46 protein-coding genes and 1 tRNA gene (1 of these 47 running past the window's edge) are annotated in these 57,671 nt (G+C 55.1%); 29 read left to right on the plus strand and 18 right to left on the minus strand.

Going from position 1 to position 57,671, the window contains the following annotated elements:
- Nucleotides 1-252: 252 nt before the first annotated feature.
- The gene (locus JUJ53_RS09785) at nucleotides 253-1,449 is read left to right on the plus strand and encodes an iron-containing alcohol dehydrogenase (RefSeq protein ID WP_204151826.1); all 1,197 of its coding nucleotides are present in this window, start codon (nucleotides 253-255) and stop codon (nucleotides 1,447-1,449) included.
- A 31-nt stretch (nucleotides 1,450-1,480) separates the two neighbouring features.
- Nucleotides 1,481-2,881 carry an aldehyde dehydrogenase family protein gene (locus tag JUJ53_RS09790; protein WP_204151827.1) on the plus strand — a complete coding sequence of 467 codons (1,401 nt, stop codon included), beginning with the start codon at nucleotides 1,481-1,483 and terminating at the stop codon, nucleotides 2,879-2,881.
- 67 nt (nucleotides 2,882-2,948) lie between these two features.
- Here JUJ53_RS09790 and JUJ53_RS09795 read toward each other — a convergent pair whose 3' ends face one another.
- Nucleotides 2,949-3,809, minus strand: coding sequence for an NAD(P)-dependent oxidoreductase (locus tag JUJ53_RS09795; RefSeq protein ID WP_204151828.1), 861 nt, complete (start codon nucleotides 3,807-3,809; stop codon nucleotides 2,949-2,951).
- A 209-nt stretch (nucleotides 3,810-4,018) separates the two neighbouring features.
- Between JUJ53_RS09795 and JUJ53_RS09800 the strand changes: the two genes are divergently transcribed.
- Entirely contained in the window at nucleotides 4,019-6,124 is a 2,106-nt protein-coding gene (locus JUJ53_RS09800; protein ID WP_204151829.1) for a cation:proton antiporter, read from the plus strand.
- A 214-nt stretch (nucleotides 6,125-6,338) separates the two neighbouring features.
- Here JUJ53_RS09800 and JUJ53_RS09805 read toward each other — a convergent pair whose 3' ends face one another.
- Together JUJ53_RS09805 and JUJ53_RS09810 are read right to left on the minus strand one after the other, a co-directional pair.
- Nucleotides 6,339-7,289 carry a phosphoribulokinase gene (locus JUJ53_RS09805; RefSeq protein ID WP_204151830.1) on the minus strand — a complete coding sequence of 317 codons (951 nt, stop codon included), beginning with the start codon at nucleotides 7,287-7,289 and terminating at the stop codon, nucleotides 6,339-6,341.
- A 301-nt stretch (nucleotides 7,290-7,590) separates the two neighbouring features.
- Nucleotides 7,591-9,420 carry an ATP-binding protein gene (locus JUJ53_RS09810; RefSeq protein ID WP_204151831.1) on the minus strand — a complete coding sequence of 610 codons (1,830 nt, stop codon included), beginning with the start codon at nucleotides 9,418-9,420 and terminating at the stop codon, nucleotides 7,591-7,593.
- A 514-nt stretch (nucleotides 9,421-9,934) separates the two neighbouring features.
- Between JUJ53_RS09810 and JUJ53_RS09815 the strand changes: the two genes are divergently transcribed.
- Entirely contained in the window at nucleotides 9,935-10,681 is a 747-nt protein-coding gene (locus tag JUJ53_RS09815; protein WP_204151832.1) for a gamma-glutamyl-gamma-aminobutyrate hydrolase family protein, read from the plus strand.
- A gap of 30 nt (nucleotides 10,682-10,711) precedes the next feature.
- On the opposite strand, the gene JUJ53_RS09820 is transcribed toward JUJ53_RS09815, so the two are convergent.
- Together JUJ53_RS09820 and JUJ53_RS09825 are read right to left on the minus strand one after the other, a co-directional pair.
- Complete coding sequence (locus JUJ53_RS09820; protein ID WP_239124945.1) at nucleotides 10,712-11,293, minus strand: molybdenum cofactor guanylyltransferase; 582 nt, start codon at nucleotides 11,291-11,293, stop codon at nucleotides 10,712-10,714.
- Nucleotides 11,290-12,564, minus strand: a complete 1,275-nt coding sequence (locus JUJ53_RS09825) for a glycosyltransferase family 1 protein (protein WP_204151833.1) — start codon at nucleotides 12,562-12,564, stop codon at nucleotides 11,290-11,292. Before JUJ53_RS09825 ends, JUJ53_RS09820 begins: the two co-directional genes overlap by 4 nt.
- A gap of 1,630 nt (nucleotides 12,565-14,194) precedes the next feature.
- Between JUJ53_RS09825 and JUJ53_RS09830 the strand changes: the two genes are divergently transcribed.
- Together JUJ53_RS09830 and JUJ53_RS09835 are read left to right on the plus strand one after the other, a co-directional pair.
- Complete coding sequence (locus tag JUJ53_RS09830) at nucleotides 14,195-15,394, plus strand: RNA polymerase sigma factor, RpoD/SigA family (protein ID WP_204151834.1); 1,200 nt, start codon at nucleotides 14,195-14,197, stop codon at nucleotides 15,392-15,394.
- A gap of 304 nt (nucleotides 15,395-15,698) precedes the next feature.
- Nucleotides 15,699-16,151: a nitrate reductase associated protein gene (locus tag JUJ53_RS09835; protein WP_204151835.1), complete on the plus strand. Its 453-nt coding sequence runs from the start codon at nucleotides 15,699-15,701 to the stop codon at nucleotides 16,149-16,151.
- Nucleotides 16,152-16,193: 42 nt separating this feature from the next.
- Here the strand turns inward: JUJ53_RS09835 and JUJ53_RS09840 are convergent, their stop codons facing one another.
- The 3 genes from JUJ53_RS09840 to JUJ53_RS09850 form a co-directional block, all read right to left on the minus strand.
- Nucleotides 16,194-16,670, minus strand: coding sequence for a DUF3122 domain-containing protein (locus JUJ53_RS09840; RefSeq protein WP_239124946.1), 477 nt, complete (start codon nucleotides 16,668-16,670; stop codon nucleotides 16,194-16,196).
- A 73-nt stretch (nucleotides 16,671-16,743) separates the two neighbouring features.
- Nucleotides 16,744-17,331 carry a DUF3365 domain-containing protein gene (locus tag JUJ53_RS09845; RefSeq protein WP_239124947.1) on the minus strand — a complete coding sequence of 196 codons (588 nt, stop codon included), beginning with the start codon at nucleotides 17,329-17,331 and terminating at the stop codon, nucleotides 16,744-16,746.
- A 191-nt stretch (nucleotides 17,332-17,522) separates the two neighbouring features.
- A complete protein-coding gene (locus JUJ53_RS09850; protein WP_204151837.1) occupies nucleotides 17,523-18,122 on the minus strand; it encodes a GIY-YIG nuclease family protein in 600 nt (199 codons plus the stop codon).
- 429 nt (nucleotides 18,123-18,551) lie between these two features.
- Here JUJ53_RS09850 and JUJ53_RS09855 point away from each other — a divergent pair, with 429 nt between their 5' ends.
- The 6 genes from JUJ53_RS09855 to JUJ53_RS09880 all read left to right on the plus strand — a co-directional run bounded on the left by JUJ53_RS09855 (nucleotide 18,552) and on the right by JUJ53_RS09880 (nucleotide 27,115).
- Nucleotides 18,552-20,828, plus strand: coding sequence for a response regulator (locus tag JUJ53_RS09855; protein ID WP_204151838.1), 2,277 nt, complete (start codon nucleotides 18,552-18,554; stop codon nucleotides 20,826-20,828).
- A gap of 360 nt (nucleotides 20,829-21,188) precedes the next feature.
- A complete protein-coding gene (locus JUJ53_RS09860; protein ID WP_204151839.1) occupies nucleotides 21,189-22,004 on the plus strand; it encodes an FAD binding domain-containing protein in 816 nt (271 codons plus the stop codon).
- An 18-nt stretch (nucleotides 22,005-22,022) separates the two neighbouring features.
- Nucleotides 22,023-24,782, plus strand: coding sequence for a molybdopterin cofactor-binding domain-containing protein (locus tag JUJ53_RS09865; RefSeq protein ID WP_204151840.1), 2,760 nt, complete (start codon nucleotides 22,023-22,025; stop codon nucleotides 24,780-24,782).
- A complete protein-coding gene (locus JUJ53_RS09870; protein WP_204151841.1) occupies nucleotides 24,772-25,695 on the plus strand; it encodes an XdhC/CoxI family protein in 924 nt (307 codons plus the stop codon). Before JUJ53_RS09865 ends, JUJ53_RS09870 begins: the two co-directional genes overlap by 11 nt.
- Nucleotides 25,692-26,300, plus strand: a complete 609-nt coding sequence (locus tag JUJ53_RS09875) for a nucleotidyltransferase family protein (RefSeq protein ID WP_204151842.1) — start codon at nucleotides 25,692-25,694, stop codon at nucleotides 26,298-26,300. Before JUJ53_RS09870 ends, JUJ53_RS09875 begins: the two co-directional genes overlap by 4 nt.
- A 380-nt stretch (nucleotides 26,301-26,680) precedes the next feature.
- Nucleotides 26,681-27,115 (plus strand): hypothetical protein, encoded by a 435-nt coding sequence (locus JUJ53_RS09880; RefSeq protein WP_204151843.1) that lies wholly within the window; start codon nucleotides 26,681-26,683, stop codon nucleotides 27,113-27,115.
- Nucleotides 27,116-27,154: 39 nt separating this feature from the next.
- On the opposite strand, the gene JUJ53_RS09885 is transcribed toward JUJ53_RS09880, so the two are convergent.
- The 4 genes from JUJ53_RS09885 to JUJ53_RS09900 all read right to left on the minus strand — a co-directional run bounded on the left by JUJ53_RS09885 (nucleotide 27,155) and on the right by JUJ53_RS09900 (nucleotide 31,665).
- Nucleotides 27,155-27,853 carry a M15 family metallopeptidase gene (locus JUJ53_RS09885; protein ID WP_275415749.1) on the minus strand — a complete coding sequence of 233 codons (699 nt, stop codon included), beginning with the start codon at nucleotides 27,851-27,853 and terminating at the stop codon, nucleotides 27,155-27,157.
- A 51-nt stretch (nucleotides 27,854-27,904) separates the two neighbouring features.
- The gene (locus JUJ53_RS09890; protein WP_204151845.1) at nucleotides 27,905-29,413 is read right to left on the minus strand and encodes an ATP-binding protein; all 1,509 of its coding nucleotides are present in this window, start codon (nucleotides 29,411-29,413) and stop codon (nucleotides 27,905-27,907) included.
- Nucleotides 29,414-29,629: 216 nt separating this feature from the next.
- A complete protein-coding gene (locus JUJ53_RS09895; RefSeq protein WP_204151846.1) occupies nucleotides 29,630-31,231 on the minus strand; it encodes a hypothetical protein in 1,602 nt (533 codons plus the stop codon).
- A gap of 41 nt (nucleotides 31,232-31,272) precedes the next feature.
- Nucleotides 31,273-31,665 (minus strand): Dethiobiotin synthetase, encoded by a 393-nt coding sequence (locus tag JUJ53_RS09900; RefSeq protein WP_239124948.1) that lies wholly within the window; start codon nucleotides 31,663-31,665, stop codon nucleotides 31,273-31,275.
- Between the two features lie 339 nt (nucleotides 31,666-32,004).
- On the opposite strand from JUJ53_RS09900, the gene psbZ reads away from it, so the two are divergent.
- From psbZ to JUJ53_RS09925, 5 genes are all read left to right on the plus strand, one after another.
- Nucleotides 32,005-32,193: a photosystem II reaction center protein PsbZ gene (gene psbZ / locus JUJ53_RS09905; protein WP_204151847.1), complete on the plus strand. Its 189-nt coding sequence runs from the start codon at nucleotides 32,005-32,007 to the stop codon at nucleotides 32,191-32,193.
- A gap of 56 nt (nucleotides 32,194-32,249) precedes the next feature.
- A complete protein-coding gene (gene ribH, locus JUJ53_RS09910; protein WP_204151848.1) occupies nucleotides 32,250-32,825 on the plus strand; it encodes a 6,7-dimethyl-8-ribityllumazine synthase in 576 nt (191 codons plus the stop codon).
- A 144-nt stretch (nucleotides 32,826-32,969) separates the two neighbouring features.
- Nucleotides 32,970-33,041, plus strand: a tRNA-Gly gene (locus tag JUJ53_RS09915).
- Nucleotides 33,042-33,535: 494 nt separating this feature from the next.
- Nucleotides 33,536-33,943: a hypothetical protein gene (locus JUJ53_RS09920; RefSeq protein WP_204151849.1), complete on the plus strand. Its 408-nt coding sequence runs from the start codon at nucleotides 33,536-33,538 to the stop codon at nucleotides 33,941-33,943.
- Between the two features lie 3 nt (nucleotides 33,944-33,946).
- Nucleotides 33,947-35,209, plus strand: coding sequence for a glutamate-5-semialdehyde dehydrogenase (locus tag JUJ53_RS09925; RefSeq protein WP_204151850.1), 1,263 nt, complete (start codon nucleotides 33,947-33,949; stop codon nucleotides 35,207-35,209).
- A 133-nt stretch (nucleotides 35,210-35,342) separates the two neighbouring features.
- Here JUJ53_RS09925 and JUJ53_RS09930 read toward each other — a convergent pair whose 3' ends face one another.
- Nucleotides 35,343-36,920 (minus strand): NAD(P)H-quinone oxidoreductase subunit N, encoded by a 1,578-nt coding sequence (locus tag JUJ53_RS09930; RefSeq protein ID WP_204151851.1) that lies wholly within the window; start codon nucleotides 36,918-36,920, stop codon nucleotides 35,343-35,345.
- Nucleotides 36,921-37,615: 695 nt separating this feature from the next.
- Here JUJ53_RS09930 and topA point away from each other — a divergent pair.
- The gene (gene topA / locus JUJ53_RS09935; RefSeq protein WP_204151852.1) at nucleotides 37,616-40,336 is read left to right on the plus strand and encodes a type I DNA topoisomerase; all 2,721 of its coding nucleotides are present in this window, start codon (nucleotides 37,616-37,618) and stop codon (nucleotides 40,334-40,336) included.
- 19 nt (nucleotides 40,337-40,355) lie between these two features.
- Here the strand turns inward: topA and JUJ53_RS09940 are convergent, their stop codons facing one another.
- Nucleotides 40,356-41,360, minus strand: a complete 1,005-nt coding sequence (locus JUJ53_RS09940) for a methylenetetrahydrofolate reductase (RefSeq protein WP_204151853.1) — start codon at nucleotides 41,358-41,360, stop codon at nucleotides 40,356-40,358.
- 253 nt (nucleotides 41,361-41,613) lie between these two features.
- Here JUJ53_RS09940 and JUJ53_RS09945 point away from each other — a divergent pair, with 253 nt between their 5' ends.
- The 6 genes from JUJ53_RS09945 (at nucleotide 41,614) to JUJ53_RS09970 (ending at nucleotide 45,292) form a co-directional block, all read left to right on the plus strand.
- The gene (locus JUJ53_RS09945; protein ID WP_239124949.1) at nucleotides 41,614-42,663 is read left to right on the plus strand and encodes a hypothetical protein; all 1,050 of its coding nucleotides are present in this window, start codon (nucleotides 41,614-41,616) and stop codon (nucleotides 42,661-42,663) included.
- Between the two features lie 86 nt (nucleotides 42,664-42,749).
- Nucleotides 42,750-43,052 (plus strand): urease subunit gamma, encoded by a 303-nt coding sequence (gene ureA / locus JUJ53_RS09950; protein WP_204151854.1) that lies wholly within the window; start codon nucleotides 42,750-42,752, stop codon nucleotides 43,050-43,052.
- 65 nt (nucleotides 43,053-43,117) lie between these two features.
- Nucleotides 43,118-43,477, plus strand: coding sequence for an urease subunit beta (locus tag JUJ53_RS09955; protein WP_204151893.1), 360 nt, complete (start codon nucleotides 43,118-43,120; stop codon nucleotides 43,475-43,477).
- Nucleotides 43,478-43,655: 178 nt separating this feature from the next.
- Nucleotides 43,656-43,853, plus strand: a complete 198-nt coding sequence (gene rpmI / locus JUJ53_RS09960; RefSeq protein ID WP_204151855.1) for a 50S ribosomal protein L35 — start codon at nucleotides 43,656-43,658, stop codon at nucleotides 43,851-43,853.
- A 174-nt stretch (nucleotides 43,854-44,027) separates the two neighbouring features.
- Nucleotides 44,028-44,381: a 50S ribosomal protein L20 gene (rplT, locus tag JUJ53_RS09965; RefSeq protein WP_204151856.1), complete on the plus strand. Its 354-nt coding sequence runs from the start codon at nucleotides 44,028-44,030 to the stop codon at nucleotides 44,379-44,381.
- A 122-nt stretch (nucleotides 44,382-44,503) separates the two neighbouring features.
- On the plus strand, nucleotides 44,504-45,292 hold the full coding sequence (locus tag JUJ53_RS09970) for a transporter substrate-binding domain-containing protein (RefSeq protein ID WP_204151857.1): 789 nt from the start codon (nucleotides 44,504-44,506) through the stop codon (nucleotides 45,290-45,292).
- Between the two features lie 225 nt (nucleotides 45,293-45,517).
- Here JUJ53_RS09970 and JUJ53_RS09975 read toward each other — a convergent pair whose 3' ends face one another.
- Nucleotides 45,518-46,198: a Crp/Fnr family transcriptional regulator gene (locus tag JUJ53_RS09975; RefSeq protein ID WP_204151858.1), complete on the minus strand. Its 681-nt coding sequence runs from the start codon at nucleotides 46,196-46,198 to the stop codon at nucleotides 45,518-45,520.
- 537 nt (nucleotides 46,199-46,735) lie between these two features.
- Here JUJ53_RS09975 and JUJ53_RS09980 point away from each other — a divergent pair.
- Nucleotides 46,736-47,704: a hypothetical protein gene (locus JUJ53_RS09980; protein ID WP_204151859.1), complete on the plus strand. Its 969-nt coding sequence runs from the start codon at nucleotides 46,736-46,738 to the stop codon at nucleotides 47,702-47,704.
- Nucleotides 47,705-47,742: 38 nt separating this feature from the next.
- Here JUJ53_RS09980 and JUJ53_RS09985 read toward each other — a convergent pair whose 3' ends face one another.
- Nucleotides 47,743-48,867: a saccharopine dehydrogenase NADP-binding domain-containing protein gene (locus tag JUJ53_RS09985; RefSeq protein ID WP_204151860.1), complete on the minus strand. Its 1,125-nt coding sequence runs from the start codon at nucleotides 48,865-48,867 to the stop codon at nucleotides 47,743-47,745.
- 408 nt (nucleotides 48,868-49,275) lie between these two features.
- On the opposite strand from JUJ53_RS09985, the gene recJ reads away from it, so the two are divergent.
- Both recJ and JUJ53_RS09995 read left to right on the plus strand, forming a co-directional pair.
- Nucleotides 49,276-52,935 carry a single-stranded-DNA-specific exonuclease RecJ gene (gene recJ / locus JUJ53_RS09990; protein ID WP_204151861.1) on the plus strand — a complete coding sequence of 1,220 codons (3,660 nt, stop codon included), beginning with the start codon at nucleotides 49,276-49,278 and terminating at the stop codon, nucleotides 52,933-52,935.
- 4 nt (nucleotides 52,936-52,939) lie between these two features.
- Nucleotides 52,940-53,092 (plus strand): hypothetical protein, encoded by a 153-nt coding sequence (locus JUJ53_RS09995; protein WP_204151862.1) that lies wholly within the window; start codon nucleotides 52,940-52,942, stop codon nucleotides 53,090-53,092.
- Here the strand turns inward: JUJ53_RS09995 and trmFO are convergent.
- A complete protein-coding gene (gene trmFO, locus JUJ53_RS10000) occupies nucleotides 53,073-54,464 on the minus strand; it encodes an FADH(2)-oxidizing methylenetetrahydrofolate--tRNA-(uracil(54)-C(5))-methyltransferase TrmFO (protein ID WP_204151863.1) in 1,392 nt (463 codons plus the stop codon). The two genes, JUJ53_RS09995 and trmFO, sit on opposite strands and share 20 nt — an antisense overlap.
- Before the next feature lie 219 nt (nucleotides 54,465-54,683).
- Here trmFO and JUJ53_RS10005 point away from each other — a divergent pair, with 219 nt between their 5' ends.
- Together JUJ53_RS10005 and JUJ53_RS10010 are read left to right on the plus strand one after the other, a co-directional pair.
- On the plus strand, nucleotides 54,684-55,934 hold the full coding sequence (locus tag JUJ53_RS10005) for an AI-2E family transporter (RefSeq protein ID WP_204151864.1): 1,251 nt from the start codon (nucleotides 54,684-54,686) through the stop codon (nucleotides 55,932-55,934).
- Nucleotides 55,934-56,353 (plus strand): hypothetical protein, encoded by a 420-nt coding sequence (locus JUJ53_RS10010; protein ID WP_204151865.1) that lies wholly within the window; start codon nucleotides 55,934-55,936, stop codon nucleotides 56,351-56,353. The genes JUJ53_RS10005 and JUJ53_RS10010 overlap by 1 nt, the downstream gene beginning before the upstream one ends.
- Nucleotides 56,354-56,473: 120 nt before the next feature.
- Here the strand turns inward: JUJ53_RS10010 and JUJ53_RS10015 are convergent, their stop codons facing one another.
- On the minus strand, nucleotides 56,474-57,671 hold the 3' portion of the coding sequence (locus tag JUJ53_RS10015; protein WP_204151866.1) for a glycosyltransferase family 39 protein. The gene runs 422 nt beyond the window's last position; 1,198 of the gene's 1,620 nt are visible here — the last part of the coding sequence; its start codon lies off the right edge, out of view; its stop codon occupies nucleotides 56,474-56,476.

The raw sequence follows: 57,671 nt of genomic DNA on the forward strand, positions 1-57,671 counted from the left end.
TGCGATGCCCATTCTTGACAACGTTGGTGCTGGCGCAGTGAGGACAGTTCATCATGGCTTCCCTTGACTCTATGTCATTTTACACTGTGCAACGCCGTCTTTTAAATCACAGTGTTCTTGGGGCATCTTGTTCTGCTATCGCTCCCCAGGATGTCATTAATCGCTGACGTTCGCCACACCAAGCTTCCATACAGCGCCTTGAGAGACATGGTAGTCTTCTACGATAACGCTCTCATTGCCGCGAGAAACCCCGTGACTGCTGAGATTTACACCTACAACTTCCCAACCCGGATTCGATTTGGTGCTGGTGCCCGCACAGAGCTTTCCCAGACCTTAGCCCAGATCGGCATCCATCGACCGATGATTGTCACCGATCGCGATGTAGTCACCCTGCCTTGGTTTTCCGAGATTCCCGATGCACTCACCTTGCCCGTCGCCACCTTCAGCGGCGTCTGGGGCAATCCGGTGGTCTCCCAGGTTGGGGCAGGGCTTAGGACATGGCAAGAACATGGTGCCGATGGCATTGTGGCTATTGGTGGCGGTGCGCCGATGGATGTGGCCAAGGCGATCGCCCTCATGGCTAACCATCCGGGGCATTTGTTTGACTACGAGGATGGTAAACCAGACGGGCGATCGGTGGATCAACCTGTGCCGCCCATTGTGGCGATTCCTACGACCGCAGGCACGGGCAGCGAAGTGGGGCGCAGCACCGTGATCTCTGATGATCAGACCCATGCCAAAAAAATTATGTTCGACCCTCAGCTCCTGCCCGCTGTGGTGCTAGCCGATCCGGAGTTGCTGCTGGGGCTGCCGGCAGGGATCACCGCCGCTACGGGCATGGATGCCTTGACCCATTTAATTGAAGCCTATTTAGCTAAGGGATATCATCCTATCTGTGATGGCATTGCCCTAGAGGGAATAAGTTTGGTTGCCCAGCATCTAACCAACTGTGTACAGTTTGCCCGACGGCAAAGGGCAGGGGAGATGCTGACGCCGGAAGACCATCAGGCACACCTAGCTGCACGGGGCGGGATGCTCAATGCTTCTATGATGGGAGCGATCGCGTTCCAAAAAGGTCTGGGGGTGACTCATTCCTGTGCCCATGCCTTATCTACGGTGTGTAATACTCACCACGGGCTAGCGAATGGGGTGATGCTATCGGCGGCAATGCGATTCAATATTGTCACCGAGGGCGATCGCTTTTTGCGGATGGCGCGGGTGGTGAACCCCTTGGCCACCAGTGGCTATCAGTTTCTGGAATGGATTGATGCCTTGCGGATGGGTATCGGCATACCCGGCACCTTAACGGAGCTAGAGGTTTCATCTGACGTTCTAGATAAGTTGGTGATGGTGGCAGAACAGGATGGCTGCCATCCCCTCAACCCACGCCCGGTGACTAAGGATGATTTCTACGCCATTTACCAGGATGCCTTAGGCGCTGCTCCATGACCATACTCACCGTTACGGAGGATCCATGATCATGACCGATGTGCTGCATGTGATAAACCCCGCTACCGAGGAACTGCTGGAAGAGGTGCCGGTGGATGATGGGGAGGCGATCGCTCAGAAAGTGTCGCGATCGCGATCGGCTCAGGCGTCCTGGCGCGATCGCCCTTTTGCAGAACGAGCAGCCTGTGTGCGGGCTTTTCGCGATCTGTTGGTGGAGCACCAGGATGAACTAGCGGCTACGTTAACCGCCGAAACGGGTAAGCCGATCCGTCAGTCGCTCAACGAACTCAAAGGTACGCCAGCGCGCATCGACTTTTTTATCGATCACGTACCCCAGGTTGTGGAACCACGGATCATGTACCAAGATCCAGCGAATGCGCTACCGGGAACGGCCGCGTTGGAGGAAGTGCTCAGCTATGATCCCCTCGGGGCGATCGCTAATATCTCCGCCTGGAATTATCCTTACTTTGTGGGTACGAATGTCTTTGTCGCCGCTTTGCTGACGGGCAATACGGTGCTGTATAAACCCTCGGAGTTTGCCACGCTGACGGGATTGGCGATCGCTGCCCTGATGAAAGAAGCTGGGGTGCCGGAGGATGTATTTACGCCGGTGATTGGCGGTGGTGTAGCGGGGGCGGCGCTGTTAAACCAGCCCTTGGATGGCGTTTTCTTCACCGGCTCCTATGCGACGGGCATGAAAATTGCAGGGGCGGCGGCGCAACAGTTGACGAGGGTGCAGTTGGAGCTAGGAGGTAAGGATCCGGTCTATGTCTGTGAGGATGTGGATGTGGAGACCGTCGCTCCAGCGATCGCTGATGGGGCCTTTTACAACAATGGGCAAAGCTGCTGCGCGGTGGAGCGTATCTATGTGCATAGCAATTGCTATGAAGCCGTGGTGGATAAGTTCCTGGCAACGGTGCAGGCTCTCAAGCTGGGCGATCCCACCGATCCTAAGACCGATCTTGGCCCCCTCAGCCGTCGCCCCCAGATCGATGTCCTCCAGCGTCAGGTTCAAGACGCGGTGGATAAGGGGGCAACCCTGCGCTGCGGTGGGCATCCGGTGGATCGCCCTGGCTGGTACTTTGCTCCCACAGTGCTAACCGAGGTGACCCACGCCATGGCGGTGATGCAGGAGGAGAGCTTTGGCCCCATCATCGGCATTCAGCGCGTCTCCAGCGACGAGGAGGCGATCGCCCTGATGAACGACACGCCCTATGGGCTGACGGCATCGGTCTACTGTGGCGATCGCCAGCGAGCGACGCGGATTCTACAGCAGGTTCGCAGCGGCACCGCCTACTGGAACTGCTGCGATCGCGTGAGTCCTTACTTACCCTGGACAGGGCGTGGACATTCCGGCTATGGGTCTACCCTATCCATCGACGGCATTCGCTCCTTTGTCCAACCCCGTGCCTGGCACCTGCGTACGGTTTAAACCCCAGGCCTCAGCCGATCGGCCAATCTTTGACCGATCAGGTCAAACCAGCGATCGCTACCATGTCCTAGGTCTGCGGTGGGTTGATCACCTGAAACAGGGCTGAATAGTCCAAATCTGCCAAATTTTGCGCCATGGCTCGATGGAGAATTTGTTGCACACCCTGTAGTGCCGCCGGATCTTGTCCCACTGCCTCCGCAGCAGCGATCGCCAAGGTCATATCCTTCAGCAAATGCCGGGTAGGGAAATTGGGTTGCTCAAAGGTACGACCCACCATGCGATCGAGCTTCTTATCAAAGGTTGGCGCATAGAGAGCACTCTGGCGCACCACGTTCATAAATGTATCTACCTCCACCCCATAGCGCTGCACGAGCCCCAAACTTAGGGCAAAGGCCGTGGTCAGGGAGCCAATCAACTGATTCATGGCTAGCTTGAGCGCCGCCGCCATTCCCACCTCGCCCACATAGATCGGGTCGGGGCCCAGGTGCTGCAACAGCGGTGCATAGGTCTGAAACAGCTCCGGCGAACTGCCCACCATCACAATCAAACTGCCGTCCTTGGCCTGGGGAATGCTGCCCAACACCGGCGCTTCTAGGTAGCTGCCCCCTGCCTGCTGCACCTGCTCAGCGATCGCTTGACTCTCTTGGGGAGCGATCGTGCCCATTTGCAGCACCGTTTTCCCAGACAGGATCGATGGGTCGCTCAAGAGCACCTGCTCAATGGCTGGTGCATCAGCCAGCATCAGCACGATACAATCAACGGAAGCTATCAGTGCGGTAGGAGACGGTGCGATCGCAGCTCCTGCCTGCTGTAGGGCTTGAGTTTTATCAAGTGTTCGGTTGTAAACCGTGAGCGGAATCTCTGCCGCCATCAGTCGATGAGCCATGGGCTCACCCATTAAACCTGTACCTATGAATCCAACCTGCATCGCCAATCCTCCAAACCTCGTCATTGCACCATAGGCATTATGCAATAGACCGCAACCGGTCGTCGTCCCTCGGGCGATCGCCCTGGTGACCTTGAGTTTCTTGCATCGCGATCGATCATCGCTCAAACCGTCAGACAACTTGTTAGACAACTACCGACATAAGGTAGGATGCGATCGCCCTTATTGTCCCTTTACCCCTTTGGCAGCTCATGCAGGACATCCTTCAAGCCATCTCCAGTAGTCCCCTTGCCGCCTTCACCATTTTGCTGTTGGTGGTGCTGATTATTCCCCCTATTTTTGAGCGGCTGCGGCTGCCAGGGCTCGTCGGTTTACTTGTCGCGGGTGTTGTGCTGGGCCCTAGTGGCGTGGGCGTTCTAGATGGCGACACCGAAACCATGAAGCTGCTCTCTGACATCGGTAAGATCTATCTGATGTTTGTAGCTGGTCTAGAGATTGATCTAGGAGACTTCCGGAAAAATAAAAATCGTTCCCTCAGTTTTGGGCTAGCAACCTTTGCTGTACCCCTCATTGCGGGTACCTTTATCGGCTACCAGTTTGGCTATGGTTGGAATGCTGCCATCTTGATCGGATCACTGCTAGCCTCCCATACGCTTTTGGGCTATCCCATCGTTCAGCGCTTAGGTATTGTGCGCAGCGAAGTTGTATCGATTACCATTGGCGCAACTATTTTTACCGATATTGCTGCTCTACTGGTGTTAGCGATTTGCGTGTCTATTCATCAAGGAGAATTTTCGCCAACCAGTTTCATTTTGCAGATCACCTCTCTCGTGCTCTATGCGATTGTGGTGTTATTTGGATTTGATCGCGCTGGGAAGGAGTATTTTCGCCGCACCGGTGATGAGCAGGGCAATCAGTTTTTGTTTGTTTTATTAGCCGTTTTCTTAGCTGCTGTTGGTGCTCAGATTATCAATATCGATAAGATCGTGGGAGCATTTCTAGCAGGGCTAGCCGTCAACGACGTGGTGGGTAATGGCCCCGTTAAAGAAAAGGTGGAATTTGTAGGCGGGGTGATGTTTATCCCCTTTTTCTTTATTGGTATGGGGCTGTTGCTGGACATTCCCCTCTTTATCGAAACTCTGACCCAACAGTATTCCTTCACCCTAGCCATCGTTTTCGGCTTGCTTGCTAGCAAATTTTTAGCAGCTCTGCTGATGAAGGGAGTTTTCGGATACGGATGGTATGGCACGTTTACCATGTGGTCGTTGTCGATGCCGCAGGTAGCTGCAACTCTAGCGGCGGCCTTGGCAGGGGTTGAGGCTAACCTGATCGACAGTCAAGTCTTTAATGCCGTGATTGTGCTGATGTTAATCACCTCATTACTTGGCCCACTCCTCACCGAACGATTTGCCTCCCGGATGCCTCTGCCTAAACACTTTTTTGAAGAAGCACCCCAGGGCATCTGGTGGGAAACTCAGGCCCAGGAAAGTGTGAAAGCCCTAGAGGCTGGCTTGATTGCACCGCCGCGCTCGTTCACGGTGGTGGTGCCCGTCTCCAATCCTCTAACCACCATGTATTTGATCGAGATGGCATCTCTACTAGCCCGCCATGAAGCAGGACGCATTGTGCCCCTAGTTTTGTCTAAGGCCCACGTCCACATGGATGAACCTGCTCTTGATCATGCTATCTTCCAAGCCCGCCGCCTCTTGACGCGAGCCGTAGATATTGGCAAGTCCTTTGATGTAGTGGTGGAACCAGCCATCCGTATTGATGATGATGTCGCCAATGGCATTAGTCGCGTGGCGCGGGAGCAAGATGCGAGCTTGATTGTTATGGGTTGGGGAGAGAGCGTTGGTCTGCGTGCCCGTCTGTTTGGCAATGTGATTGATAATGTCTTTTGGTCGTCCCACTGTCCCGTAGCGGTCATGCGCTTGCTGGATGAACCCATGACGATGCGGCGCATTCTGGTGCCGGTGAAGAACGTGACGCCCCAAACCATTCGCACGATCCAGTTTGCTCTTCTGTTTGCCGATGTCAACCAAGCCGAGGTGACCGTGCTGCACGTGAGCGATCGCCGCACGTTAGCAGAATCGGTGACAGACTTTGAAACCAGCCTGTCCAATGTTCTGTCCACGGGCAGCTTCCAAAACAGTTTCAAAATTCGTCCGGCCATTTCTTCCCTGATTAGTGAAGACGTAGCCGGAACGATCATCAAAGCTTCTACGGGTTATGACTTGGTGATCCTGCGATCGATCCGTCGTCGGACTGCCGGAGGATTAGCCGTCAGCGATGTGACGACGGAGGTGGTCAATCAACTCACCTGCTCCCTCGTCCTATTTGGCGAACCCCATTCGTGACCTTCTCCCGCAACTCTACCCGTAAGGCTGAGCGCGGGCTTCCCTCCTAATCCCGACCACAGCAACGCTCAGATCGGTGTTGCTGAATCGCAAGATGCTGGGTGCTAGCGAATCGTGAGCGAGACGCTCACCCTTCATTCACCATCAAGGTAGGGTGAGCAAGATGCTCCCATGCCAATTTCATGCATTCAGTCAGCAACGTTCTCAGACCTAGCTACGCCAGCATAGAGGCGACATTGGCCGCCTTCAGCATGTGATAGGTAATCAGCAATTGCGTTAGCGCTAGGGGATAGCTTTGCAGAATTTCCCCTGTGGTGCCCACCAACTTGCCGATATTCTCATTACCCTCTAGGCTGCAAAACTGGCCGAGGTAGGGCACTTCTTGGCAAAGGACGCGCTCTAGTTCCCGCACCTGTTCCACTGTGGCATGGCCATCAATTTCTAAGACATCTACGGGTTTACCCATATCGCGATCGAGTTCGAGGCGAATGGCCGAACCGAGATGGTTGCCCTCGGCGTTGAGCATATGGCTGAGGTCGGGATGGGGAATGGTGGGACGCAGGACTAGGCGCACATTCAGCAACAGATCATCACCGGAAGAACCATCCGTGGGTGGGTAGAAAGACACCACTACATCGGCCCACTGGCGCTGAGGATCGATAAAGGCGGCGGAGTCTGAAGCCCGGGCCCGCAGTTGCTCCCGCACTTGCTCTTCGGTATAGCCTCGCTTGCGGGTATCCCGATTCACCTTCCACGACTCCCGCAATGACTCAGGCGGCGCGAGATAGACTCGCACATCATAGCTATCCCGCATACCTCGGGTGGAATAGCCCAGCAAGCCTTCTACAATCACAAATTTACCGGGCTTGATATATTCCGGTGGATCAAATTCACCACTGGAGTGGTTATAAATGGGCTTGAGAATCGGCTGACCGGTGCGCAACAGGCTCAAATGCTGCTGCATCACATCTAGATAGTTACAGTCGGGGTGAAGGGCTGAAATGCCTAGCTCTGCCCGTTGCTTGCGGTCGTATCGATGATAGTCATCCGTGCAGATCACGGTAACGTTTTCTTCCCCCAACACTTGGGCAATACCGCGAGTCAGCGTGGTCTTTCCGGCTGCGCTATCGCCAACGATGCCGAGGATAATAGGGCGATGGGTCATGGTGTCTCCTGATAGATCATCGAAGCGGCCAGGGGTGACTGTATCAGGCAAGACCGATGCATCCAAGTAAGAGTGGGTGTTTAGACGCCGTAGATGAGTCAAACGCCATATAACGGTGCGCAATGTCCCCTGTTGGTCATTGACATACAAAACAGAGGGTAGCTACTCAATCCTGGCGATCGCATCTGTGAAGCTGGTGAATTACAGTCTGTAATTTTTCCCATTTTAGAAGGTATTGGGGACACATCCTCAACTAATTTGAGAATCCTCCTATGGGTATAGAATGCTCTCTCCGGTGGGATTAGGCGGGGCGAGCTGCATCGACAGGATCGAGGGCTGGTGGAGCGATCGCTTGGTGAATGGGCAAAAGGATGGTGAAGGTTGTGCCCTGTTGTAGCGTTGAGTCGCACAGTAATTGACCGCCATGTTTGCTTTCCACGATTTGGCGGCAAATGGATAGCCCCAGCCCGGTTCCTTTGCCGGTGGGCTTGGTGGTAAAGAAGGTGTCAAAAATACGATCGAGGTGGTCGGGGGGAATGCCAGGGCCGTTGTCAGCAATGGAGATCTGGACGCGATCGCCCTTCTGCAGCGTGGAGATGGTGATGCTAGGCGATCCGGGGTTGGATCCAATGGCTTGCTCTAGGAGGGCATCAATGGCATTACTAATGAGGTTCATAAACACCTGATAGAGGGAGCCGGTGTAGCCTTCGATGGTGGGAACAGAGCCATAACATCGCACCAGTTGAATGCCGCGCTTCAGGCGATTGTGCAAAATCAGGACTGTGTTGTCGATACATTCATGGAGATCTACAGGGCGGGGGCGGCTTTCATCAATGCGGGAGAAGTTGCGGAGGCTGAGCACAATTTGGCGAGTGCGATCGGCTCCGAGCTTCATGGACTGCACGATTTTAGGTAAATCATGCTCAATAAAGAGCAGGTCAATTTCTTCTATCTTATCTTTAACGGAGATAGGAGTATCTGGAATTTCAGTTTGATATAGATGAATTAGATCTAGTAAATCTTGAATATAATCATTGGCGTGAATGACATTGCCATAGATGAAGTTAACTGGATTATTAATTTCATGGGCTACGCCAGCCAACATCTGCCCTAAGCTCGACATTTTCTCGCTCGCAATCAGTTGCTGAGCGGTGGAGGCCTTGAGATCATCTACCAAATGATCCACCTGACGAATGAGATGGTTAAGCGACAGGGCCAAAATGCCCACTTCATCACGGGTGGTGACAGGGGCCTGGAGAGAAAAATCGGAGTCTTCCGCAACCCGTTTGGCGATCGCTGTCACGTCTCGCAGGGGACGAGAGATGGCGCGGCTGGTGTAGATGGCCATCACCAAGGCGATCGCCACCGAGAGAATCACACCTAGACCAATAATCAGCGTGCTGGTGCGCTCTGCCTGAGCTAGGGCAACATCCGCCGCATCGCCCTTTTCCAGAGCTGTTGCTAGCAAACTATCTAGCGTTTTGGAAAACTGCTCAAGGTCGGTGACGACATCGCTGAGTTCAAAGGCCAACAGTTGGTCTTGCACCTGAATCATCGATTCATAGGAGCCTTCTGCCTCAAGCTGGTCGAGCAGCAGTCGCGTTTCCCGGAAATATTGCCCCACGGAGCGATTGTAGAGCTCTACAGTGGTTTGAAAGCGTTCCCGCTCCCCATTGGAAACTTGGGGGTCGTCTAGCTGATAGGCATGGATAAATTCAAACCAGGTGCGCTGAAACTGTTCTGCATGGCTGTTAAACAAGGCCTGTTGCTCTGGCAGGCGATCAGGCTGAAACGTGACGGAAACCACCTGCTGCTGATGAATGCGGGCATGGAGCAGATTGCTTTGCAGTTGCTGCAGCAACGCGATATCTTCCAGGGTTCCTTCCCGAATCGTTTTCGCCTGATCGCGATAGCTCATACTCAGGGAAATGCCGGCCGTGATGCCTACCACCGCCAGCCCCAGGGCCATGAGATAGCCCACAGCAATTTTCTGCCCCACCTTTAAGCGGGCTAACCATTGCCGAGGTCTCAGGATGGGCAATTGAGTAGACCTCGATGATAAGGATAGCTCTGTCTCTAAATTAGTAGAGCCCTGGGAGAATAAGAGCGATACAGACGATGACTTGGTCATGGTGTGACAGGATCCGCAGGTTAACAGAGCAGGCACAGGATGACCCAACACATCTGCCCCTTGGGGACATCTGTCTTGGCGGCTGTGGATCTGCTCAGGCAGCAATCACCAGGTCTACTGGGGAACGGGCGATCGCTAGGATGATGACGAGACCATCAAGGTGTTCACGTCGGATGGAACCATGGTTCCATGGAGCAGCATTCTAGACCCCACCCATCTACAGGAGCAAGCTAGCCACGCTAAGTTGCCCATAGGTTGCCCAGTTTGGGGGGTCGTCATAACGTTGAGAGACAAAAAGCGGCGTTGCTGAATGCAACGATGAAATTGGACCGTGAGCAAGAGGCTCACATGATCTTGGTTGTGCATGGACGGCAAGTGTGAGCGTTTTGCCCACGGTTGGCGCAAAGCCTCTTGCGATTCAGCAATGCCAAAGCCCCATGCTGCTTTAGCTCAGCGGCTTAGAACGCCACAGGATAGTCTAGATAGCACCCTTAATCGTTTAGCTACACAGTTTATGAAGCTAGGATCTTCCTCTCCTATTATTGGCATTACCACCTACGGGCGCAACACCGACGATCAAGTCTACCTATTTGCTAACTACCTGGATGCTCTTCGCCGGGCCGGGGCCGTGCCCATTTTGCTCCCACCAGGAGAACACCAGTGCGATCGCCTCCTGTCGTTGATTGATGGGCTGGTGCTCACGGGCGGCGGCGATATTGACCCCCAACGCTATGGCGGTTCCGGGCATCCCACCATCTATCGGGTGGATCCAGAGCGCGATCGCTTTGAGATGCACCTAGCCCAGCTTGCCCTGCAGCAACCGAAACCCATTCTCGGCATCTGCCGGGGGTTGCAGCTTCTCAGTTTAGTCAGTGGTGCGCAGACCCTTGTGCCCCACATTCCCGATGTGTTTGGCACCCAAACGCTGCACCGTACGGAACAAGCTCGCCCCATTGAGCATCCGGTGTATCTCAATCCCGGCAGTCGGCTAGCGGCGCTGATGGGGGCCGAGACGATCTCGGTTGTGTCGTGGCATCATCAGGCCGTTGATGTACCGGTACCTGGATGGACGGTCACCGGTCGGGCCGCGGATGGCCTCCTTGAAGCGATGGAACATGATACCCATCCCTGGGCGATCGCTGTGCAGTGGCATCCAGAAATGTCGCACCCCGATGATCCCCACCAGTCAGCTCTGTTGACCGCCTTTGTGCGAGCGGCCCAGGCATCCCAAGTTGTCGATCCGGTGCTGCCCCAATCCTAGATGCTGCTTCAGTCATAGGGGATGCACCGGTCAGTTGTGGGGACGGTTCGCTAGATCTTCCGGGCTATTGCAGTTAAACAAAACGGTGCGATCGCTGAGGGGCAACTCCTGCACCTTCACGGTGGCCAACCATCCCTGAAAAGAACGGCCGCCTTGGGTAATATAGTCGTCTAACGCTGGCAGCCCAGCTCGATGATAGAAACCGCAGAGCGGCTCCCAGCGATCGCCACTCCGGGGTAGCCAAGCGACGCCCAGACTGGGCGGTCGATCAGGAAGCTGGGCAACGGAGGGATGGAGAACCGCTGCGGTCAGACAAGGGAGATCGCAGGCTAGCAGCACGATCCAGTCATGCTTCTCGGGGAGCGATCGCCAAGCCTGCCAGAGTGCCACCAACGGCCCCTGAGCGCCTGCTTCGGGAATGAACCGACCGTCCGGGGGCACCTGATCTCGGTAGCGATCGCTCCAGGGCGTGACCACATAGATCGGCAGCCCCAAGCCCTGGGCAACAGCACAGGTGCGCGTCAGCAACGACTGGCCATCCACCTGAATCAGCGCCTTGTCACGACCCATGCGGGTACTCTGTCCTCCCGCCAAGATCACCGCCGCCGTCAAGCGCCAACCTGATTGAGGTAGCGGGCATCAGCTCCCAACAGCAGCTTGCGATAGAGGCGGTCAAGCTGGCTGGCGACTCCATCCCAGCTAAAGTAATCCACCACGCGATCGCGGGCCGCCCGCCCCAACTGATCTCGCCAGTCTGGCTGACTGAGAATCTGATCAATCGCTTGGGCAAAGGCCTCCGCATCTCGCACTGGAGCCAAGAGCCCCGTTTCACCAGGCACCACCGTATACTGCAATCCCCCTACGTCGCTAGCCACCACCGGCGTGCTGCTAGCCATGGCCTCAATGGTCACCAAGCCAAAGGGTTCGTAGTGGCTCGGCACCACACAAACATCCGCCGCCGCATAGTACAGCGGCAGATCTTCATCAGAAATGCGTCCAGGAAACCAGGTCTGGTCTTGCAAACCCAGGTCTGCCACCAGTCCCTCGATGCGATCGCGCTCTCGTCCATCGCTGTGCCCTGGACGGCTGCCGCCACCAATAATCAACCGCAGGCGTTCATCTTGGCGCAGGTGCGACTGACCCACCGCCCGCACGACGGTTTCAATACCCTTGCGTGGGTCAAAACGCCCGACGTAAAGCACCACCTTGGCATCGGCAGCTAGCCCTAGGGCTTGTCGAGCCGCCGCCATACTCACATGGCCAAAGCGCTCAATGTCGGTGCCGCAGGGAATCACGTCCACCCGCCCGTAAGACGATACCAGCGATCGCAAATGATCCCGCTCTTGGGGACTGGTCGCCACAACCCGCTCCGCTGTCTCCAGACAGCGCCGTTCTACCTCTAGGCGGGTCGTGGCGATCGCTGGTATCGCATCCATGGATTGATATTTCACAGCGCCGACAGAATGATAGGTATGCACCTGCTGCACCGCTTGATGCTGCTTGAGCTGCATGCCCACCCAAGACGAAAGCCAATAATTGGTGTGAATCAGCGGAAAGACATGGCCGGTTGATCGCTGGTAGTGCAAGAATTCCTGCACAAACACCGGCAGGTAGTCGAAGATGTCATCCCGGGGGACAAAGTCTTCTGGCCCTGCCGTTAAGCGGATCGTGCGACAGTTGGGCAAATGCTCAACCACCTGAGGCTGATCGGCATGGGTCTGTCGCGTAAACATCGACACGTCCCACTCCAAACGTGCCAAGGCCTCACCAACTTGGCGAACATAAACATTTTGTCCACCTGCTTCCTCTCGACCAATATCCACGGACGGATCGCCGTGAACTGAAATTAGTGCAATCGATGGATGATGAAGCGAAGAAACCATAGTCTTAACGCTTTCCAAGACTTCAAAAAGTGATCTAGAAATAAATAGAAATCAAACCCTATACCGCGACCAATCTATAGAAAGACTGGAGTTCATAACGTCCTATCACTACAAAAACAGGATGAGGACATCCGCAAGGATCCTGCCTAGACTAACGAGACACCTCATCTATTGGCAAAAGCATGGAACATCGCAACATTTCGCAATATTGCTACATACATTTTAACGACCAATCTTGCTAGCCATTATTGCAAATAGTTAAGAATATCCCTCAGAATCAAACTATGTTCACAGGTAACAGTTTAAGGTCTAAAAAAATTTATAGATTAATGGGGGAACAATGTCCAGCGATCGCAACTGAGCTTGACATTGATGTTCCTATGACATGAGTTTTTTGAGTTAAGCCATCCGTAGAAACAGGGCATAAATCTTAACATCTTAGTCCTAAAAAACTTCGTGGATTTACTGGTTAAGGTTTATGAAAAAGGCTGAGCGAGCCTCTCCTAGGAGTAGGCAAATCAGTCGTCAAGACGACGTTGGCGTAACATGGGGCATACCCAGTCATTCGTCAAGAAACATGGATATTTCTAATCCTATCCATGACTTTGCAGCATGAAGCTCTCATCGTTTCATAAGCCGCATCATCGCCTTGAATCGCCACACCTGCGAAGCTTTTCTGGATAGGATGATGGAGCTGAGCAGCCATCCTCTACCTATTCACCCATTATACTTCAATTACTTGCTGTGGCTGAGACTCAGCCGCCATCCACCCAGTTCAAACAGCCATCACTGCCCTACGTAGTCTTCCCTATTCATCTCAGCGAGAATCCTTACGACCTTCCGCAAGATCAGCGTCTACGGCAACCCCTATCTTGCCCTAGGATGGCTAGAAATCTATGGGGATGATCGTTCCTCACGTTGACATTTTCAATTGATATAGTAGATTCAACATAAGTGAATCTTTAATTGTACGTAGACTATCCCATTTCGCATCAGGTTTAACAGCTTTTATTGCCAGCTAGGCGAAGGATTAATCTATGGTTCGACTGAGTAACGCGGCTAAATTTCAATCTTAAGATCTCAATCTTAAGATCAGCTTTAGATTGATCGACCTAACGTCATGCTTCTAGGCAGTCATGTTTCTAGACTAATTCAGATGATTAGACCTAGCATCATTAGGCCGAGCGTCAAGATCGAGTGTCAACGGTTGTTTGATCAATTGATGTGCAATCGCAACCTTCCATCACGACCTTCAATCATCGTTCATCGATTACTCAGCGATCGCTACTGCCCTAGTGTATGGACAGGGTGATCTAGATCTATCTAGAACGCGGGACAGAATTGGGGACAGACTTGAGGACAGACTTCGAGCTTTCTATTCAACAGTTAGATGATGAGATCACGTCAGGGAGGGAACCTAACCCATTAGCTTCAACTTGCTCCGCTGCATCCACGCTCTAAGCGTTAGGGCAAGCGTATCGTCCGCTGCCTTCATGGCTAGCCTTCGATACCCATAGGGAACGATGCATTTCACGGGCGCAACAGCTTTTTTTAACACCCATCTCAATCAGTCACGTCATCCTATCGATTTACCTCGGCTTCTCCATCGTTTATTCCTTACTCATATCCTATGAAGGCAACGTCTAATGATCACGACGGTATCTGGCTGACAGAAGGTGCAGAGGCAGATACCGAACAATCTTTACCCCATCCTTCCCAGGCATCTCAAAACGATGTACCCTCATCGCACTGGCTTGGTCAGATTGCGTCTGACCTATCCGAGGATTTGAGTGGGGATCAAGAGCCCACCATCGATGATACCGAGGCTGTCTTAGATAAGCCGGAAGGGACGCGATCGCTCCTGAACTATAGTAAAACTGCCAGTGACGATGCGGTCGGAGCTTTCTTTAAAGAAATGGCGCGCTATCCCCTGCTGAAGCCTGATGAAGAAGTGACCTTGGCCCAACGGGTGCGGTTTTTGGTGGACATGGAGGAGTGGCGCGATCGCTTAACCGATGAGCAAGGCAGACCACCCAACCAGGCTCAGCTAGCTGCCGCCGTTCAGCTCACAGAAGCCCAGCTAGTGCATCAGCTAGCCCTAGGGCGATCGGCAAAGCGGCAGATGGTGCGCTCCAATCTACGGTTGGTGGTTTCTATCGCTAAACGCTACCTCAACCGAGGCGTTCCTTTCTTAGATCTGATTCAAGAAGGCGCACTGGGGCTGAACCGGGCCACCGAAAAGTTTGATCCCGAGAAAGGCTATAAGTTTTCAACCTATGCCTATTGGTGGATCCGCCAAGGGATTACCCGCACGATCGCCAATGATTCGCGGACGGTGCGCCTCCCGATCCACATTGTCGAAAAGCTGAATAAGCTGAAAAAAGCCCAGCGGGATCTACGCCGGGATCTGCATCGCAATCCCACAGAGCGGGAACTCGTTGAGGCTTTAGAGACCACCCCCGACCAGTTGCGATCGCTCCAGCAGGTGCGCCGCACGGCCCTATCGCTCAACCATCGGGTGGGCAAGGGCGAAGACACAGAACTGTTGGAACTCTTGGAGGATAGCACCACCCAATCGCCAGAATCCCAGATTAACGACTCGATGATGCGCCAAGATATTTACGCCATCTTGGGGGAAGTTTTGAACGAACGGGAGCGGGACATCATCGCCCTGCGCTATGGTCTACAAACAGGCGAATCCCATACTCTAGAAGAGGTAGGCGGATTATTCAATCTATCGCGGGAACGGGTACGGCAAATTCAAACCAAGGCGATGCGGAAGCTACGACGTCCCCAGGTAGCGGCGCGCCTGCGGGGCTGGTTGCGCTAGGGTGAGAGGAGTCATCGGATGTCATCTGAGAAGCGGGTTGATGGACAAACGTCCTAACCGTAGCGGCGGCTCCGCATCTATGTTGCTAACGTCTCTCCCCTTCGCCCCATGCCCACCGATCTGATCCCCTTCCTGGCCGGCATCACCCTACTCATTCTCTACCTCCTGTGGTCTGCTGCCACCGAAATGGGTACAAAACCCTGGCGCAAATGACAGCCAAGTCATGGCACACTCAATGGCACACTAGATCTAAACCCATCAAGACCTTGGGTTCGTGCTCTCTGATGGCTGTTATGCCAAACCGATGATGACTTTTTTTCAATTTGAAGCAGACTTTGTTGAATCCCTGCGCTGCATTCCTATGCAGATTCGCTACAAGCTAGATACCTGCGGCGTCAAGCTCAAGCTCACCCATTGGCATCACCTCAGCCAGGGCGATCGCCAGACCCTTCTAGAGTTGCCCTGTGAGTCGCCAGCAGAGGTTGATCACTATCGTCAGGCTCTTCAGCAAATGATCACCCAAGCCACAGGTCAACCGGCCGGTGAACTGCCCTGTGATCCAGCTCCTCCGTGGCTCGATGCCCACAGTATGCCCGACAGCGTCCAAACCAAGGCTGTCGAATGCCAAGTGGCGATCGCTCTCCCTCAATGGGCAGATCTGACGCCACTCCAGCGCTTTGCCCTGATCAAACTCAGCCGCTCTGGTCATGAAAACCGTAATTTTGTGCCCGCGCTGCAGGAATTTGGTGTTCTCTAGCAGCTTTGGTCATTACCTGTGTTGGGATACCTTGACCGGCGTTCAATCCCCCTGAGTGGCCAGCGATCGCCACTCGCTTAGCAAGGTGGATGGCACCGGAATCAGTACATCATCTTGGTGGAGCACCGGTAGTTCCAAGCGCAGAGGCACGGCTGGATCTAAGTCTAGGATGATCGGCTGCAGATTGTACTGTCCCACATTGGGTTCAGGGCGATCGGCATCGGTAAAGATCGGTTGGGATGCATCAAGGGCAGCCCAGGATTGTCCGAGGGAGTTGGTCAACGTTAACGGCCGACTGCGATCGATGTCGGCCATGCCTGGAAAAGCGACTAACCGTAGATACAAAGGCACCTGACTATCTGGCTTGACGCGCTCGAAGGCGATCGCCTGCCAGGACTTGCCGTGCTGATCTTGCAAGGTCTGACGAGATTGATAGACCATCTGTCCGGGCGCTTCTTCCAACTGTCGGATGGCTGCATAAGCTGGAGTCTCAAACCAGCCCAGAGTTAAGATCACCATCAGTCCACCTAGGATGATCCTAGAGGTTAGATAACTCATCCTTACCCATTGTCTGTAGATCGATCCTCGGATATTATGGACTAACTGCATCTTGAATAGCCAGTTGAAGATCATCGGGAATAAAGACTGCATACATACCGCGTAGATCGCCCACTTGGAAGTCGAAGGCTAAATCTTGGGGATAGTTATCTTTGACAAACTGAGGACGGTTATTCTGTAACCCGTGACAGGCCAGACAACTCGCCTCCACATCAATGCGGCGATAGTAGCGACTGCCGCTTTGGTCTGCAAGGGTTTCTCGATCCCAAAACCCTACCAGATCTGGATTCTGCTCAAAGGCAGCGATCGCCATCCTTGCATGTAAGTTATCCGGTGCATGGGCTGGGTTACGATACTTGCTGGCCAGTTGCTTGACCTGCCATCCGTTTTCTTGACTCAGTTGCTTTGCCCGCATCCCCACCGGCCGGCAAACCTCTTTCATCGTCTGCATGGTCGGTTCGTCGGTGCTGCCCTCCAAGGACGAGGCTAGCCCTGAACGTAGGCCATCCAAATTTTCAATTTCCTGCACCGCCCGCGCCAGGTCATCTGTATGCGGAACCGTAGGCGCAGCTAGAGCGATCGCCTGTGCCCCCAACAGCCATACCACCACTCCCGTCAGCAAGATGGTCGCTACCTTGTTCCGAATAGAGCTCCCCCATGGATAGCATCTCGACCCTAGCCGCTTCCAGAATGTTGTCCAGTTCATCCCAAGACCCTCAGTTACAATGCGCCAGCAGCACGATCGCCCATCAATCGTCTGCACAAATATAACTATATGGTGTTATGGCTATGTCGTCAATTTGTAAGGGCTCCCTAGGAACCCGTGGTGAACGGCGTTCCCCAGAATCTCCAGTTCTCCTTATTAAAGGGCGATCGCCATTTGTGGATCAGGGCAGACTCCAGCCGCTGCCGTTGACGAGTATCTACCGGGGCATCGCGCCAAAAAGCGATATTCAACGACGAGGGGCGCTGGTGGCGTTGATGGATCTGGCGATAGTTCATCAGATAGCGCTTACAGTCATGCAGCCCTTTCCAGCGTTGGTTGGACTTCACGGTTTCGCCCACGTAGAGCAACAAGGGGACGGTGCAGTCGATCACAAAATAGAGGGCGGCAACGCCGGCGTCATCGGATTTCCAGCGCCAGAATTCGGCATTTTGGCGAGGCAACTGAAAGGGATCGATACCCTCCGCATCGAGGATCGGTTCGGCGGCGGCATCAAACAAGCTGGTCTGCTGCAGTGGTGGCGTAATCGTGACGGTACGTTGAAAGGCGGCGATCGCTTCTATCCAATGCACCAAGGCATCATGGCTCATTTCTAAGCTCGGCTCCACCAGCGTTGGGCGCTGAAATGTCCGCAAATGGTCAGCAGAAAAAAGAGATATCTGGGTCTCAGAGTCGGGGGCATTCATCATGGGGGCGATCGCAATCTAGGAGATGGTTAAACTGGGATAGTCAGACGGGGATCGTTATATCGGGGCGTCGATCAAAAATCCACCGCCACTATAGCCCACATCCCACCTCTAATCCCATCTCCAAGTCCACCTCTAATCCCACTTCCAAGTCCACCCTCTCATTCACCGCCCACCGTCTCATCCACCACCGCTCCAGCCCAGACGACAGGTGACCGATGGGTTAATGCTGGGGCGATCGCGGCTTAATTTTCCAGGTATGTGTTCGATTCTGAGTTTTGGCGGAATACTAAGTAGAGACGGGCTTAATTTTTTACCCAGAGAGTATTAGGTTGTTGCCACCTACCCGTTCGGCCATGTTTTCCTTGCTGTGAGTATGCCAAACCCTAGTCTAGAAACGAATGCTGCCACCTTGTTATCCAGTCAAGGTCTATGACATCCCCTAACGCCAATCTTCTGGTTATTGATGATCAAGTCGATCACGTGCGGATGATGTCGGCCCTCTTGGTTCAGCATGGCTACGACGTGCGCAAAGCTCTTTCGGGCAGAATGGCACTCAGTACCATCCAGGCAGAGCGGCCAGACTTGATCTTGCTGGATGTTCGGATGCCGGACATGGATGGCTATGAACTCTGCGCCACCCTCAAGTCTCAACCGGATACCTGCGATATTCCCGTGATTTTCTTGAGCGCCGAGGATCAAAGCCAGGAAAAGGTTCGGGCCTTTGAGGTGGGTGCCGTGGATTACATCACGAAACCCGTGCAAACCGGGGAAATCCTAGCGCGTATCTCTTGCCAGCTCACGATTGTGCGCCAAAAGCAACAGCTTTTAGACCAAAATAAGCGCTTGCAGCAGCAGGAAGACTTGATGCGTCAGAGCATGCGGCAAGAGCGGCTATTGCGTCTGATTACCCAGCGGATTCGCCAATCTCTCCAGCTCCAAGACGTTCTCAATGTGGCGGTGTCGGAGGTGCAGCAACTGCTGTCTAACGATCGCGCTTTGATTTTCCGTTTTCAGACCGACTGGAGCGGCACGGTGATCGCCGAAGCTGTCAGCGATCCAGCCTTGAGCATCATTGGCGAAACCATCCATGATCCCTGCTTTGCCTCAGATTGGCACCGTCCTTATGAACAGGGACATATCCGCGCCATTGATGACGTCACACAATCATCGCTGCAGGCCTGCCATGTTGAGATGCTGGAGAGCTTACAGGTTAAGGCCAATCTGGTGGTGCCCATTTTGCAAGCTGAGAATCTATGGGGCTTGTTAATTGTGCAGCACTGCAAACAGCCTCGGGCTTGGCAGTCTTGGGAAGCCTCGATGCTCCAGCAATTGGCGGGGCAACTGGCGATCGCCATTCAGCAGTCAGAACTCCACCACCAGCTTCAGCATCTGAATAACGATCTAGAGCGTCAGGTGAAAGCTCGCACCACCGAACTCCAGATTGCCTTTGAGTTTGAAGACACCCTGAAGCGGATTACCGACAAGGTGCGCGACACCTTGGATGAAGATCTGATTCTCGAAACCGCCGTGCGCGAACTTACCCAGGCTTTGGGTGTCTGCGGCTGCAACGCCTCTCGCTACAATCTACAAACCGGACTAGCCACGGTAGTCTATGAATACACCACATTACCCGGTGGAGATTACAAAGACCGGAGTGTGGCGCTTTCAGCCTTTCCAGAACTCTATCAGCCTCTCATGCAGGGCGAGTCGATTCAATTCTGTTCCCTCTTATCCAATGTCGATCGCGGCCCAGTGGTCTCCTTAGCTTGTCCTATCTTTGATGACCAAGGCATTCTTGGCGATCTTTGGTTAATTGATCATACCTACCAGGCCCGCTCGGAGCAGGATCTACGGTTGGTGCGACAGGTGGCCAATCAATGTGCGATCGCCATCCGTCAAGCTCGGCTTTATCAATCGGCCCAGGCCCAGGTGCAAAATCTCGAACGCCTTAATCTCCTCAAGGATGATTTCCTGAGCACCATTTCCCACGAACTGCGCACCCCCCTAGCCAGTATTCGCGTCGCCACCCAGATGCTGCAAATTACCTTCGAGCAACTGGGGATCACCGACGAGCGGGCCAATCGCTACCTAAGCATTCTCCACCAGGAATCGATTCAAGAGATTTCCTTGATCAACGATCTGCTGGACTTGCAGCATCTGGATGCTGGTACCAAGCCTTTAGAACTCGACACCATTGATCTCAAAGCATGGTCAGCTTCCATCGTAGACACCTTTCAAATTCGGGCAGAAGCCCAGCAGCAGAACTTTGAAGCCGAGATTGCCGAAGACTTGCCGCCCATTGTCACCGATCCGGCTAGCCTCAAGCGGATCATGACCGAATTGCTGAACAATGCCTGTAAATACACACCACCGGGCGATCGCATCCTGCTGGCTGTGCAGGTCAAAGACAACCAGCTCCACCTAAGGTTTCAAAACTTTGGCGTGCAGATTCCTGACAGTGAACTGCCCTATATTTTCGATAAGTTCTATCGCATCACCAATAGCGATCGCTGGAAACACGGCGGCACCGGCCTAGGCCTGACCCTCACGAAGAAATTGGTGGAATATCTCGGTGGCACCATCCAGGTCTACTCCCCAGAGCAATCAACCTGTTTCACCATTTGTCTGCCCCTCCGCCCCGCTCGCCTGCCGGAGGAGGATTGGTTACTCGCCGATATGTTGACCGATGACCATTACAACCGATGACCATTACAACCGATGACTATTACCCATGACGATCCGTAGGTGAGCTTGATTCAATGAAGCCAAGTGACCGGGTTTCGGCGTTGTTCAACCCTCTTCTCATCAAGACTTGAGCATTGATCAACGTCGAAGACCGATGACTATGACTCATGAAGCCAAGTGGCCGGGTTTCGACTTCGCCGGGTTTTGACTTCGCCCAACCCTCTTCTTCTACGGATTTGAGCATTGATCAACGTCGAAATACTGGCCCATCGTTTGTCCTCTCACGTATGAGCCTGGACTAGCTCACCAGGGAGTATGGGGGAATACACTTTCCTCTCCCTAGAGACCGCTATGGTGGAGGGTGCTAGATACTCAGCCACCATGGACTTACACAGTGTTGATACCTATCGCCGCCCCAAAAACCTCCAAGAACTGGGGGATTGGCAACCTACTTGGGCTTGGCTAGCCGGAGGCACCTGGCTGTTTACCGAACCCCAACCCCAAGTGCAAACCTTGGTGGATATGCAGGAGTTAGGCTGGGACGAACTCACGGTGACCCCTGCCGGTTTGACCATTGGAGCCACCTGCCCCATGCAGCGGCTGATCAGCGATCGCCTCCCAGAACCCTGGACTGCTATGCAGGCCCTGCAGCGGGGCGTGCAGGAACTGGCATCGTTCAAAGTGCAAACCCTGGCGACCGTGGCGGGCAATCTTTGCTTGGCGCTACCGGCGGGTACCTTTGCGCCGGTGATGGTGCTGCTGGACGCCGAGTATGAGCTGTGGACACCAGCGGGGGCGATGCGGCGGGTGCCGGCTCAGCAGTTTCAAACGGGGGCAAGGCAGACGATCTTGCAGCCGGGGGAAGTGTTGCGCTTTATGCATATTCCTGCCCAGACCATGGACTGGGCCACCAGCTATCACCGATTTTGTACAGCATCAGCGGGGTTGGCGATCGCTCTGGTCACAGCAGCCTACGATCCCGTGGCGCAACGGGTCAGGTTTTGTATCGGTGCATCGGTGGGCCGGCCCTACCTGGTGCAAGCCGAGGGCATCCCCACGATCGCTCAGCTTGCCGATTTATTAGACGCCCAGATTCCCGCCAGCGCCTACCTCGACGACACCCTGGCCAGCGCTGCCTATCGTCGTCATCTCACCCAGGTGCTGATGGCGCGATCGCTCTCTGACCTGCCCTGTTAATCCCTGCACATGCCACCTATGACAGAGTCTTTTTCCCTTCAGGTTAACCATCAAGCCCATGCCGTCTCCTGTGCAGCGGGTAGCAGTCTCCTCGGTTTGCTGCGCCAGCAGGGCTATGTGGGGGTGCATCGGGTCTGTGAAACTGGCGACTGTGGTAGCTGTACCGTCTGGGTGGATGGCGAGGCGGTGCATAGCTGTATTTATCCTGCTCGGCGGGCTGAGGGGCGATCGCTGACCACCATTGAAGGGCTGGGCGGCGACAGTCCCATGCAGCGGGCTTTTCTGCAGGAACAGGGGTTTCAGTGTGGCTACTGCACGCCGGGCATGATCATGAGTGCGGAGAAGATGACCGCCACCACCCCGGAGGCGATTCGCCAGCAGATGGACGGCAACCTCTGCCGCTGCACCGGCTATCAGGCGATTGTGGCTAGTATTGCGGCGGGTAAACAGGGCGTAGATCGGACATCCGAGACTAGTCTCTGCGATCGCGTCGGTGAGAATGTTCCGAAGCAGGATGGCCCAGACATCGTCAGCGGCGCGCCGGTTTACACCGATGATATTGCTCCAGCGGGATTGCTGCACCTGAAGGTGGTGCGATCGCCCCATGCCCATGCCCGTCTACGGCGCATTAACACCGAGAAGGCAACGGCCCTGCCCGGTGTGGTGCTGGTGCTGACCCATAAGGACGTGGAACGTCGCCCCTATTCCACCGCTGGCCACGGTGCGCCGGTGCCCGATCCCCACGATCATTATCTGCTGGACAACAAAGTTCGGTTTGTGGGCGATCGCGTGGCGGCGGTGGTGGCTGAAACTGAAGCGATCGCCCTCCAGGCCTGTGCGTTAATCGACGTAGACTACGAACTATTGCCCCCGGTGCTCGATCCGGTGCTGGCCATGGGCGATCGCGCCCTGGAGATGCTGCCCGATCGATCGCCCCCGCCGGCCCCGCCCGTGATCCACGATGAGCCGGAGTCGTTCCAAATCCACGACGCGGCCCATAATATTGCCGGGGAGGTGCGTCTGGAAAAAGGGGACGTGGCCGCTGGGTTTGCCGCCGCTGATCTGGTGCTGGAACGTACCTACCAGCTTCCCGCCGTGCAGCATGCCCATCTAGAACCCCACGTCAGCCTCAGTTGGCTGGATGAGGATGGCACTCTAGTCGTACGCTCTAGCACCCAGGTACCCTTTCACTGCCAGCGCCTCCTGTCGGAACTCTTTGACCTGCCCTCGGATCGAATTCGGGTCTTTAAGGCCAAAATCGGCGGCGGCTTTGGCAATAAGCAGGAAATTCTCACCGAAGACCTCTGCGTCTGGGCCACGCTGAAAACTGGTCGCCCCGTGCGCTGGCAGTTTACTCGCCAGGAAGAATTCACCGCCACCACCAGCCGCCACGCCACCCAGATCACCCTCAAAATTGGTATGACCCGCGACGGCACCCTCACTGCCATGGAGATGGGGGCGATCGCCAACACCGGAGCCTACGGCAACCACGGCACCCAGGTGGTCTTTCTCACCGGCAGTATGCCCTTGGGGCTATATCGCTGCGCCCATCAGCGGTTTGTGGGGCGATCGGTCTACACCACCACCATGCCCGCTGGAGCCTTTCGCGGCTATGGGGCCACCCAAGGAGTATTTGCGGTCGAGTGCCATCTGGATGAAATGGCCGCCATTTTGGGATTAGACTCCCTTGACCTACGACGACGCCAGGTGATCACCCCCCAGGATGAAATTTTGCTGGGCAGCGACCACCATTTTCACCTGATTGGCAGCTATGGTTTAGAGGAAGCTGTGGCCCGGGTGCAGCAGCGCTTGGGCAATTCTGCGCCGGTGGTCGAGGGATCGCGGCGGCGAGGCGTGGGGTTTGCGATCGCCATGCAGGGCAGTGGTTTAGCCAAAATTCACGAGGCCCGGGTAAGCCTACGGCTGAAGCCTGATGGCCGCTACGAACTGCGCACCGGTGCCGTGGACGTGGGTACCGGCTCCGACACTACCCTGCGCCAGATCATTGCCGATCAGTTGAGCACCACCGTCGAGGCCATTGATCTAATCGCCGCCGATACCCAACAAACGCCCTTTGATGCTGGCTCCTACGCCTCTGCCACGCTGTATATTTCTGGAACCGCCTGCCTGCGTGCTGCCCAGGAGATGCGATCGCTGCTGCTGCACCAGGCCAGCCAGCTCTTGAACCTATCGCCTGCCGATCTATCCCTCGCCTCCACCCAGGTGATGGGGCCGACATCCCTGCCCCTGACCACCCTATCCGAGAAAGTGCTGGCCACCGGCGAAACCCTGACCGTGGAACAGTCCTACGCCGCCGATGCCTCCACTCTCACCTTCGCCGTGCAGGGCGTGGAAGTCGAGGTGGATCTGGACACCGGTCGGGTCACGGTGCTGCGCTGTGTGCAGGTGCTCGACATTGGTAAAGCCATCAACCCACGGATCTGCGAAGGCCAGGCCATTGGCGGTACGGTCATGGGTCTAGGCTATGCCCTCCAGGAAGAGCTGATCCGCGACAGTCAGGGGCAGACGGTCAATCCCCTGTTTCGCACCTACCGCCTGCCCCTAGCCAAGGAGGTGCCCCCGATTGAGATTGAATTTATCGAACAGCCCGACCCCCACGGCCCCCTCGGCGCAAAAGGCATCGGGGAAATTGGCACTAACTGCACCGCACCTGCCGTCGCCAATGCCATCGCCCAGGCTATTGGCCAACGGCTCTACCAACTGCCCATGACCCCCGAACGGGTGTGGCGGGCTTTGCACGAACGCCATGACCCTTGAGTTTTACCGCCAGGTGCTGGATGTCTTGTCCCAGGAACCGGTGGCGATCGCCACGGTCATCCACACCCAAGGATCGGTGCCCCGAGAGGTGGGAGCCATGATGGCGATCACGGGCGATCGCACCTGGAATACCATCGGCGGCGGGGCGGGGGAGGCAGCGGTGATTGAGGCAGGCCGTGACGTGCTCCGTCAGGGAATGCCCCAGCGAGTGACCATTGACCTGGCCGCTACGGCCCAGCCCGGTCGCCATGGGGTCTGTGGTGGCCAGATGCAGGTGTGGGTGGCTCCATGGGTGGGGGACGAGGCGATCGCTCTCCTCCAGACCCTGATCGCCCAGCTCAAGGCCGGTCATCCTGTGACCCTCACGGTACCCCTCACCGACACATTGCCTACCCTATCGATGACTCCCCTCAACCCAAGCGCGATCGCCCCCGATGGTCAGCAGTTCTTCCATGTTCTGCACCCCAGCCCCACCCTGCTGATTGTGGGAGCTGGGCATGTGGGTCTTGCCCTTGCTCGTCTAGCCCAGATGATTGACTTCCAAGTCTGGCTCCAGGACGATCGCTTGGACTTGCTTCAGACTCTGCCCCCCGGAGTCACCGGTTACGAAGCCCTCCCCGCCCTGCCCCCCACTAGCTACATCGCCCTAGTCACCCGCAGCTATCACCACGACCTCACAGCCCTGCGATCGCTGCTCCAAGCACCCACCCCCCGCTATATCGGCATGATTGGCAGTCGGGCGCGGATCCATCGGGTCTTTCAACAGTTGGCACAGGATGGCGTAGAGGGCGATCGCCTCTCGTCGATCCATGCCCCCATCGGTCTCGATATCGGCGCACTCACCCCCGATGAAATCGCCGTCAGCATCGGTGCCCAGCTCATCCAAGTTCGTCGCCACTCTTCCACCCCATGACCTACGCCGCCATCCTCCTCGCCGCCGGTGCCTCCCGCCGTATGGGCCGCTGTAAGACCACCCTCCCATGGGGCGATCGCCCCTCTCTCCTTACCTACCAAACTGAACAGATACGCCAGGCCGGTCTCACGTCCATCGTAGTGCTGAGCCCCCACAACGCTCACCGCCAAGTAGACTGTGCTCCCAATACCCAGGTCGTGATTAATCCTAATCCTGAACAAGGTAAGGTAAGCTCTATTCTTACTGGTCTTGCTTACCTTCCTACCCCAGTCACTGCCCTGTTTCTCTGCGCCATCGACCAACCTCGCCCCGCCGACCTGTACCTTGCCCTCATCAACGCCAACAAACGCCATGCTGCACCCATTACCGCCCCTGTACACCAGGGTAAACTTGGCCACCCCCTCCTATTCTCAGCCACTCTCCTGCCCCGTCTCCAGCAGATTCGAGATGAAACCCTCGGTCTACGGGCTGTGGTGCAGCAGGTCTACCCTCAGATCCATCGCCTAGAGTGGCCCTCTGCCCTGGTTCACCATGATCTCAATACCCCCGACGCCTACACTCAAGCCTATGCAGTGTCCCCATCAACATGTCGTAGTGATAGATAACGTCGAGGAGATAGACGCTATCCTCGTCCTATTAGATCCTGTAACCAGACTCTCTTTCTAGATCACCAGCTAAAAATAGAAAGCTACAAGCCATCCAGGAATGTCGTACTATCTTGGCAAGGATGTGCGCAAGCTGTCTTGGCAAGATCGATGGAGGGTCTAGCATGTCAGCCGATGAGGTTGACAACCATCCCCTCATCTCCCTCACCCATCATGGGGACAACAGCCCAACGGTGACGGTGGTACGGTGGGATACGCTTCCTCAATCGTTCAACCATGCCCTGCAATCATGGATACCCGCAGCAATGCGATGTACTCGGTTGTTCCATTCACATGTCTGCATTCGTTCTAACCATTACACCCTAGGGGGACATAAACCCATGTCATTGTGCTATAGAGCCTCTATGTCTGCGATCGCCCTTCTGGGCCTCACCCTGGCTGCCTGCGGTGAAAGTAAGGTTGCCCAGTGCAATCGTCTGATTGAAGTCGCTAATAGTGCGGTCACGGCTGTGCAAGAGGTCACCACTGCAGCCAGTGCGGATGATCCGGAGGCATTAAATACCATTGCAGATACGGCCGATCAGGCGGTCGCTGATATGCAGGGCCTAGAGTTTGCCGATGAGCAACTGCAAGACTATCAGCAGCGGTTTGTGGCTATGTACGAGGAAACTAGCCGCGCTAGTCGTGCTATTTATACCGCCGTGGGTGCCTTGGATAACGAGGCCGCCCAGCAGGCTGTCACCGATCTGCAAACGGCGACGGGGCAAGAAACAGATCTTGTGAATGAGGTGAATACCTACTGCAGTGCATCTTAGACCTGCGGCTTTCCTTGGGCATACCCCAGCTTCCCAGACCTAAAGCCCTCCATAGCGGGCGATCGCGGGTTGAACCGTCTCTTGCCAAACCCAACGCTGATCGCCCCAGGAAAAATGCCACCATTCCTGGGGATGTTGGCAAAATCCAGCTGTGGTCATCACCTGTCGTAGCAGCAGCCGATGGGCGTGGAATTGCGCTGCTTGGGGATGGGTGGCGATCGCGGCTTGGTAATGGTCGGGATAGGAGCGGGGCGACATTTCATCGATGGGGGATCCCATGTCAATGGGCTGACCGTGGCCATCCACTAGGGTAATATCCACCGCTGCCCCGGTGCTGTGGGGCGGTGGCGTGGCCGGGTCAGCGCTGGGTGGAGCCCAAAATTGATAGACCTCATCCAGGAGGTGCTGCCGCTGGTCTGGCGTCAAGCGATCGCCCTCAAGCTGGCGTTTGTCCAACAGTTCCGCTAGGGTATAGTCCACCATAAACTGCTGAACAGCAATGGGTCGGTAGGCGTCGAAGATCAAAATCCGCCAGTCGCCATGGTGGATGGATAACTGGGCTTGGGCGGTGCGCAGACGGTCGAGGACTCCCTGTCGCACAAAAAAGGGAGAGCGATCGCCATAGGGTGCCCCTAAGTTCACATAGGCATGGGGGTGCTGGAAGGCAAATTCATCGGCGGGCAGCGGCACCAGCGGTTCGCCACAGTCTTGGATAGGAATTTGATAATGGGGTTTCAAGGGCACACAAGCAAACGGGATGTTCCCCATTCTAAACGTCCCAAGAGCAGGCTAATCAGGGGCGATCGCCCCTTGGGTTACGGGAATGGTAATTTGAAATTCGCAGCCCTGACTAGGGTGCGAGATGCAGCGAATTGTGCCGTGATGGTTTTCCGTGACAATTCTATAGCTGATGGCCAAGCCTAAACCCGTGCCTTCACCAATGGGCTTGGTGGTGAAAAAGGGATCAAACAGTCGAGGCTGGATGTCGGCAGGAATGCCTGGGCCATTGTCGGCGATCGCAATGGTAATTGCTGGCGACTGGGGGGCGATCGCTTCTGTGCAAAAGGTGCGAACGTTGATGCAGGGTTGGTCTAGCGTTCCTGTGCTTCGCAGCGCATCAATGGCATTGCTCAAGATGTTCATAAACACCTGGTTGAGCTGTCCCGGTAAACATTCCACCTGCGGTAAGTCTCCATAGTCGCGGACTACCTGAATGGCAGGATGGTGAGTGGTGGCCTTGAGTTGATGATGCAGGATGAGCAGGGTGCTATCAAGACCTTCGTGGACATTCGCCCGTTTCATATCGGCTTCATCCAACCGAGAAAAGTTGCGAAGGGATAGGACAATTTGCCGAATGCGATCGGCTCCCACCTGCATTGATTTCAGGGTTGATAGGATGTCAATTTGCAGAAAGTCTAGATCAATATCCTCAATGCGATCGTGGATAGACTGCGGTGGATCGGGGTAGATCTGCTGGTAGAGATCAATCAGCTTGATCAAGTCTTGGGCATACTGCTGCGTATGCGATAGGTTGCCGTAAATAAAATTCACGGGATTGTTGATTTCATGGGCCACCCCCGCCACAAGCTGCCCCAGGCTGGACATTTTTTCATGCTGAATTAACTGGGTTTGGCTATGGCGCAAGTCTTGCAGCATCTCGGCTAGTTGATCTGCCTGTTGCCGAGTTGTTTCCAAAAGTTCTGCCTGCCGAATGGCTACACTCAGGTGGGTCGCCACCTGCTGGGCAAAGTGAATTTCCGCCGGACGCCATAGACGCGGGCGAGCGCATTGGTGAATGCAGAGGAGTCCCCAAAGATACTGGCCCTGCAGCAGCGGCACCACCAAGTTAGCCTGCACTTGGAACTGTTCCAAAATGCTGATGTGGCAAGGGCTGAGATGGGCTGCATAAATATCATCGATGGCGTAGACCTTGCCCTTTTGGTAGCGCTTGGCATAGCTTTCACCAAAGCAGTGATCATGCACCTTGGCAGCGATCGCCGATCGATAGGGAGGCACGACATCTTCCGACACAAAGACCCCATCATCCCAGCCTGAGTTGGGATGGAAGCGAAACACACCAACCCGATCGGCGTTGAGGGTTTGCCGAACTTCCGTGGCGGTGGTCTGAAAAATAGTTGCTAAATCTAGAGATTCGCGAATCTTCGTGATCACGCGAAAGAGAATCGACTGTTGCCCCATCGGCAGCAGCGCGGGCACTGCGGGGCCAGAGGTTGCCAAAATCCGCTGGAGTTCAGCAAATGCATCATCATCTTGGCAATAGGCATGAAGTTGAGTCAAAAACGCTGCATCCATAGCCATCTACCAGCATCTTGGACAAGCAGTATGGCACCATGAACCTACCCGCCGTAATTGTCTGAAGGCTATGTTCATGCCATGCATCCTAAACACTGGACTAACCATAGATAAGTACCCAATCTTTATAGGCTGAATTTGTGCCCCTGGGTACGGTAGATACACGGCTTTTCTGGGCTAGAGCTGTCACACTCCACACTCCTACAAGCGTCGCTTCAGTACGAGGGGTTCCCCTGCCCCCAGGGTGCGCACCTGCGGGGTTAGGTCTAGCCAAGGTTGAAGCTGACCAGCCTGAAAGGTGCGACTCATGACCACGTAAATTGACGTTTGATCGCCGCCGATCGCCACCGCCTGTACCGTATCCCAGCTCTGGGCGTGGAGTTCGTCTGTCACCTGCCATTGTCCATCGTCCCAGGTCAAGTGCCGCACAAACTGGAAGGGAGCTGGAGCTTTGCCCACAATCAACACCCGCTGCAGCAGGCGACGAATCAAATCGGGGAAGAAACGTCCCACGGTTAGCATGACGATGCGCAGGATCAAAAGGTTCAGAGGGGTCATCTGCGTTTGCTTTGCCCAGCCCAAGGCACCCCGAATCGTAATCGCGTTCTCACTCTGCTCCACACGATAGTCTCCCACCAAATGGGCCACCGCTGTTTTAACCGATTTGCCCACCCGCACCTGAACGGAGAATTGCGTGTCGGACACCACAAGCTGGCGATCGCGAAAGAGCTTAAACACTCCACCCTTGTTCAGTGCCAGGTACAGCTCCGTATCCTGGCGGCGATCGATTAAAAGACGGGCATGGGGCAGCCAGATGCGATCGCGCTCTGGTATGACCGAGGGAGCTGTGTCATCCCCACGGGGCTGAAAGTCTTGCCAGGCCAGAAGGTAATTCCAAGCATGGTGACCAATGATATGGTCGTCGGCGTAGCAGGGGCCGAGATTTTGGGACAGACCAGTCAGGAAGCGATCGTTGATGGTCAGTGCTTGGGGCAGCCAGCGCCCCACCAGCTCGAAGCCATGGGGAAAAAAGTTGTAGGTATTGCGACTGGTGTATTCACCGCCGTAGGAACCATCGGGATGGACGAAATAGCTGGCCAGCTCCACCGCCTTGGCGATCGCTTCCTGGATGCGTGGATCGGGGCGCAGGTCATACAGACGCGCCAGGCAGGAGATGGTGAGCGTGTGATAGCCCGGATCGCAGCCTTCATATTCCTGAAACCAGCCCTCCGAGTCTTGCCAATCCAGCACCTGTTCTAGGCGCAGCGCCTTAGCCCGATCCCATTGATGGCTGTGGAGCTGAGCAGACAAACGCTCCAACCCCAAGGCAATCAACGCCTGATGGTTGGATAGCCGCCCACTTTCCTGGTGATCGGCCAGCCAATCTGCCCGGCGGGCAAAAAACCGCTGCACCGCTGGGTCATCCATGCCGATGATCTCGTAGCTTTCTAAGCAGGCCAGCAGGGAAAAAGCGGCGGCACCGCTGGCCCGTTCGAAGGGAAAGTAATCGTCACAGGAGCCGTCTGGGTGGGCACTGCGGGCGGCGTAGCGGATGCCGGCTGCTACCCAGTCTCGCAGCGCCGCCTGGCGATGGAAAGGATTGTTGGGACAGTCGGTTTGGTAGGCCAGCGCCAAGGGCCAAACAAACTCCTGGGCCATGCCGCTGGGAAAGTCGATGATTTTGTAATGCCAAAAGTTGCGATCGCCACATCCATAGGTAGGGCTATGACGATTGCGATCCATCAGGGTCAACAGCTTGGGAACTTGGGCGATCGCCGCTTGGGCAAACAAATCTCGGCTCATAGATTAGGCGACTAGAGGACAGACTGACGGCAGATCCAGGCTCAAGCATTGTGCCACGTATCGGCAAAGATACTGCGAACAGCGATCGCAATCCGCTGTAAGTCCTCATCCAAGAGCGGCGGCCAGTCTAGTCCCTGCTGTCGTCCTTGGTCATACCAACGGCGACTGTCCCCGGCTAGTTGGTATAGCGCGTTAGCCAGATCGCGATCGAGGGTGGGCACCTCTCGCAATTCTTCAAAGATCACCTTCAGCGCCAGCAAAATGGTCGTCACCTGCCCCGGCACCGGTGGACGCCCCGTCTGCAGCCGCATCAAAAATTGATTGGGATCCGCCGCTGGAACCTGGCCTTGGGTGAGCAAAATGTGGTGGGCGGTCTCGTAGTCCATAACGCTATTCTTTAGAGCAACCAGCAGATTGAGAGGAGCCCAAACCATGGGTGGAGCTTTCCTCCTCCCACCATTTAAGCGCCAAACGGCAGCGATCGAGAGGGGATGGTTGCCCTAGATTGGTTGGGAACCTGGCCAACATCAACAGCTCAGTACACCGCGGGTTCTGAAAATCCTAGAATATTAAGTGCAGAGAGAGGGGCAATTTCTGATAGCTTAACTACTGGGGGTGTTCAACGCACAGGCGTTTGTGCAGCGATCGCCCTCAATGACCCAGACAGGTATCGACCATGGGGCAAGCTCGGGTTTCCCGACGTTCCAAAGCGCTGGCTGAGTCTCTCGTATTGTTTGCAGTAGTCTTCACGATCTAGTGGGAGAACCAAGGGAATGACAATTGTTTTCAACCTATTTTTGTTTGCGCTAGTTGCACTCTCGTTCATCATGGTGATCGGAGTACCCGTGGCCTATGCGTCACCGCAAAACTGGGATCAATCTAGACGGCTTCTGTTTCTAGGATCTGGCGTTTGGGTTGCTCTGGTTATTTTGGTGGGAGTCTTAAATTACTTGGTAGTTTAATAGTCCCAGGTTTCAGCGTCGAGCCAATCTTTTGATGTTACAAAACGTTATAAATAATGACAGTTTTTGAGGGCAGTTTTACCCAAACTCAGGATTTGCGCCTAGCAATCGTGATTGGCCGCTTCAACGACTTAGTTACGGGTAAGTTGTTGGAGGGATGTCAAGACTGCCTGAAGCGTCATGGAATTGATCCCAATCCATCAGGCATTCAGGTTGACTATGCCTGGGTGCCTGGATGTTTTGAAATACCGGTGGTTGCGCACCAGCTTGCCCTCAGCCGTCGTTATGATGCCATTATTTGCCTAGGAGCCGTGATTCGGGGGCAAACACCTCATTTTGATTACGTAGCTTCTGAGGTCTCGAAGGGCGTCGCTGCTGCTGCTTTTCAAACCGGGGTGCCCATTTCCTTTGGCATCCTCACCACCGATAATATGCAGCAGGCCTTAGAGCGAGCTGGCATCAAGAGCAATCTAGGCTGGAACTATGCCATGAGCGCGATTGAAATGGCCAGCTTGATGCGCCAGCTTCGGCGAGCCCCCACAGGAAGCGCCCAGGGGCAGTTGGCAGGTAATCCCTCCCCGCTACCCAATGTTTCCCGAGCGATCGCTGAGCCTGGCAATTTAGACGCCTAGGGACGCAGCGTAACCTCATGGCAGACCCGCACGGAACCCCCAAGGGTGAGCGCTGGGAACCATGACGGAGTTAGCTCAAAATTTCAGCCCCAACGGGTTGACAGAGTCTGAAATTTCTGGCACATTAATAAAGCACAAGAAATTGCGGGTATAGCTCAGTGGTAGAGCGTCACCTTGCCAAGGTGAATGTCGCGCGTTCGAATCGCGTTACCCGCTTAAGATAGTCAAATAACCTAAGTCCTCAAAATTCTTCTGGAATTCTGGAGTATGACACTGTCCTGCCGTCACCTTGACAATTTTTGAGGGTTTGCTACGCTACAGGTTATTGATTTGCACGGCTAAGAATCTAGGCGGTTGCTGCCATCGTTTAGGTGTAACTAATAGGTGTACTAACGGCGGCTTTTCCCACGCCATGGGAACCCGTTTTTGTCTAAGTTCTTGCCCTCAGTCATCATCGCCCTAACCGCAAAGCAGACAGCATGATGGTTAGCGATGAGTTTGGTTCAGCCATAGCCAGTCCCATTTCTGCAAACGCGCTAAAATACGTCAAACTTAAGCGATCGCCATGGTCACAACCATCGAGAGCACCGACCGGCTGAGTAAGTGCTGGCGTTAGTAGCCGAATGCTCCTCCTTCTATCGATCCAGGCAAGGGTGGTGCAACCCTGATCGCGCTAAGCTATTCAACCTTTTTCACCGCTAGGGTTACTTGTGCAACCACAAAAACCTCACAAGATTGATTTAAGTGCTGAGTATCCCTGTCCGTGCCGCCGTCATGGTCAACTGAAGCCGATTACGCTCACTGAGGCATTTGGGTGCGATCGCTGCCAGCAAATTTTTGTTGTGCAAGAAAATGGCTACGCTCTAGAGCAGTTGTCCTCCCACTACCCCTATAAGAAAGTCTGGCGCTGGACAGGACGACAGTGGAGCATGGTGCATCCATCCTTGGCACGGGGCTATTTGCCTGCCCTCATGGTCATCATTTTGCTGGGGTTGGCGTTTCTGCTCCTCATCACTATCTTGCAGTCCATCTTGAGTTCTGACGTTGCATTTCGCATTATTGCTGCACTAGTCATTGTGATGCTAGTGTTGATGCTCTGGACGGCCTATCGACAGTAGTTCATGGCAGCATATTCCTCTATTTCTTCACCTGATCTGATTCCAGTCATTACCCAACGGGCCCACGAGGCTTCGCTTGAGCTGCTGAAATTCAGCGGCAGCGATCGCAGTCGTGCTCTGCAGGCGATGGCCAAGGGAATCAAAACCTACAAAGATGATCTCCTCGAAGCCAATACCCTCGACCTAGAAGCGAGTCGGGAGATGGCTGTACCCGAGCTGATTCTAGACTGGCTGAAGTTAACGCCCGAACGGTTGCAAACGGCGATCGCTATTTTGCAGCGGCTTAGCGACTTGCCCGATCCGCTCCAGCAGGTGCAAAATCCGCCCTACGCAGTGGCTCAAGGGCAAACCTATTGTCAACTGATGCCCTTGGGAGTCGTCGCGCTCGTCTACGAAGCATTTCCAGAACTGGGGGCGATCGCGGCGGGGATGTGTGTGCGCACGGCCAATAGCCTCATCCTCAAGGGAGGCAGTGAGGCCAGCCAGTCTAACCACATGTTTGCCAGCATTCTGCAAGCGGCCCTAGAGCAGGTTGGACTGCCCACCAGCAGCCTCGAAGCCCTGCCGTCAGACTGTGGCGATCTCACCCACGAGCTGGTCACCTGCGATCGCGCCGTGAATTTGGTGATTCCCTACGGTCGGGCTAGTCTAGTCCACCAAGTGATGCGCCAAGCCACAGCCCCTGTCCTCAAAACAGCGATCGGCAACTGCTACCTCTACTGGTCGCCCTCGGCCGGCATCGACCTCGTCCGCTGGATGATTTTGGATAGCCATGCCAGCGAGCCAGATCCCGTCAATGCTATCGAAAAAGTTTTGATCCACCGCAATCACCTGCCCTCGTCCCTGTCGCTGCTGTGGGGTAGCTTGCTGGAAAAGGGGTATGAGCTTAAGGGTGATGAAGAGTTAGCCAAGGAATTTCCTGAGCTGAGCCCCGTAGCGCCCACAGAATGGCGGCAGCCCTACCTCAACCGCACCATTGCCTTTAAGTGGGTGAGAGATTTGGACGATGCGATCGCTTGGATGAACCGCTACAGTAGCGGCCATGCCGACTGTCTGGCCACCGAGTCTTATCAGGAAAGTCGCCTGTTTGCCTCGCAGATGGCCAGTGCCACGGTGTATATCAACGCATCATCCCGATTTTATCGGAACCCCAAGTTCAACCTGCCCATCGCCCTAGGTATGTCCAACCATAAAGGGCATCGTCGCGGATTTATTAGCCTCGAAGCCCTGACTACCGTGAAGCAGATTATTCAGGGCAACGAGTAGTAGACCGAATCGGAATGAGGAAAAGCAATCAAGTCTTAACCCGAAACCGATCGATATTATGGTTGCCACATCTATTTTTATGTCGCGCAACTCATGACCGATAAGGTCTAGTGAAGAACGGATATACAGACCGCTAGCTGAGATCCGCAGCCGTCGTATCAGAATGGGCCACTGGGAGCGCTGGTTCCGCCTGAGTCACCACTGGCGGGTGGAGCAAGGGCGTGCGCAGAACCGAGTCGTTGGCTAAGGTAAACAGCGGATTCGATAAGACGCCAGCCAGGGAGGTGGCTATCAGAGCCAAGACCAAGCTCACCTGCAAGGGGCGCATCCCGAAGAGGTTCCACATGCCCTCTGGGTAGTTCTTCACCGCATCGGACATTTCCTGAGGCTCTTTCACCACCATCATCTTGACGACACGGATGTAGTAGTAAATGGAGATGACGCTGGTCAACAGACCCACCAACACCAGGGTGTAGGCCTCGGCTTGCCAGCCAGCCCAAAAGAGATAGAGCTTCCCAAAGAAGCCTGCTAAGGGTGGAATTCCCCCGAGGGATAGGAGACAGACGCTGAGGCACAGGGTCAACAGCGGATCTTTTTGGTACAAACCGCTATATTCCGTGATTTCATCGGTGCCGGTACGCAGGGTGAAGAGAATCACGCAGGCAAACCCGCCTAGGTTCATAAACAGGTAGACCATCAGGTAGAACACCATGCTGGAATAGCCTGCATCGGTGCCCACAATCAGCCCAATCATCACAAACCCAGCTTGTCCAATCGACGAATAGGCTAATAGGCGCTTCATGCTGGTTTGGGCAAGCGCCACCACGTTCCCCAACACCATGCTGAGGATGGCCAGGGCTGTGAGCACAAACTGCCATTGCTCAGCCACCAACGGAAAGGCCGTCACTAACAGGCGAATGGCTAGGGCAAAACCGGCAGCCTTGGAGCCTACGGACAAAAACGCCACCACTGGGGTGGGGGAGCCTTCATAAACATCCGGCGTCCATTGGTGGAAGGGCACAGCGGCAATTTTGAAGGCAATGCCAGCGATCACAAAGACTAGGGCAATCAATAAACCAATTGAGTCTTGAGCATTACCGCTAACGATGCTGGCGGTGATGGCTGAGAGGCGAGTTTCTCCCCCAGACAAGCCGTAGAGCAGAGACACACCGTAGAGGAAGATGGCCGAACTAGCCGCACCAATCAAGAGATACTTCAGCGCGGCTTCATTGGAGCGAGGATCGCGCTTCATGTATCCGGTCAACAGGTATGAGGAAATACTCAGGGTTTCCAAGGACACAAATACCATCACCAGTTCATCGGCACCGCAGAGAAACATGCCGCCTACGGTAGCTGTCATCAGAATAACGATGAACTCCGCAAGGGCTGTTCCAGCCTGCACCACGTACCGAATTGAAATCAAAATCGTGAAGGCGGTTGAAAGGGCAATAATCCCTCGCAGTACGGTGCTTAGCGCATCGCTGTTAAACGCGCCCAGGAAGGAAATGGGGTTGTCAAGATCCCACTGCAAAGCAAGGACAACGACCGCTCCGAGCAGGCCCGTCACGGCTACGTAGGGTGACCATTGGGCGGAGGATGTACGGCCAACAATGAGGTCTCCTACCAAGATGATGAGCAGGGTAGCGATGACGATACCCTCTGGCAAAATGACTTGAGCGTTAAGTTGTGCGGCTAAGTTAGCAACGTCCATAAGAGCTTGAGCGCTTTAAGAGTCAGTAGTGGCGGACAGAAATCGTGAACAGATCGTGTAAGGATAGGGAAATGCTTAGTGTAAGGATAGGGAAATGCTTAGGATAAATGTTTAAGAGGACGATTTCCTTTCACACCATATCTTAAATTGTGCGATTGGACTTATGCGATGGGAGTGAATTCCCTAGCCTTACGAACCCTTCCCATTGTGCATCATACTCTGCAAACTAACCGGATTGAGGGGAAGCGATCGCAATTTTTCCTTGTATTTCTGCCGACATCAGTTATAAGTAGAGATCTAACAGCTCATTGGATATTGTTCCATTCTCATGCTAGGACGGGATAGTATAGCAAGCTGATTAGAAGGACGGACAGTGAAAACCTAGGCTGTAAGGTTCACACCTGTAAACCATCTCATGGCATACGAGACGGCAGTCATAGGCAGATTCGAGGGCAAGTCATGCAGGCAAAATTGGATCGGCACATTCGGACTCGCTGGCCCAGCGTTTGGGGGATGGGACAACCCTGGGTCTTACCATGAAGCACGGACAACTCACGGGACAGAAACTTACGGGACGGACCGCGGGACGGACAACTCACGAGAGAGTCTAGGCTCATCAACCCGTCTCTCATTCACGCTCAAGGCTGTCTAGTCTTGGTTAGATCCACTCATCCACTGAATCCTATTTAAGGCTCATGTCAACTCTCGTCATCGTCGAATCTCCAACCAAAGCACGGACTATTCGCAACTACCTCCCTGCGGGCTATCGGGTCGAGGCATCCATGGGGCATGTTCGTGATTTGCCTCAGTCGGCCAGTGAAATTCCGGCTAACGTGAAGAAGGAAGACTGGGCCAAGCTAGGCGTTAACGTTGATGCCAACTTTGAGCCGCTCTATGTCATTCCCAAGGACAAGAAAAAAATTGTTTCCACCCTCAAAGAGGCCTTGAAGCAGGCGGATGAGCTGGTGCTAGCCACTGACGAAGATCGGGAAGGGGAGAGCATTAGCTGGCACCTACTCCAAGTCTTGAAGCCCAAAGTGCCAACCAAGCGCATGGTGTTTCACGAGATTACTGAAGAGGCGATTCAGGATGCGATCGCCAACTGCCGAGATGTGAACGAAGACTTGGTTCATGCTCAAGAAACTCGCCGTATTCTCGATCGCTTAGTGGGCTACACCCTCTCACCCTTGCTCTGGAAAAAAATTGCTTGGGGTCTGTCGGCTGGGCGGGTGCAGTCGGTAGCGGTGCGGCTTTTGGTGCGCCGAGAGCGGGAGCGTCGGGCCTTCCGCAGGGGTAGCTACTGGGATCTTAAAGCCACGCTGCTGCGCCATGAGACGCCCTTTGAAGCCAAGATGGTCACCCTCAACGGCCAGCGGCTGGCCAATGGCAGTGACTTTGACGAAGCCACGGGACAAGTAGCGGCTGGGCGGAATGTGCTACTGCTGGGCGAACCGGAAGCGCGGGATTTGCAGGCTCGCTTAGAATCCGTGCCTTGGACAGTTTCAGGTTTAGACGAGCGTGCATCTACCCGCCGTCCATCGCCCCCCTTCACTACCTCAACCCTGCAGCAGGAAGCTAACCGTAAGCTGCGGCTCTCCGCTCGGGACACGATGCGCACTGCCCAAAGTCTCTACGAGCAGGGCTATATCACCTACATGCGAACCGACTCGGTGCATTTATCCCAACAGGCGATCGCCGCCGCCCGCACCTGTGTCGAAGATTTATACGGCAGCAACTACCTCAGCCCCAAGCCTCGGCAATATGACACCAAGAGCAAGGGAGCCCAAGAAGCCCACGAAGCCATTCGTCCCTCGGGCAGCACCTTCCGCACTCCCCAGGAAACGGGTCTGCGCGATCGGGAACTGCGGCTCTATGACCTGATCTGGAAGCGCACCGTTGCCACCCAAATGGCAGAGGCCCGCCAAACCCACATCACGGTGATGATTGAAGCCGATAACGCTGAGTTTAAGGCCACCGGCAAGCGGATTGACTTCCCTGGCTTCTTCCGCGCCTATGTGGAAGGCTCCGATGATCCCGATGCCGCCATCGAAAACCAAGAGGTGATTTTGCCCAACCTCCAGGCTGGGGATCCCTTGGATTGCTCTGATCTAGAAGCGATCGGTCATGAAACCCAGCCCCCCGCCCGCTACACCGAAGCATCGCTGGTGAAAATGCTTGAAAGTGAAGGCATTGGTCGTCCTAGCACCTACGCCAGCATCATCGGTACGATCATCGACCGGGGCTATGCCCAGATGCAAACCAATAGCCTCACCCCCACGTTCACCGCCTTCGCCGTGACCACCTTGCTAGAGCAGTATTTTCCCGATCTGGTCGATACGGGCTTCACCGCTCGGATGGAGCAGACCCTGGATGATATTTCCACCGGCACGGCCAGTTGGTTGCCCTACCTAGACTCGTTCTATCGAGGCGCGACGGGTTTGGCGACCCAGGTGAAACAACAGGAAGACCAAATTGATCCCACCGAAGCCCGCTCCATTACCCTAGAAGGGCTGGATGCCAAGATCCGCATTGGTCGATACGGCGCTTATATCGAAGTCGATCACGAGGATGGCCCGGTGAAGGCATCGATTCCCCAAGATCTCACCCCTGCCGATCTCGATCCGGATCAGGTTGAGCTGCTGCTGCGGCAAAAGACGGAAGGCCCTGATAAGGTAGGCTTTGATCCAGAAACGGGGGAGCCCATCTATCTATTAATTGGCCCCTACGGCCCCTACGTGCAGCTTGGGGAGGCGACGGAGGAGAATCCTAAGCCCAAGCGTGCTTCGCTACCCAAAGGTGTCTCCATTGAAGCGGTGACCCTAGAAATGGCTACGGGACTGCTGGCTCTACCCCGACTCCTCGGTGTCCATCCCGATACCGGCGCGAAGATCAAGGCGAGCTTAGGCCGGTTTGGCCCCTATGTGGTGCATGACCAGGGTAAAGATGGCAAAGACTATCGATCGCTCAAGAAAGAAGATGATGTCCTGACCATTACCCTAGAGCGGGCTCTGGAGCTTTTGGCAGAACCCAAGCGTGGGCGAGGCAGTCGTAAGGGAGCCGCCAAACCCCTACGGGAGCTGGGAGCGCACCCAGGGGATCAGGAACCGGTGAATATCTACGACGGCCCCTATGGGCCCTACATCAAGCACGGCAAGACCAATGTGTCTCTGCCAGAGGGCGGTACGGTTGAGTCGGTGACCATGGAACAGGCTGTAGGATTGCTGACCGAGAAGGAGGGCAGCAAGAGCAAAACCAAGCGATCGACCAGCAAAACCACCAAATCCTCAACGGCTAAAGGCAGCAAAACGACGAAGAGTAGCAAGACGTCTAGTAGCAAAACCTCGACGGCCAAGAAAACTACTAGCCGCCGTTCTACGACGTCGAAGAAGGCCTCGTCCCAGAAATCTGCCGATTAGATGGCAGGGATAATCAAGATTAGGGAGCGGGAGCCTGAATGCAGGGGCGATCGCTCCCCAAGTCACTTCCCAAGTCACTACTCCCTAAATCGCTCACCGGGGCAATGCCGGCTAGATCGAGAATCTCGGGAATCAGATCTTCGCGCTTAATCGCCATCATGTGAACGCCTTGACAAAGCTGGCGGGCCAGTTGCACCTGTTCCGCCGCAATGCGCATCCCTTCTTGGAGGGGATGGTTGGCTTGGGCCAGGCGATCGATCAAATGCTGGGGAATATGTACGCCGGGTACATTGCGGTTGATGAACTCTGCGTTCTTAGCCGACTTCAGCAAAAAGATGCCGGCTAGCACCGGTTTTTGGCTGCCCGCCGCGATGTGATCCATGAATTTTTCGAGGCGATCGAAGTCGGAAATCAACTGGCTTTGAAAAAACTGGGCCCCAGCCGCTAGCTTGCGCTCAAATCGGCGTTGCAGACCAGACCAACTGCCGCTTTGGGGATCCACCGCCGCCCCGGCAAACAGATGGGTGGCACCATCCGGCAAGGATTTCTCATTGGCATCTAGTCCTTGGTTTAGTTGATCAATCAGCTTCAACAAGCGTACGGATTCTAAATCAAAGACGGCTTTGGCCTGGGGATGATCGCCGGCTTTGATGGGATCACCCGTGAGGGCCAGGACGTTTTGCAGACCTAGGGCTTGGGCTCCCATCAGATCGGCTTGTAGGGCAATTTGATTGCGATCGCGACAGGCGACTTGATAAATCGGCTCAATTCCCTGTTGGTGCAGCAGCGCCGAGGCCACTAGGGACGACATGCGCAAAACGGCTCGGCTGCCATCCGTGACATTCACGGCATGAACCCGGTTTTTGAGCCCCGATGCCATGGCAATCATGCGGCTAGCATCGCCCCCTTTAGGCGGCATCACCTCAGCGGTAATAAGAAACTCCCCCGCTTGGACGGCGCGTCGGAAGCGAGACGCGATCGCTGACGAGGAACTGGCACCATTGGACGAGGAAATTCTAACCATGAAAATCGTAGGCGCTGAGGCATGTGAGCGAGGTTGACGTAGACCAAACTAGACAAGCAGGTTGGGACGACACCTCTAACCGCTCTGCCTAGGGCTAACTAGCCTAGTGTGCCACAGTTCGAGAGGTGGAGTCATCTGATCACGACGCGATCGCTCCCCTTGATATGCCCTCAGATCCCGCCGTTGAGATTTGGAAGATCGTGGCATAATGATCCGGCTATCGACTTTGATCACCCTATCTCTAAGCACAGCTATGGTTCAATCCGTTCCCATGTCCTCCGCCCTTCCCACCGCCTCGGATACCGCCGTCGAGCTGGGCTTTCATCTCCCTGATCCCCACGATGAGCAGGTGTCGGACAGTGAGTTTGAACATACCGTCTCCCAAGCTTGGCAGATTTGCGATCGCTTTGATCTACAAACGGATATCTGGCGCGGGCGCATTCTTCGCACGGTGCGCGATCGGGAAAAGCGATCGGGGGACGGTCGGGGCACGGGGTTTCTCAACTGGCTCAAGGAACGGGACATTAGCAAAAGCCAGGCCTATTCTTGGATTGAAGTTGCCGATAGCGCTGATACGTTGATTGATGGCGGCTTTTTAGAAGCCGAGCATGTGAACCAATTCAGCAAGCGGGCCTTTGTGGAAACGGCTCAATCTGCCCCAGAAGTGCAGCAGATGGTGGGTGAAGCGGCGCGGCGCGGTGACCACATTACCCGCCGGGAAGTGCGGCATCTCTCCGATGACTGGACGGCCATGAGTTCCGAACTGCTACCGGCAGAAATTCGGCAAAAGGCCGCCGACAATAGCCTGCCCACGCGCTATGTCGCTCCCCTGGTGCGAGAACTGGAAAAACTGTCTGCCCCTCACCAAGCCCCCCTCCAGGAAGAAGTGGCGGCTAGCCCGGATCTCGACACGGTCAAACAGGTCACCGCTGAAGCTCGCTACCTGGCCAAATATCTGCAATCTGCCACCGAAGTGCAGGCCCTGACCACCACGCCCCTTGACCTAGAGTCGGCGCTGGAGGAAGCTCTGCGGGTGGGATGCCTCAGCTCCACCGCCGATATGGTCAACCAAGCGGCTCAGCTTGAACAAACCATTGCCAAGCTATACACCACCTGGAAACGGCTGAACAACTTAGCAGAACGGGTCTATGTAGACAGCGGAGCCAGCACCCCCCATCTGCGATCGCTGCTCACGGCTCTGGCCCCCCTGATTAGCAATACCCCAGAAGTCCGGCTCGGCGATGTGGAAAGCGCCCTCTCCCAAGTTATTCGAGTGGCGGTGTCGTCCGACCTCACGTCATAGCGATTTAACACAATGTAGTTGCGATCGCGCCCCATCTAAGGCATGATTCTTGCAACCACTGCCTACCCGCCGGTTTCACCTCACCTATGCAACTGACTCCCCAAGAAAAAGACAAGCTGATGATCTTCACCGCCGCCCTAGTGGCCGAACGGCGCAAGGATCGTGGGCTGAAGCTGAATTATCCCGAAGCCATTGCCTTCATTTCTGCAGCCATCCTAGAAGGCGCGCGCGATGGTCGCACCGTTGCCGACTTGATGAGCTACGGTGCCACCCTGCTCACCCGCGATGATGTGATGGAGGGTATTGCCGAGATGATCCATGAGGTGCAGGTGGAAGCTACCTTTCCCGATGGCACCAAGCTGGTGACGGTTCACGATCCGATTCGCTAAGGTTTTGCCCCATGGCTAAAAAAACATCCAAAAAGTCAGCAAAAACTGCCGCTCCCGCATCAACCATGATCCCCGGTGAGTTGATTCCAGGCGACGGCGATATTGAACTGAATGCGGGGATGCCCACTCTGACCGTAACGGTAGCAAACAGCGGCGATCGCCCCATCCAAGTCGGCTCCCATTTCCATTTCTTTGAAGTGAACACCGCCCTGCAGTTTGACCGGGAAGCCACCAAGGGCATGCGCTTGGATATTCCCGCTGGCACCGCTGTTCGGTTTGAGCCCGGGGATGAACGGGATATCACCCTCATTCCCCTGGCCGGTAGCCGCCACGTGTATGGTCTGAACGCGCTGATTAACGGGCCTCTCGACCCGGTTAGTGCAGCCAAGGCAGACAAGAAGGGATCTCGGAAGAAGAAAAAATAGTGCTAGTCCCATGGCGATCTGATCCAGGCTGCGAGCCCAGCAGGGATCAGCGTTTCAAGCCTCGCCTAGGCATCTGGCTGAGAAAGTTGACGTTGTCATAGACGAAGTCCTGTTAATCTCTTGCGCATCAGGATGGTTAGCAGGTATTATTAGAGACTGTGTAGAATTCACAAAGACCATGCCCAAACTCAAAAGCCGTAAAGCCGCCGCTAAACGTTTCCGCCGCACAGGCAGTGGAAAGATTGTGCGCCGTAAAGCCTTTAAGAATCACCTTCTTCAGCACAAGTCACCCACCCGCAAGAGCCGCCTCTCGAAGCTGGTGGTGGTGAATGAGCGAGATGCTGAAAACGTTGAAATGATGCTGCCCTACCTCTAAGCGCAGCGTCTTGATAGGCGATCGCTCTCCATTTAATCTGAGATGGCAGGGTTCCTCGTTTCGGACACTTGGCATGGTGAACTAGAGGGCTACATCCCGTGAGCAGGGCAGCGATCGCCCCTGATAGGTTTAGAGACAACTTACGTTTATTACAGTTACGCAGGACTTGAAACTATGGTACGGGTTAAGCGCGGGAACGTTGCCCGCAAGCGTCGCAAGAAGATCTTAAAATTGGCGAAGGGCTTCCGGGGATCACACTCCAAGCTGTTCCGCTCGGCTAACCAACAGGTAATGAAGGCCCTGCGCAACGCCTACCGCGATCGCCGCCGCCGTAAGCGGGACTTTCGTCGTCTGTGGATTACTCGCATCAACGCCGCAGCGCGTCAACACGGCATCAGCTATAGCCAGTTGATTGGTCAGCTTAAGAAAGCAGATATCCAACTCAACCGCAAAATGTTGGCTCAAATGGCCGTTTTAGATCCCAGCGGATTTGCCAAGGTTGTGGAAGTAGCCACCCAGGGTCGTTAAGCCCACGGCTACAGAAGAGACTGTGAACCATCCCTGAACACGTGTCGGGGATGGCGTTTTTTTATGTGGTCTTTTTCCTAGATTGCTACAATGCGGAAGCCCGTTGCTAAACCCTAACTCTCATGCGTAGCCTGACTCTAAGTTCATTGATGGCGATCGCCCTCTCCCTTGGCGGTGTGGGTACGCTGCTCCCGACTGCCGCCTTGGCTACCGAGCTGTCTGTCATCCAAGAACGGGGCTATTTGATTGTGGGCGTGAAAGACAATCTACGCCCCCTAGGGTTTCGCGATGCAGAAGGGGATCTGGTGGGGCTAGAAATTGATGTGGCCCATCGCTTGGCTGAGGAACTGCTGGGCGATCGCACCGCCGTGGTGTTTTATCCGGTTCAAAATCGCGATCGCCTCACGGTGCTCCTAGAGGGTGAGGTGGATCTGGTGATTGCTGGACTAACGCGCACCAACTCGCGATCGCGCATCGTCAGCTTCAGCGCGCCGTACTATCTCGACGGCACCGCCTTCGTCACCCAGGATGCGGCCATTCAAACCCTGGCCGATGCCGGGCGATCGCCCATTGCTGTGCTCAACGAATCGAGCACCATTGCCAACCTGCGATCCTACCTACCCCAGCCGACCCTGATCGGCGTGGATTCGTACCAAGAAGGTTTGGAACTGCTGGAAACGGGGCAAGCCGCCACCTTTGCTGGGGACACCAGTGTTCTAGCCGGATGGGTGCAGGCCTATCCCGCCTATCGCCTGTTGACCACATCCTGGTCTGCCGACTCCCTATCCGTCGCCACCCGTCGCGGCAACCAATACGATGACCTACGACGACAGATTAATGAAGCGATCGCTAGCTGGTATACCGATGGCTGGATTCAAGACCGGATGAATTACTGGGGGCTGCCGTTCTGAGGACGTAGCTTAAAACCTCCTAGACAATCTAGTTGGCTAGGAGGTAGGCATCAGACCAGGATAAACAATGTCCAGGGATTATTGGGTTTCGACGTCACTCAGCCAGTGACTCCTAAGCAGCGAAGTCGCAGCCAAAATCCAGCCATTGTTCCCTGAGCGAAGTCGAAGGGAACAATGGTGACCTGCTACAGGGGAAAGTTCCGCTGTAGAGTACTCAGATATGGGCTAAGACTCAGGCTGAGAGGGAATACAGAGCAAATTATCGCCGTAGGTTGTGATTAATCCCCGCTGGCGTAACTTACCCATCAGTCGAGTTACCGTTACCCTGGTAGAACCAATGGCGCTACCGATTTGCGCATGGGTGAGTACCCAAGGTAAGCAATAGCCATCCTCACAGGGTTCACCAAATTCTTCGATGAGTAGGGTTAGGAAGCCTAAGAGCCGATCAATGGTACGCCGTTGACCCAACGTGCTCAACCAGAGTAGCTTCCGCTGATGTTGATAGCGAAAGGCATCGAGCACTTCCCGGCGGAAATGGGGCCAGTTATCGAGATCATGCCAATACATCCAAATCACGGATGTTTGGTCTACATGGGCAAAGCTCTGCAGGGTAAACGGCGACTGGGCCACAATTTCAAAGGGTTGACCTGCGCCAACAAACCCCAAAAAGGCCTCCTCTGAATTAATGTGGGGCGATCGCGCCGTATGCCCCGTTGCACTGACCTGCGCTTCACCAACAAGCCGTACAGAGCCACACTGCACTAGGTAGAGTAACCCTGGACGCGCGGGAATGCGTTCATCTTTTTCAAAGGTGCGACAGCGATAATGTTCCTGCGCCCAATCAATAATGCGCTGCCAAGTTAAAAATGGGCGAGAGGCCTCTGGCTGGGAGGATGCTGAAAACATAGCTGAATATTGTGGATGCGACGTCACGAAAACCTTACACAGAGCATAAACAAGCAGACCACAGGTGAATCAATCAGAATGCGATCGCTCGACCCCAGATCACTTGATTAACGGTAGAGGGCGATCGCATCAGCAGTTGGAAGGGAGATCAGGTTGCGCAATCCGAGGAACACTAAGTGAATACATTAGACATCAACAAGGAAAATCAGTCAGGTTTAGGGCCTATGGAACTCTTCCTCTAAATCTGTGAATGATCACTGGAGAGGAGGAGTGTAAACTTAGCATAACCGTTACAGATACAAACAATGTAGAAAAAATTACGGACACGGGGCTGTAGTTTTATTACGTTGCTGTCTGTGACTAACTTAGAGTGATGGCTTACCAAGCTTAGGGGATGGATGACACCCTTATGACTCCCATGGATGCGCTGGACACGACGACCTGATGGGCTCCTAATTTCAGGCTGCTAAATGGACTGTCTCTCTTTATCCCACACTGAAATTCAATTGTGCATCTCTCTGATGATGTATTCGACGGATGTATTTGACGGAACTTGTAGAACGATGGACAGCCATCTCTTGGCGATCGCAAATCGCCCAGTGTTTGTTTCAGGATCTCCAGAGTTTTGCTGCTCTGCGAAGGACAGAACCAGAATGCTTCTGGCAAGCTTCAAGACTCAAACCGAGCTTTGAAGTTCCCCTTAGGCGAGAGAAAAACTCTTTATCTCTAGTGTATGGCTCAGCGATCGCCCTTAAACATGCCCCCCATGGGCATCGATCTGCCCGTGATTTAGCTCAACATCTTACAGAGCAATGGTCTCTTAGATGCTCGCACCCTGTACCGCCACCTGTGGAGGTGCGATCGGCCGTCACCCTACGCTACACAGAGACTGGATGGCTCGTGCTCCACTTGTGCGATCGCGCCCTGTTGTCTTGGATTACCGTGGCGATCGATCACCTCTCGGCTGGATACCCCACCTCACCCTTGATGCCAACGGCAGAGAAGACGTTGACACTGGGCGATCGCCTTTGGCCCATTCACCATGGTTATGCCCGCTGCCAAACTTTACGGAGGTTGATGGATGAGATGGATCGATCGTCAGATAGACCTACCCGCCCACATCATACCAAGACCCATTTTGGTCTTTATGAGAACACCCTTAAATTATCTAGCTGGGATGTTCAGGCTGAGGATGCCATACGGATTGATCCCGCCGAAAAAGCCTTGCTCTATGAGCTGGTGGAGGTTGTGGATCACCTAGCAGAAAAGTTTGCCCAGGGGCATCTCAACCCCGATCGATCCAGTCCCATGGAAATATGCTGGCTCAAGCTGGGTCTCAGTCTGTGCGATCGCCTGCAGCAGGTGGATCGCCATAGCCATCTTTTCGATCCGCACCAAACCGCTGTCACTCACCGACAACGACAAAACCTGTTGCGACTCACCCAACAGATCCTCGCCTGGATCCTGCAAACTGGCTTCGGGCAGGTGCCGACGGCAGAGCTTTGATTCTAGATGATCAGGTCGTTAGATAGACTGTCCATCATTTAGTGATCCTTAGGAGATTCTGGCGTGACTGACGGCAGCGATCGCTGAATGAGGATATCGCGCTGGGCCATGGCTTGCTCAAACGCCGGCGTTGAGAGAATCCGCTCCACCGGGTAGACCCCAGGCTGCTGCAGTTGCTGGCTCAGCACATACTGGGCGAGACAACCCACCCCTGCCGCCGCCGCGATCGCCGTTTGCGGATGGGTCAGCGTGGCGGTGTAGGACGCGGGCTGTCCATTGACCTGTCCTTGGATCTCCAGATGAATGCCCACGCCTACACCACTCCAGCGATCGCTCCATTGAGTCATGCGGTAGCTCACTTGGGTCAAAAACTCAATGACGGTGGGATGTTGCAGCCAAGACTTGGGCAGGCCGTGGGCGGTCATCCAGGTTAGGTAGTTATACAAATCCGGCACCGACCCAAATTTGGTCGTTAGGGTTTGCAGGGAAAAGGATTCTGCCAACGTCAGAGTTTCTGGGACGTCGTACCAATAGACGCCTACGCGGCCAAAGGGTTTGGGAAAGCGCACCATCTGGCGATCGCTGTAGGGCAAGACGGATCGCCATTCTCCATCCAGCCGCGCCAAAAAGGGATGCTGGAGACCTAAAAACGTAGTGCGCAGGACGGTCAGCCCAGCGCCTCCCGATCCACCTACCACATAGCGTAGATGTACCGCATCAGCCTGGTCTAGGGTCTCAATCCCTTGCCGCACCATACTGTTGGAGATGCCGGGAAAGATGCCCCCATTGACGATCGCCGTTACCCCCGCCGCCTGCGCCGCCTCATGCTGGGCCAACGCCCGCTCTGTAAAGCCACGATGATCGCTGATGTCGATATAATTCACCCGGTGATGAATGCAGGTTTGCAGCACCCGGCCATCGCGATGGTGAAAGGGGCCCGCACAGTGAATCACCAAATCCACTGAAGCGATCGCTTGGTTGAGCGCCGATTGCTGATTCAGCTCCAGACGTTGATAGGCCAAGCGCTGGGGATGATCCGAGGACATGACCGCACCCTGTCGCCCGGTCGCCATGATGATCGTATCGGTATGGGTGAGCAAATCCGCCACAATTGCTTGGCCAATGCGCCCCCGACCACCCAATACTAGTACACGCTTAGTCATGGTCTGTTTTACGTCTGACGGCTCCAGAATGAGGGTGGTGAATGGGGGTGGCGCTACGAGGCGATGCTCTAATCCGACCGTAGCAGACACGATCTATCCAAAACGCTTGAGGCGATCGCCACCCCTGTGCTACAACTATAGAACATATGAACTATAGAGCGATGGCTGCACCGATACCCGTCGCTCAGGTCAATCATCGATCAGTATCCGAAGGGTTTCAGGATGGTTCAGAGTGTTCCAGGATGAGAAATGAGAGTCCCACATTGGCATTCGCTCATGGGATCCATTGTCCAGCTATCCTGGGTCATCTGCAACTAACCTAAATCTCCGATGTAGTTGTCTCTTTGATGCTGCGTTGCTATTCTCTAGGTCAAGCGAATCGTGCCACAATCCTCCGTACTCAACGTTATGCAACCCCGCCCGGCGTTTAGCCAAGATACCCTGGCCAGCTCTCGTAAAACTCGGCGCGGACAATTGCCCGACCAGCGCTGGCGGATTGCCAAACCCCAGCCTGATCGAGTGGCTGACATTGCCCAAGGGCTAGATTTGCCGCCGCTGCTGGCCCAGGTTTTGGTCAATCGCGGTATCGACTCTGTAGCGGCAGCGCAACATTTTGTGAACCCCGAGGTGTTGCAACTGCCCTCGCCCTTGGAAGAGTTTCCTGACCTGGCCGCCGCCCTAGAACTTTTGCTAGAGGCGATCGCCCACCACCATAAGATTGCCATCTGCGGCGACTATGATGCCGACGGCATGACCAGCACGGCCCTACTGCTGCGATCGCTGCGTTACCTCGGCGCTCAGGTAGACTATGCCATTCCCAGCCGCATGAGCGAAGGCTATGGCATCAATCGCCGCATCGTTGAAGACTTTCATGCCGACGGCGTGCGAATTATTTTGACGGTAGACAACGGCATCGCGGCCTATGACCCGATTGCCTATGCCCGTGAGCTCGGGTTAGTGGTGATTATCACCGACCACCACGACCTTCCTCCCCAGCTCCCCCCAGCCAACGCCATCCTAAACCCCAAACTCCTCGACATCGCCTCGCCCTACAGCGGTGTTGCTGGGGTCGGTGTCGCCTATATTCTTGCCGTCTGCCTGGCCCAAGCCCTTCAGCAGACCAAGGATCTGACCACGCCGCTGCTGGAGTTGTTCACCTTGGGTACCATTGCCGATCTTGCTCCCCTCACCGGCGTCAATCGGCGCTGGGTGCGGCGGGGTCTGAAGCTCTTGCCGCGCTCTCGCATCCTGGGCATCCAGGCTTTGATCCAAGTGGCGGGCCTGGCCAATGAAGACAAGGCTCTGAAGCCAGAAGCGATCGGGTTCCGTCTGGGCCCTCGCATCAATGCCGTAGGGCGCATTGCCGATCCCCAGGTTGTGATTGAGCTGCTGACCACGGATGATCCTGGACGGGCTCTGGAGCTGGCCATGGTGTGTGAGCAAATTAACCAGCACCGGCAGCGTCTCTGTGAATTGATTGAACAGGAAGCGATCGCTTGGTGTGAGGCGACCCAGCCCAACCTGATGAATGATCGGGTTTTGGTGGTGGTGCAGCCCGGTTGGCACCATGGCGTGATTGGTATTGTCGCCTCCCGATTGGTGGAACGCTACGGCGTGCCGGTCTTCATCGGCACCTATGAACAGGAGGATCAGCAACACATTCGCGGGTCGGCCCGAGGTATTCCAGAATTTAACGTGTTCAAAGCCCTCCAGTTTACAGAAACGGTGCTGGAGAAATATGGCGGACACCGGGCTGCGGGCGGCTTCTCTCTCAAGGCTGAACATCTCGATGAATTTCGGTTTCGCCTCAGCCTCTCCGCTAATCAGCAGTTGATGCCCCAGCATTTAAAACCCTTGGTGACCGTGGATGCCCAGGCTGACTTTCAAGATCTGAGCCTGCACCTTTGTGAGCAAATTGATCGCCTGCATCCCTGCGGCATGGAAAATCCTGATCCGGTGTTTTGGAGTGGCCCAGTGCGGGTGCTGGAGCAGCGGGTGATTGGGAAAAACCAGGATCATCTGAAGCTTACCCTGGGGCAGATTTCAGACTCCGCCGAAGACGTGACGTTCAAGGCGATCGCTTGGCGTTGGGGCGAATACTGCCCTTTGCCCAGCCCCATTGATATTGCCTATCGCCTCAAGATCAATGAATGGAATAACAGTCGCACCTTGGAGCTAGAGCTGATCGGCGTACGTCCTAATGCGGCCACCCCTCTGCCTGACCCGGTTGCCGAGCCGCCTATTGACCATCCCATTGACGCGAGTTTCCAGCATTTACCTCCCCAGCGGGTCGAGTTTACCCATGGCGATCGCCCCTATGCCTGCAGCATTTCCATCACCCCCACCTCCCGAGAGCTACGCATCCAAAATGCCCAAGGGCAGGTTTTAGCTCTGCAGCCAGAGCAACGGCGAGGATTGTTGGGGCGATCGCGGGACGAGGCCATCGAAATCGATGTGGCCCAGCCTTTTTACTTCCACTTGATCCGAGCCGCCCTCCAGGCCCTGCAGTCGTCAACCCCGGTGCAGGAAGACACCCAGGATATTCTAGAGGAGGCGATCGCCCCTGTAGATCACCTAGAGCACACCGATGGGTTTGCAGCGCCAGAGCCAGACAGCGAGATGGCCGAGCTAGAGGAGGCGATCGCCCTCACGTCTAGGGTGGATTGGGTAGATGATGGAGATGCATCTGCCCCAGAGATGAACGATCCAGACAGGTCAGAGAAGCTCACGACCGTTCTCAACCATGATCCGGAGGCAGATTGGGATGGGGCAGACGGTGATGATGCCGATGACGTTAATGACCCAGATGAAACGGCTCTTACTCAAGCAACTGTTCTCAACCATGAACTGGAGGCAGATTGGGACGAGGTAGACGGTGATGGCGTTGATGAGGTTGATGAAGCGGCCCTTACTCAAGCAACCGTTCTCAACCATGAACTGGAGGCAGACTGGGACGAGGCAGATATGGATGATTTCGATGAAGCAGCCCTCGCCCAAGAAATGGAAGCTCTGGCCAATGAAGGAGCAGCGGCCTTGGCTGGGCCGGTGGTGGCCGATCTTTATCTCTCGGCTCAGATGGAGGCCTCTGATGACGAACCACCCCAAGATTTGGCCAGCATCCCCGGTCTGATGACGGCAGCACAACTCCAGGCTCGTCGTGCGAAGCAGCCGGTTCAACCCTATGAAAAGAAGATGGCAGAGCCGGTTCAACCAACCGTTGTAGAGCTAGTCCAGCCGACCGCTGTTGGTTCTAGTCGTCCCCCGGCAGAGCTAGACTCAACGCCAGAGTCTGCCCATCCATTACCTGACCCGATGCTCACCCCTGCGGAGGATGCCGCCGATATTGAGCCCTCAGCCGCCGTTCTACCCTTGGTTACCGATCTGCATCTAGACCTATCCCCGGCCAGCTCGCCCCTAGAGGAACTGCGGACAGCACCCTCCCTCTTCTCCGCTCCTCAGATGCGCAAATGGTTTATGGCCTTGGTGGGCAAGTCTCGCTGGGAATGCCTACAGGCCCGTAGCCAGACCGACCTAGCTGCTGCCTATCGTGGCTATCAGGCTCAGTGGCAGGATGGGGGTGAGGCTGCAGACTATTCCGAGGCGGGCGATCGCTTCAGCCTTGCGGTGGATCGGGAGGTGATTCAACCTTTCTTCAAAGATCTGCGGGCGGCCTTCGTCGAGCAGAATCAGCCCCCTGAAGTGGCGGGTCTGCGGTTGCTGGCGCGCAAGAAATATACGGCAACCGATCTACTGCCTCTGCTGGCAGACCATTGGCAAATTGCGGAGGATACTGACCTGGATGATCCGAATCCTGGATCCCACCGGCTCAAAACCGTTCAGGCACCTCTGATTGCAGAAAGCGATCGCACCGTGATTCAAACCTTTTTGCGCACCTGGCAGCATCCCCTCGCCAAAGCCATGCAGCAGCAGGAGACGGTGGATGCGATCGCCCACTTGGCACAACTTTGCGATCGCGCTCAACAGGATGGGGTACCGTTCTATGCCTGGCAGTTTGACCAGCTCCATCAGTATCTCTGGGGCTCAGATCGCCAGCCTGGACTGTTCTGAAGCCATGAAAAAGCCCGGCGGTGAAACCGGGGAAATACTCAAACTGTTGTCAGTGGCTTTAACCTACCATGGCGATCGCTCAACCGTTGGTTATACAGACTACCAGGCACGGTTATTTTCCCAACGGCCGATGAATATCAAGCCGATAGGGGGCTGAGCTCGCCCGCTTGCAGAACCAGGTTTTGCTCCTGGGCCCAGCGTTCGAGGTCTTGAAAGGCGCGATCGCGATAGGTGCCGTAGCGTTCCTGCTTATTGCGGATGCGCTGGGGCAGCTCTGGCAAAATGCCGAAATTGGGCGGCATGGGCTGAAAGTGCTTCGGTGAAGCGCTGCTGATAAAGTCAATCAGGGCACCCATCATCGTGGTTTCTGGTACCTCTAGGGGCGATCGCCCTTGGACAACTCGCGCCGCATTAGTGCCCGCTAGCCAACCCCCGGCCGCTGCCGCTGTATAGCCTTCGGTACCCACCAATTGCCCGGCTGCCAACAGGGACGGCCGCGTTTTAAACTGCAGCGATCGGGTCAGGAGTTCCGGCGTATTAATAAACGTATTGCGGTGCATCACGCCCATACGCACAAATTCCGCTTCCTCCAAGCCTGGAATCATCCGGAATACTCGCTTTTGTTCGCCCCAGCGCAGATTCGTTTGAAAGCCAACCATATTCCAAAGCTGGCCTGCCTTGTCTTCTTGACGAAGCTGCACCACTGCGTAGGGACGTTTATCGCGATTATTGGGATCTCGAAAATCACCATGGCGGGCATCAAAGAGCCCCACCGGCTTCAGCGGCCCATAGCGCATCGTATCTTCACCGCGCCGCGCCATTTCTTCAATGGGCAAACAGCCTTCAAAAAACTTCGCCGTTTCCCGCTCAAAAGCTTTTAATTCCGCCTGTTCCGCTGCACAGAGCGCCTGCCAAAACGCCAAATATTGCGCTTGGGTCATCGGGCAATTGAGATAGGCAGCCTCTCCGCGATCGTAGCGGGATGCTAAGAAGGCAATATCTTGGTTAATTGACTCTCCCACCACAATCGGACTGGCGGCATCAAAAAAACTCAAATACTCCATGCCCGTAAACCGACGCAAATCGTCTGCCAAGGCCTCACTGGTTAACGGCCCTGTTGTTAGCACCACAACGGCATCGGTGGGAATCGTCGAGACTTCTCCCCGCCGCAGTTCAATCAAGGGATGACGGCTGAGGGTTTCTGTCAGATCTTGGCTAAACACCGCCCGATCCACCGCCAAGGCTCCCCCGGCTGGTACCGCATGGTCATCCGCCTTGCCAATCACCACCGACCCCAAACGCCGCAATTCCGCATGGAGAAGCCCCGAGGCGCGATCGCTGGCCCGGGCCCCAAAGGAGTTACTGCACACCAGTTCGGCCAAATGCTCAGTGTGGTGGGCCGGACTGACCTGCTGCGGTCGCATTTCATGTAAAATCACGGGCACCCCTGCCTGGGCTACCTGCCAAGCCGCCTCTGTGCCGGCCAGGCCGCCGCCAATGACGTGAACCGGCTGTGTCGTTACGGTCATGCTGATTCCAAATGCGCTAGAACGAGTGAACAGTGCTTTCCCCATGCCTACTGGGTTGCCCAAAACGGCATTGAACCAGAGGTGGGGCGATCGCCTCTAACCAGCCTAGCGGATTTTGAGAAGCGATCGCCAAGGATGACCGATCAAAACCTGCTCTCGTCAACCAACCAGGGGTGAGGTTAGATAGTATGTAAGCGCCTACGTGCAGGAGTGAAGCAGGTGAAATTAGGAGAGTGGATTGGGATACTGTGTCTAGCGATCGCCCTGGTGCTGCTATGGCAAATTCGCCAAATGCTGCTCTTGGTTTTCACGGCTGTGGTCTTAGCTACGGCTATTAATAGCCTTGTACGACGCATCCAAAAATTTGGCATTCGTCGAGGGCTAGCCATTCTCATCGCCATGACTGGCTTAGCCTTGGTAGGTGGAATCTTCGTGCAGGTGATTGTCCCTCCTTTCACCGAGCAGTTTCTCAGCCTTCTAGAACTCCTGCCCAAGGGATTTCAGCAAATTACCAATTGGCTCGATGGCATTATTCGCAATAATCCAGAACTGTTTGCTGAACAGTTTGAACTCTCCAGTATTTCCAACCTAGCCCAGCAGATTCAGCCGCTTGTTCAGAATATTCTGAGCAACTTCTTTGCCCTATTTTCCAATTCTCTTGCGGTGGTGTTCCAGCTCTTGGTCGTCATTGTGATTACCTTGATGCTTTTGGCCAACCCACAGCCCTACCGACAAGCTGTCATCCACGCTTTCCCATCCTTCTATCGCCGTCGTGTTGATACCATCCTCGTGGAATGTGAATCAGCCCTAGGCAATTGGTTTGGCGGCATTGTCATTAGTTCCGTCACCTTAGGGCTGCTCAGTGGATTGGGATTGCTGGTTCTTGGCATTCGCTTAGTCCTAGCCCATGCGCTCCTAGCCGGTTTACTCAACTTTATTCCCAATATCGGCCCGACCCTCAGCCTCATCTTCCCGCTGACGATCGCCCTGATTGACGCGCCTTGGAAGGCCATTCCCGTGATCATTCTCTATATCGTCATTCAGAATATTGAAAGCTACTGGCTAACACCAACCGTCATGGCCAAGCAGGTTTCCCTATTGCCGGCCATGACCCTGATCGCCCAAATCTTTTTTGCCGCCACCTTTGGCTTCCTCGGGCTCTTGCTGGCCCTGCCTCTCACCGTTGTCGCAAAAGTCTTGATTGAAGAAGTGCTGATTCGCGATGTGATGGATCGATGGACATCAGACCACTATCCCGAACCAGCGATCGCCACCCTCCCAAATCCGATCATGAACAATCGGACTCCTGCCGACGATCCTTCAGCCTGGCTCAGCAGTGCGGTGGCCCTTGATAGTATTCATGGGCCAACTGCCGAAGATGCTCATCCCCACGCGATCGCCCCTGAGCCATCCCTGACCACCGACCCATCTACGCCATCTGACCCCTTTGAACCCGAATCCTCGCCGTGATGAAACTGCCTTGGCTAGCCCTCGGATTACTGTTGTTGGGCTACACCACCTTTAGCTGGTTTTTATATGCTGCCCATGTCACCTGGATAGCTTGGGTCGCCGTGCTAGCCTTTACCCTCGCAGAAGCTCTTTTGCTGACCACCTTTTCAAAAGGGGTGCGAACTCTCATCCGCTCGTGGCTTACGTCGGATGTTGGCTACTTCACCACCATTATCTGTGCAGCCTTTCTCGTGGTGCTCGCGCTCGTTTGGGTGCGGATATTTAGCTACGTTGTCATGATATTAGCCGCCGAGTTGCTGGCCCGGCTAGAGTTGCAGCAATGGCAGCAGAGCCGCTGGCAATCCTTTGTCATTTTGTCGCTGGTTTCATTTACGGGGTTAGGTTTGGGGCTAGGTATCGGGTATCTGTTTCGCGTATGATATTTTCCTGTTCCTCACCCAATGCTTAAACCACGGTTTTTTTACCTGGTGGCGAAGAGTTCCGGTGTTGCTGAATCAGACGTCTGGCAGGCAATCTTCACCATCCCAAGCTATAGCTCTTTAACCGGATTTTATGTCAGGGGTCAAGTGCCAAAACCAAACTCGATCAGCTTCGAACACCAGCCGCGATGTATAGCCTTGGTCTGCCAGTCTCCGGACTAACCGGCGCGATGGGCTAAGGACAAATACATCGGGGCGATCGCTTGGTAATACAGGAATTTGAGGCGATCGCACTAGCTGCAACCGAGTCTCGGGTGGTAGATCATAGCTCAGGGTTAGCATTCGACAAGCAAAGCAGGTGCTGAGGTCGGTTGAATCATCGCTAATCAACAGGGGGCGATCGCTTTGGTTGAGAGCCGCTACGATGCGATGATTGTGCTGATGCTTATCTGGACTTTTTGTCCACCATAGCGTGGCTTGACTGCTGATGCCGCAGGATACGATGCCCGCTACCAAAACACCTAGGGTGATTAACTGCCAGCGGGCGCGGGTGCGCGTAGCTGTTTCTAGACGGAGGCTGAGGGCATAGATGACAGCTAGATGGAGTCCAAAATAAACGGGTATCATATAGCGGGCAGTGCCCGATCGCTGCCCCCCGAAGAGTAAATCAGGCAGAATGAGCATCAGGGCTGGGACGGCGGTGGTGACGAAGATAAATTGAGCGGTGAGGGGCGGGGCTTCACGGGCAACGACGATGACGGCATAGATGATGAGCGCCACCATCGCCACCATTAAGAGGATGGCGGGCGAGGTCAGATAGCGATCGCCTAGGTTTAGATCTAGAACCTGATTGATGGGATACAATAACCAGCGGAGAATCAGCCAATCTAAGGAAAATCGCTCATTCGCCCAGGCGGCTGTACGGCTCACCCGCTGGGCATGGCTGATCATCACCCCTAGCCACGGAGTAAAGAGAAGGATGGCTGCTGCTGTTGCGACTAAGTACGATAGGAGCAGCGATCGCTCCCGCTTTTGCCACGTACGGATGCCGATGAAGACGCCATGGGCGATCGCCACCAGGCCCGTCAGCAAAAAGGTGTAGAAACTCGTAGCCAGCAGTAGGGTATAGGTGAGCCAAGCTAGCCAGCGCCGTGGGGGAGGAACAGCGGTTTGGGTCAGACGCATGGCCCACAGGAGAGCGGCTCCGCTGGCAATGGTCAGAGCTGTCCATAAACTGTATTGCCGAGCTTCTTGGGCATAGAGCACATGGAAGGGGGAGACAGCTACGCAGGCGATCGCTAGCCAGCGGGCTGTAGGG

The sequence above is a fragment of the Leptolyngbya sp. CCY15150 genome, from assembly GCF_016888135.1.
Taxonomy (GTDB): domain Bacteria; phylum Cyanobacteriota; class Cyanobacteriia; order RECH01; family RECH01; genus RECH01.

Coding starts and splice junctions, on each gene's coding strand:
- JUJ53_RS09790 (WP_204151827.1), top strand. CDS start 1,481: ATGACCGATGTGCTGCATGTGATAAACCCCGCTACCGAGGAACTGCTG.
- JUJ53_RS09795 (WP_204151828.1), bottom strand. CDS start 3,809: ATGCAGGTTGGATTCATAGGTACAGGTTTAATGGGTGAGCCCATGGCT.
- JUJ53_RS09800 (WP_204151829.1), top strand. CDS start 4,019: ATGCAGGACATCCTTCAAGCCATCTCCAGTAGTCCCCTTGCCGCCTTC.
- JUJ53_RS09805 (WP_204151830.1), bottom strand. CDS start 7,289: ATGACCCATCGCCCTATTATCCTCGGCATCGTTGGCGATAGCGCAGCC.
- JUJ53_RS09810 (WP_204151831.1), bottom strand. CDS start 9,420: ATGACCAAGTCATCGTCTGTATCGCTCTTATTCTCCCAGGGCTCTACT.
- JUJ53_RS09815 (WP_204151832.1), top strand. CDS start 9,935: ATGAAGCTAGGATCTTCCTCTCCTATTATTGGCATTACCACCTACGGG.
- JUJ53_RS09825 (WP_204151833.1), bottom strand. CDS start 12,564: ATGGTTTCTTCGCTTCATCATCCATCGATTGCACTAATTTCAGTTCAC.
- JUJ53_RS09830 (WP_204151834.1), top strand. CDS start 14,195: ATGAAGGCAACGTCTAATGATCACGACGGTATCTGGCTGACAGAAGGT.
- JUJ53_RS09835 (WP_204151835.1), top strand. CDS start 15,699: ATGATGACTTTTTTTCAATTTGAAGCAGACTTTGTTGAATCCCTGCGC.
- JUJ53_RS09840 (WP_239124946.1), bottom strand. CDS start 16,670: ATGGTGATCTTAACTCTGGGCTGGTTTGAGACTCCAGCTTATGCAGCC.
- JUJ53_RS09850 (WP_204151837.1), bottom strand. CDS start 18,122: ATGATGAATGCCCCCGACTCTGAGACCCAGATATCTCTTTTTTCTGCT.
- JUJ53_RS09855 (WP_204151838.1), top strand. CDS start 18,552: ATGACATCCCCTAACGCCAATCTTCTGGTTATTGATGATCAAGTCGAT.
- JUJ53_RS09860 (WP_204151839.1), top strand. CDS start 21,189: ATGGACTTACACAGTGTTGATACCTATCGCCGCCCCAAAAACCTCCAA.
- JUJ53_RS09865 (WP_204151840.1), top strand. CDS start 22,023: ATGACAGAGTCTTTTTCCCTTCAGGTTAACCATCAAGCCCATGCCGTC.
- JUJ53_RS09870 (WP_204151841.1), top strand. CDS start 24,772: ATGACCCTTGAGTTTTACCGCCAGGTGCTGGATGTCTTGTCCCAGGAA.
- JUJ53_RS09875 (WP_204151842.1), top strand. CDS start 25,692: ATGACCTACGCCGCCATCCTCCTCGCCGCCGGTGCCTCCCGCCGTATG.
- JUJ53_RS09880 (WP_204151843.1), top strand. CDS start 26,681: ATGTCATTGTGCTATAGAGCCTCTATGTCTGCGATCGCCCTTCTGGGC.
- JUJ53_RS09895 (WP_204151846.1), bottom strand. CDS start 31,231: ATGAGCCGAGATTTGTTTGCCCAAGCGGCGATCGCCCAAGTTCCCAAG.
- JUJ53_RS09900 (WP_239124948.1), bottom strand. CDS start 31,665: ATGGTTTGGGCTCCTCTCAATCTGCTGGTTGCTCTAAAGAATAGCGTT.
- psbZ (WP_204151847.1), top strand. CDS start 32,005: ATGACAATTGTTTTCAACCTATTTTTGTTTGCGCTAGTTGCACTCTCG.
- ribH (WP_204151848.1), top strand. CDS start 32,250: ATGACAGTTTTTGAGGGCAGTTTTACCCAAACTCAGGATTTGCGCCTA.
- JUJ53_RS09925 (WP_204151850.1), top strand. CDS start 33,947: ATGGCAGCATATTCCTCTATTTCTTCACCTGATCTGATTCCAGTCATT.
- JUJ53_RS09930 (WP_204151851.1), bottom strand. CDS start 36,920: ATGGACGTTGCTAACTTAGCCGCACAACTTAACGCTCAAGTCATTTTG.
- topA (WP_204151852.1), top strand. CDS start 37,616: ATGTCAACTCTCGTCATCGTCGAATCTCCAACCAAAGCACGGACTATT.
- JUJ53_RS09940 (WP_204151853.1), bottom strand. CDS start 41,360: ATGGTTAGAATTTCCTCGTCCAATGGTGCCAGTTCCTCGTCAGCGATC.
- JUJ53_RS09945 (WP_239124949.1), top strand. CDS start 41,614: ATGGTTCAATCCGTTCCCATGTCCTCCGCCCTTCCCACCGCCTCGGAT.
- ureA (WP_204151854.1), top strand. CDS start 42,750: ATGCAACTGACTCCCCAAGAAAAAGACAAGCTGATGATCTTCACCGCC.
- JUJ53_RS09955 (WP_204151893.1), top strand. CDS start 43,118: ATGATCCCCGGTGAGTTGATTCCAGGCGACGGCGATATTGAACTGAAT.
- rpmI (WP_204151855.1), top strand. CDS start 43,656: ATGCCCAAACTCAAAAGCCGTAAAGCCGCCGCTAAACGTTTCCGCCGC.
- rplT (WP_204151856.1), top strand. CDS start 44,028: ATGGTACGGGTTAAGCGCGGGAACGTTGCCCGCAAGCGTCGCAAGAAG.
- JUJ53_RS09970 (WP_204151857.1), top strand. CDS start 44,504: ATGCGTAGCCTGACTCTAAGTTCATTGATGGCGATCGCCCTCTCCCTT.
- JUJ53_RS09975 (WP_204151858.1), bottom strand. CDS start 46,198: ATGTTTTCAGCATCCTCCCAGCCAGAGGCCTCTCGCCCATTTTTAACT.
- JUJ53_RS09980 (WP_204151859.1), top strand. CDS start 46,736: ATGTATTTGACGGAACTTGTAGAACGATGGACAGCCATCTCTTGGCGA.
- JUJ53_RS09985 (WP_204151860.1), bottom strand. CDS start 48,867: ATGACTAAGCGTGTACTAGTATTGGGTGGTCGGGGGCGCATTGGCCAA.
- recJ (WP_204151861.1), top strand. CDS start 49,276: ATGCAACCCCGCCCGGCGTTTAGCCAAGATACCCTGGCCAGCTCTCGT.
- JUJ53_RS09995 (WP_204151862.1), top strand. CDS start 52,940: ATGAAAAAGCCCGGCGGTGAAACCGGGGAAATACTCAAACTGTTGTCA.
- trmFO (WP_204151863.1), bottom strand. CDS start 54,464: ATGACCGTAACGACACAGCCGGTTCACGTCATTGGCGGCGGCCTGGCC.
- JUJ53_RS10010 (WP_204151865.1), top strand. CDS start 55,934: ATGAAACTGCCTTGGCTAGCCCTCGGATTACTGTTGTTGGGCTACACC.